Here is a 56832-nt window from a genome sequence, read left to right on the forward strand (position 1 = left end):
ACTCGATCCGGTGATCACCCACCTGCACCTGCCGGACGCCTTCGCATCGCTCCCTCCCCTGCCGACCGGTTCGCCGGGAGGCAACGGAGGCGCCGGGCGGCACGGTCGTCGTGTCAGGTCGAGCTGGGCCGGCTGCCGCCCGGCCGGTCACCCTGGGGGGAGACGGTCAGGTAGTCGTAGGTGCCGGTGAGTTCCAGCAGACGCCGCAGTGCCGGTCCGATGTTGTCCAGGTGGAAGCGGACGCCTTCCTGATGGGCGGAACGGTGGATCTGCAGCAGGGTCGACAGCCCCATGGAGTCGACCACCTCCAACTCCCGGCAGTCCAGGCGCAGATCCTCGACGTGCTCACGGTCCAGGATGGTCAGTCTCACCTGGTGGAGCACGTCGCCGCTGGTGTCGTAGTCCAGGTCCCCTTCGAGGGCCAGGCGTACGGTGTGGCGGCCGGTCGGAGAGGAGGGCTCCACGGGGTCTGCGTCGGGTGAGGTAGTCACAGGATTCGTCCAGCGTCTCGGGGTCAGGGACAGGAGGCGAGCGCGGCTCGTCCGGCATCGAGGAAACGGCGAGCACGGGGGAAGTCGCGCAGCTGCTCCTCCAGCAGATCCAGGCCGGGCACGAGGGACCGCGCGGGCACTCCGCGGGCGGTGAGGAGGTCGGCGGTCCAGGTCAGGAAGTCGGTGAAGATCTCGGGGGCGTCGACGTACAGGGCGGCGGTCAGGAAGTCGACGATGTGGGCGAGGTCCTCAGCTGTCCGTTCCCGCTGTTCGTCGTTGTAGGCCTTCATGGGCGGAAAGCGCTGTTCGAGGGAGTGGAAGGTCTCGCGCACCAGGCGGGTGGAGGCGCCCGCGACCACGGTGTACTCCTGGTCGCCCAGATGGGGCAGGTCGTCGATCGCCTGGTGGGCGGCCGCCGGCCGGGCCGGGAGACCGGAGGCGAGCCGGTCGGCGGCGGCCCGGGCGTCGGGCTCCCACGCGTCGGCGCCCAGCATGCGGGCGTATCGGCCGTCGGCGCCGAAGGCGAGACCGCCGGCCATGACCGGGGTCCCGGTGGCCTGGACGGCGGTGATCGCCGTGTGGGCGAGGGGCAGGCGCGTCGGCAGGGAGCTGGACAGGCACACCGCGTCCGGTCCGGTGCGGTGGATGTGGCCGATCAGATGGGCGGTGGGCACCTGCGCGCCGAGGTAGTCCACTCGGCAGCCGCGGAGCCGTAGCGTCTCCGCCACCAGGCGTGCGGGCAGTGCGTGCCACTCCTGGTCCACGCAGGCGACGGTGACGCGACCGCGCGGTACGGCCGGCCGGTTGCCGGGCAGGGCGGAGATGACCCGCTCGTTGATGGCGGTGGCGATGTGCTCGTCCGCCACGCTCATGCGGCCGGCCGCCCACTCGCCACCCACCTTCCGCTGGACGGACCCGATGACGTCCAGCAGCACCGCCTCGGGCTCCAGCCCGGTGCGCAGGGCTTCGGTGACGACGTCGACGGCCGCGTACTCGTCCCCCTCCCGGACGGCCGCCCAGAGCCTGTCCGCCCAGCGAGAGGCCTGCCCGTCGCCGTGCGGTGAGGTCCGGCCGGCGTCGACGCCGTGCCGACGCGAGCCCTCCCGGGTGTCGGTGCTGTGGCTGGTCATACCGTGTACCTGCCCCGGGTCGTTCCGTCCACGGCACTGAGGTGGGCGCCGCGCGGAGCGGTGATGGCCATGAGGGCGATGTCGTCGTGGCGTCCGCTGCCGATCCACTGCGAGGCGACCATCTGGATGTGCTCGACGACGGCCTCGGCGGGCATGCCGGCGCAGTCCTGTGCGGCACGCCGGAGGCGCTGCTCGCCGAACATCGTGTCGCCCAGGGGGCCTCCCCTGGCTTCGGTGACGCCGTCGGTGAACATCAGGCACGTCTCCCCCGGGGCGAGCCTGACGTCCGCGGTCCGGGAGGTGATGGTCGGCATGACGCCGATCAGGGTCCCCCGGGTGTCGGCCTCCTCGACCGTTCCGTCACCGCGCACGATCAGCGGTGTGGGATGGCCGGCCGAGGTCAGGCGCAGCACCACGTCGCCGTTCTCGCGGCGGACGGAGGCCAGCACCAGGGTGGCGAAGCGGGTGTGGTGGCTGTTGCGCATGGCGTTGTTCAGCAGCCGCAGCATCTTGTCGTGGTCGTCGGCCATGGGCAGCAGAGCGTGCAGCGTGTTGCGAATCTTGCCGGTGAGCACGGCGGCTTCCAGCCCCTTGCCGGCCACGTCCCCGAGCACGGCGAGCGTCTCGGGGCAGTCCTCGGTCGGCGGATGGACGTCGTAGAAGTCGCCGCCCATGCGCTCGGAGTCCTTGCTGGGCCGGTAGCCCCCGGCGAACTCGACGCCCTGCACCTGCCGCAGGGTGGGCGGCAGGAGTTCCCGCACGAGCGTGTCGGAGATCGAGTTCTGCTCCGCGTAGAGGCGGGCGGCCGACATCGCCGCGCCGGCCCGGGCGGCGAACAGCCCGGCCAGTGCCTCCTCCGCGCCGGTGAAGGCGGCTTTGTGGCTACGGCGCAGCAGGACCAGGGCGCCGGCCGGCACACCGTGGCCCGGGAGCGGCGCGATGACCAGCGAACCGACCTCGCCGAATCCCTGGGGGACCAGCCAGTGCGGTGCCGCGGCGGGATCTGTCCACCGCGAGGGCACCGGTGGGAAGCCGCGCAGCGCTTCGGCCAGGCCCGGCACGGTCTCGGGCGTCCCGGCAGCCGTGGTGTGGGTCACCTCGCCCAGATGGTCGCAGACGACCAGGGGCAGCTTCTTGGCCACGGTGGGGGCGACGACCAGCGCGGCGTCCGCCAGATGCTCGGCGGCCAGGCGGCGGTGACCTCCATGCAGCGCTCACGTTCAGCGAGGCGAGAAGAGCACTGGAGGCCTCGGTGAGGAACCGGGTGCGCCCGCGCTCCGCCTCCAGTTCCTCGAGCGCCGACCGGTGCGCGGTCTCGTCCACGAGCCACCACGCGGTGTTGCCGTCGGGCAGGACGGACGGGTGGGCGGAGAAGAAGCGATCGTCCACCGCGCCGCTGACGGGTTCCGGGTGGAGACGCTCGTCGACGGCGGCGAGCCAGGGCGGTGCGGACAGGCTCTGACCGGGTCGGGCCGCGGGCAGGAGATCGCGGGCGGCGTCGTTGAGTTCCACGACGTGCCCGTCCGGGGCCAGGACGATCAGTGGATGGGGCGCGGTGGCAGCGCTCGGTGTGCTGGCGCCACCGGTGCTGGGGCGTCCGGGAAGGAAGTCATGCCGCGGGCCCCTGCGCGTGGACCCTCACCTCACTCAGCGAAGAAGACAGTTGTCGGAGAGCAACAATCGCGCAGGTGAGTGCGTGGCGCAACCACGGGACTCGGGATCGGCGTGACGCCGCGTCCCCCGGAGTCGCCGATCCCCCGGAAAATGGGGGGCCACCGCACTCTTCGCCCCTGCCGAGACCCCGCGAACCTTCACTCTTCGTTCACATGGAAGCTCCGGGGTGAGCCGCCCGAGCGGCTTGACGGCCGGGCCCCGGAGCCGATCCCCGGCCGGGGGGGGCGACCGGTCTTCGGCCTTCGGGGCGCGCACTTCTGCCACCGCCCCGGCGCGACGGACCGCGCATCCGTCGAGGTGTCGCCACCAAGGTAGGCCCAGAAGTCGCACACACTTTTGGCGTATGCACACACATTCATCTGCGATCGCACACACCAGCGGTCGCTTGCTCGTCCGTTCCTCGGGTACTGCGTTTGAATGAGCATGGGTGTTCACAGCGCCTCAGGCTTACTGAAAGCGACTGATCAGTGACGCATCTCGACGGCCCCGGCGACGATCAAGCCGACGGACCCCTTGACGGCCCGGAGGCGACGGCCCTCGAGATCGCTGATGCCGTGGAGAACCTGACGGACCTCTGGGCCGCCGCCGCGCACGACGCGACGCTGCGGTTGTCGCCGCATCAGCTGCGGGCACTGCGTGCGCTGCAGGTCACGCCGGGCCTCAATCTCACCGCTCTGGCGGAGTGTCTGGACATCGGACTGCCCACGGCCAGCCGGCTGTGTGACCGCCTCGAGGCGGCCGGCCTGCTCGACCGTTCGTTCCATCCGCGCAAACGCCGCGAGGTCCAGCTGATGCTGACCGCGGCCGGTCAGGAGGTGCTCGGGGAGGTCGCCGGGCGTCGCGCCCGGGCTCTCGCCGTCACTCTGGGGGTGATGGAACCCGCCGACAGGGACGCGTTGCGGCGTGGGCTGAGGGCGCTTCTCAGGGCACGTCGCGCCGGTCTGTCACCGTCACGACATCCCGACCCCGGGTGACGGAGGTCGGCTCGCCGGTGGCGCCTGCCGTGCCGTCCCACTCGTGCGGCCGTTCCAGTCCAGGCAGACGACCGCGGCGTCGGCCGGGAGGTGTCTGCTTCCGAAGTGTTCGATCACACCGGAGACCATGGCGCGCGCCGCCTCGTGCGGGGACTCCCGTCGTGTGGCGCTGAGGGTCTGCCGCAGGGCACGGTCTCCGAACGATCCGCCCTCGGCGTCGCGGGCGCCGTGCATGCCGGTGCTCACCACGACGAGCCGGTCACCGGGTTCCACCATGAAGGTCTGCTCCTCGTAGAGCGTCTCCTCGAGCATGCCCAGCGGCAGCTGCGCCTCCAGTTCGATCTGCTCGATCGCGTCGCCGCGCTGACGGTAGAGCAACGGCGAACCGGCGTCGACGGCGTGCACGGCGCCGGAGTCCAGATCGAACCGCAGCAGCAGGGTCGAGGAGTACATCTCGCCCCGGTACTGGGCGAAGAGGGCCTGGTCGGCGAGGCAGGCTTGATCGGCAAGCCCGATCCCGGCGCGGCGTGCGTTGCGCAGGGCTCCGACGGTGAGGCTCGTGAGCAGGGAGGCGTCGATGCCCTGGCCCATGCCGTCGGTCACGCTGAGAGTCAGGTGGTCGGCACCGGTCGGCCAGTCGAAGTTGTCGCCGCCGACGCTGTAGGCGGGCTCCAGATGGGCGCCGATGACGTACTCCTGGCGGGCGCAGCCCCGGCCGGGAAGAAGCTGCCACTGCATCTCGGCGGCGAGGGTGAGACGCCGGGTGCGGCGAGCCTGGAGATACAGGTCGGTGTCCCGGTCGGCGGTGGTGACCTCGTGGGGCAGTGCGGTGGCGAAGTCGTTGAGCTGGAGCACGGTGGCGGGGTCCGTCATGCCGCGGGGCAGGCGGACGGACAGGATGCCGAGCCGGTCGCCGCGCACGGTCATCGGCAGATGAACGCAGTGGGTGGGGGTCGGGTCGTCGGCGACTTCGACGACCGGGGCCTGGCTGAGGAAGGCTCGTCCGACGGGCCCTTCGTGGGCGGGTACGGGATCGCCGGTGTGCGGCAGGTCGGTGACCGGCTGCAGAACGCTCAGCCCGTAGTCGGCCAGGAACAGGGTCACCCGCTCGGCGCCGACCCGGTCGGCGAGCAGACGCCGGGCCGTGGCGACCAGCGCGTGGGGCGGAGCGGCGCGCAGTTGGCTTTCCGCGGACGGGACCGTCGTGAAGTGCTCAAGGCGTCCACCCTCTCCCCTGCCCCCTCGATCTCTCTACGTTGTCCCGGTCGCCCCCCCCGGCCCGGGATGCTTCCGAACGGACGACGACCCGGAGGCGACGCCCCGGACACGACGCTCGGATGCGCCCCGTCCGTTCGCGGCCCGGAAGGCCTGGGCGGCACTCCGCGTGGCCGCCCCGAGGGAGGCCGGCCGGACCGCCGCGGGCATCGCCTCGCACCGCGAGCCGTGCCCGGCCGGCAGGCACCTGCTCCCGCCCCCGCGAGGTCATTCCGAAGCGGGCCGGGGCGACGGCATGCCGGAGACCCAGGCGCTGACGGTGACGGTGGTGCCGTGACCCGGGCGGCTCTCGACGGCGAACTCCTGCACCAGCCGTCTGGCTCCGCTCAGGCCCAGGCCCAGGCCGCCGCCGGAGGTGCAGCCGTCGGTCATGGCCCGGTCGAGGTCGCGGATGCCCGGTCCCGTGTCGGTGAAGGTCAATTGGAGCCCGCGGAGTGCCCCGCGCTCCACAGTGGCGATCTCCACCCGCCCGCCGCCGCCGTGGACCAGGGTGTTGCGGGCCAGTTCGCTGGCCGCGGTGAGCAGTTTGGTCAGGGGCACCAGGGCGAACCCGCGTTCGGTCGCGGCCTGCCGCACCTGCTGCCGCACCCGGGCCAGGTCGGCGTCCGAGGCGATGGGCAGGCTCATCGTGACGGTGCGGCGCGAGGCGTCGTTCACCGGCCGCCCTCCGCACCCACGGGCGGGGTGCCCGTCACGAAGCGCGTGGGCGGTCCTCCCGCGCGGTCGACGTCGTGGGCGGCGGGCAGGGGGCGCGGGACGGGTCCCGCTTCCGTGCGGGTGCGGACCGCGGCGGGTGGCTTCCCGGCCGGGATCCTGCGCGCGGCCGGCGAGGGGGCGGTGGAGGTGACGCCGGGGAGGATCTGCACGGGGATCCGGGTCCGGAGCCGACCGGGGAACACACCCGCCCGCCGTGCCGCCGGTCCGGCGGCCACTCCCGGTGCCGGCATCTGCATCTCCCCCTCTGAGCGGGGCCGCTCGGCCACTTCGCGGAGGGCGATCAGCCGATACTTGCCGCATGACAAACATTAGCGGGTGAGGCGAGGCGCGAACAACACGCCCTCGCCGGAATCGGCAAAGTTCCCACGGCCGGCCCTCACGACTGCCGGCCGCGCCAGTCCAGACAGACCACCAGGGCATCGTCACTCGGAACCGCGTCACCCCGGTGGCCCGTCAGTTCACGCAGGACGGCCCGGGGCACCTCGGCGGCGGGGAGCAGCCGGGTGGACAGGATCGCCCGGGCCAGGGCGGCGTCGCCGTACGTCTCGCCGCCCGGGGAGGCGACCGCGTAGACCCCGTCGCTGACGAAGACGAGACGGTCACCCGGCTCGACCTCGAACTCCTGGGGCACGTAGTCCGTCTCCTCGAACATGCCGAGCGGCAGCTGGGCCTCGAAGGTGACGCGCTCCACCTTGCCGTTGCGCAGGCGCAGCATCTGCGGGGAGCCGGCGTCCACCACCTGGACCCGTCCGCCGGTGAGATCGAACTCGAACATGAGGACGGACAGGTAGCGGTGCCCCCGGTAGTGGGCGTAGACCGCCTGGTCGGCGAGCGCCGCCTGGTCGGCGAGCGAGAGGCCCGCCCGTCGGGCGTTGCGCAGCGCGTTGACGGCCAGGTTCGTCAGCAGGGAGGCCTCTATGCCCTCGCCCATGCCGTTGGAGAGGTAGAGCATCAGCCGGTCGGCGGTCGACGACCAGTCGAAGTTGTCGCCGAAGATCGCATACGCGGGCTCCAGCTGGGCACCCAGCTCGAACTCCGGGCGGGCGCAGGAACGGCCGGGGAGCAACTGCCACTGCATCTCCGCGGCCAGGGTCAGCCGGTCCTTGCGCCGCGCCTGGAGGTAGAGATCCGTGTCCCGTTCCGCCACGACCACCTCGTGCCCGAGGACCTCCGCGATCTCCGTCAGTTCCTGGAGGCTGTCACGCGCGTGATCGCCGCCCGGCAGGGTCACCGACAGGACACCGAGACGGTCCCCCCTGACGGTGACGGGCAGGTGTACGCACACCAGGCCGTCCGAGACGCCCTCGACGAAGGCCTCCTGGGCCCCGAAGGCACGGCCGACCGGGCCGTGGTGCGCCGGCACCGACTCCTGGATCTGCGGCAGCCCGGACACCGGTTGCAGAACGGTCAGGCCGTAGTCGGCCATGAAGAGTTCGACGGATTCCGCCGCGTAGTGCTCGACGAGAACGCGTCGGACCTCCTCGAGCAACTTGTCCGGCGCCGCCGCGCGCAGAGCGCGCTCCGCGGTCACGAATCTCTTCACGTGGAGAAGTACACCAATCTCTTGTCGGATGGAGCAGGCCTCGCCCACCTGACGGGTACCCGCTGCGGAGCAGCCGTGCCCGTGGTGGTCACCTCTCTAGCCGGCTCGATCGCCTAGTACGCTGACGGTTGTCCCGGTGCCTACGAGAGTGTGACTGTGGCTTCCTTCCGCCCCCACCCAGAGCCAGACGGGGTCGCGCGCATGGCCGCCACGGCCGCGGAGCTGCTGGAAGTCCTGTGGGGCAGGGCCTCGACGGCACCCGTGTCGGCGTCGCAACTGCGCGTCCTGCTCATTCTGGAGCATCACGAAGGCATCAACCTGCGCACTCTCGCCGACGCTCTCGCCTCCACGCCGCCGTCGGCCAGCAGACTGTGCGACCGTCTTCAGGCCGCCGGCTTCGTCGAGCGGACGGTGAGCCAGAGCGACAGGCGCGAAGTGCGCCTGTACCTCAGCGGCCGGGGCACCGCGTTCCTCGCCGACCTGCGCGCGCGCAGGGAGAAGGTGCTGCGGGCGGTGCTCGACCAGATGCCCCCCGCGCAGCGCACCGCACTGCTGCGGGGGCTCGAGGCGTTCTGCGACGCGGCAGCGGTGCGGATACACGACGACGCCCAGGACGTCGGCAGCCAAACCGCCTGAGTGACGCGCCGCGGTGTCCGTCGCACCGCCCTCCGCCCGGCGCCGGTTGCCAGCGAGCAGAGCGGCCCCCGCCCACTGGAACATTCCTGGATCCCTCCCGCCCGCGTCCCGTTCCACTCTCTTGTCTCACGACCATAGTTGTCAAATGGCAACTGTCCGAGCCTCCTGCCGGTGACGCCCCGCACCGCTGATCCCGACGCCCGTGGAAGAGACCGGCCGCGGCCGGACGGAGGACGTACGGGCCCACGACGACCCCGCCGGGTCGGCACCGGCGGGCGGTGGTCCTCCCCCTGAGCGCGGGGCCGAAGAAAAAATCGACCGGAAGTGAAACCAAGGCGCCACAGGCGGCGGAATGCGTCCTCACAGATTCGAGACGAACTCGAACGAAGGGAAGAGCCGCCATGACCGCACGTGTTGCAGGTGCCGCCCTCGTCGTCGGTGCCGCCGTCACCCTGTCCGCCGCCGCCCCCGCACTCGCCCAGCCGCAGGCCGCGAGCGACCAGGCCACCGTGTCCGTGCTCCACGGAGTACCCGGCCTGACGGTCGACGTCTACGCGGGAGACAAGGAGCTGATCCCCGACTTCAAGCCCGGAACGCTCACCGATCCGATGAAGCTGGACGCCGGCTCGTACGACATCAAGGTCTTCAAGGACGGTGAGGGGCCGGACGGCACCCCGGCCTTCGAGAAGACGGTCGACGTGCCCGCCGGCGCGAACGCCACCCTGGTCGCCCATCTGACCGCCGACGGCAAACCCGCGCTGGACGCGTTCGTCAACGACACCTCCAAGGTGCCGGCCGGCCAGGCGCGGCTGACCGTCCGCCATGTCGCCGCCGCCCCCGCGGTGGACGTCCGGGCCGACGGGACGCCGGTGTTCAAGGGCCTGGAGAACCCGAAGGAGGCCAAGGGCGAGGTCGCGGCCGGGACCGTGTCGGCCGACGTGGTCCTGGCCGGCACCGACACGGTGGCGATCGGACCGGCCGAGCTGAACCTGGCCGAGGGCACCAACACCGTCGTCTACGCCTGGGGCAGCGCCCAGGACAAGAACCTGGCGCTCAAGACCCAGACGCTGACGGGCATGCACTCCGCCCCGGGCGGAGTCCCGGCCGGTGAGAGCGGCCAGGCCGCCGCACACAACGAAAGCCTGCCGCTCGGCGCCCTGTCCCTGGGCGCCGTGTCCGCCCTGGCCGCAGCCGGACTGCTGCTCAGGCTGCGCACCTCGGCCCGATAGGCGCGCCGGACACAGCCCTCGTCACAGCAGGGGTGCCGCTGTCCGGCGGTGGCACCCCGCAATCTCAGCGCAGGGAGGACTTCTCCATGGGCAAGCGGTCGTCACGGCGGCCCGTCCTCGTCGGGCTGGCGTTCGCGCTGGCGGGGCTCATCGTCTCCACCGTCCTGCTCACCGGCTCCCGGTCCGGAGAGCGGGCCCCCGTCGCCGACGGCTTCGGCGCGACGCAGGCCACCGGCGTCCCGACGGCCGGCCCGGCGCGGGAGACGGTTCCCGCGGCGGTCGCCGGCGGGCGTGCACCGAGCGCTCCCGTCTCGGCCACCGGGCCGGTCGCCGGGCCGGTCGCCGGGCCGACGTCGCTGGCCCTGCCCCGGCTCGACGTCCGCGCTCCGGTCGATCCGGTGGGAGTCACGGGCGACGGGCAGGTCGCGGTACCGAAGGATCCCGACCGCGTCGGCTGGTACCGCTACTCCCCCGCGCCGGGCTCCCCGCAGGGCTCCGCCGTCGTGGTCGGCCACGTCGACGCCAAGGGGCGCGGGCTGGGCGTCCTCGACGCTCTGAACGACGTGAGACAGGGCGACGAGGTGCTCGTCGAGAGCGGGGACGGCGACGCGATCGCGTACCGCATCACCACGCGTAGCACCGTCAGCAAGCGGGACCTGCCGTCGTCGGACGCGTTCCGCAGGGACGGTCCGGCCGTCCTCACCCTCATCACCTGCACCGGTCCCTACCTCCCCGACCGCGGCGGGTACCAGAACAACCTGGTGGTCACCGCGGTGGAGGCACCGAAGTGACCTCACGATGGGGCGGATCCGAGGTCCTGGCCGCCGGTGTGGCGGCCGCGGCGTCCATGTCCGACGCCGGCCTGGGAGACGGCTTCGCGGTCGGTGACGAGTCGTGCCTCAGCGAGGCATACCGAAGGTGGGGTGCGCTGGTGTTCACGGTGGCGACGCGCAGGCTGGGAGATGCCGAGGAGGCGAAGGACGTCACGCAACAGGTCTTCGTGGGGGCCTGGCAGGGCCGCAAGGGGTACGACGCCGGGCGCGGGTCGCTCAAGACGTGGATCATGGGCATCGCCCACAAGAAGGTCGCCGACGCCCTCACCAGACGCTCCCGGCACTTGAGGGACGTGGAGGCGATCACCTCGGCGGCGTCGTCGGCCGCGCCCGAGCAGCCCGCGGCCCCGGCCGACTCCGTACTGGACCACGTTCTGCTGACGGACGAGTTGGACAGGCTTCCCGAACAGCAGCAGACGGTGCTCAGAATGGCGTTCTACGAAGATCTCACCCAGGCGCAGATCGCCGAGCGGACCGGTCTCCCGCTCGGCACCGTCAAGAGCCACACCCGGCGCGGACTGATGCGGATGAAGAACCGATTGGAGGTGGACGGTGGAGCACACGGATGACGAAACACTGGCCCTGATCGCGATCGGGGAGGAGCCGTCCCCTCCCACCGCGGAGCACCTGCTCGGGTGCGCCCGTTGCGCGCGGGAGCTGCGGGCCCTGCGCCACGTGGTCGCGAGCGCCAGAGCGTCTTCGCTGGACGAGCACGACCTGCTCCAGCCGCCGGCCGGCCTGTGGGACTCCATCGCCGCCGAACTCGGCATCTCCGTCCGGCACGACCGCGACGCCGGAACGGCCCCGTCCCCCGTCCGCGTGCCACGCCACACGGAGGAGGAGGAAGGCCTCTCCGGCGCGGTGGAGAGCCACCCCGCGGCGCGGACCGCGACACGGACCGCGCCGCGGGCAAGGCTCCGCAGGCCGGGTCGCTTCGCCGTGGCGCTGGCCGCGTGTGCCGCGCTGTTCGGCGCGGCCGCGGGGAGCACCGTCACCTGGTGGATGACCCAGGAGAAGTCCGCGAGTGTCCCGTCGGCCGCCTCCGAGCGGCTCGACTCACTGCGCGCCGACTCGGCCGGCTACGCCCGGCTCAGCGACGGCGGCGGGCACCGAACCCTCGACATCACGGTCAAGGGTCTCCCCCGTACGTCCGGCTACTTCGAGGTCTGGCTCATGGACCGCACCCACACCAAGTTGGTCTCCATGGGCGTCCTGGGCCCCGACGGCCGCGCCGCACTGCCCGTCCCCGACAACATCGACCTCCAGGAGTACTCCGTGGTCGACGTGTCCGTTCAGCCCTACAACGGCAAACCCGACCACTCCGGCGACAGCGTCGTTCGCGGCCCGTTCGCCGGCTGACCGTCCGCTCCCCGCACCGGGCGCCGACCCGGCGACGGGGCGGACCGATGTCGCATCGTCAGTGCGTCGTTCGCGTCGTCAGCGCATCGTTCATCCGAGGTGGCGAAAGGTCCCGCTGTCCCGCAGACAGCGGCTGAGCCGGTGCAGGCCCCGGCGTGCGTGGCTCTTGACGGTGCCCAGCGGCCAGCCGGTCACCTCGGCGATCTGCTTCTGCGTCAGGTCGTCGTAGAACGTCAGGCCGAGAACGCGGCGCTGCGGGGCGGGGAGTCTGGCCAGCTCGTGACCGATGATCACCCGGTCGATCACGGCATCCGGCTGGGCGTCGGACTCCGGCGCCGCGCCGGGCGACAACGAATGGGCCGCCGCGCCGAGTTCGGCCCGTCGGGTCCTGGCGGACAGCGCGTCCGCGATCTTGCGACGGGTGATCCCGGTGAGCCAGGCGGCCAGGGTGCCGCGCTCCGGGGCGAACCCGGAACGTCCCCGCCACGCCGCCAGGAACACCACCTGCGTGACGTCCTCGGCCTCGCGGGCGTCCCCGAGGGAGCGACGCGCCAGGGTGTAGACCAGTGGGCCCCACCGCTGGTAGACGGCGGCCACACCTGCCTCGTCACCCGCCATGAAGGCTGCGACGACCTCCTCGTCGGCCGGCGTTTCCCCGGCCGGAGCCCGTAGCGGCGCGGACCGGGCGGTCGGTTCGACGGTCTGCCGTGCAGTCATGGCGATTACTCCTCGTGCAGGAGGGACCGGTTCCGGCTCGGAGGGCCCGGGCCACTGCGCGGCCGCGCGGAGCCACGGACTCCGCACAGCCGGCCGCAGGAAGCGATTCGACGCGTCCAGCATGCGGAGCCGTACATCCGTGCGGCAACTTGCATCGACTCTGCATCGGATCAGCGCCGCGCCGTCGACACCGCGACCGGCCGCCCTCGGCGGACCGCTCCTCCGCCCCAGGTCAGGGGCGTGCGCCGCGGAGGACACCGCGGGGGCGCGTCCGGCTCAGGCGGAGTTGTTCCCGCTGACCCGCCTGAGCCGCAGGGTCCGGCGTTCCCCCGGGGTCATCCCGCCCCACATCCCGTCGGACTCTCCGTTGCGCAGCGCCCAGGCACCGCAGGCACCGACCACGGGGCACCGGTTGCACACCGAGCGGGCCTGCTCGATCTGCCGCCGCCACGGGCCGTCCTCACGGATGGGAAAGAAGAGTTCGGGGTCTTCGTAGCGGCAGGCCGCCGACTCGCGCCAGTTCATACGCCTTCCGCCGTCCCGGCCGTCGCACGACAGGTGCCACCGTGGAGCACGGGACGGACCTCGCCGCAGGGTGAAGACAACATGGGATCCTCCGCCGGTCGCCTGACCGCCCGTTTTCGGGCAGTCCTGTCCCCGGCGCCCGAAGCGCCGCGGGACCCGGCAGGGGTAGACAGGAATATAGACTTTTCGGTTCTTTTCGGCCACCCCTGTCACTCTCCGCACCCCGGCCGTCCGGGCCACCGGCGCGGCGACCCGGAGCACGGCACCCGTGCCTGCGAGGAGCTCACCGAGCGACGATCACCGGTGACGAGACGCCGGCGATCAGACGAAGGCGCTCTGCCCGGTGATCGCCTTTCCCACGATCAACGTGTTCATCTCCCTGGTGCCCTCGAAGGAGTAGATGGCCTCGGCGTCCGCGAAGAAGCGCGCGACGTCGTACTCCAGGACGATGCCGTTTCCCCCGAATATCTCCCGGGCCCAGGCCACCACCTCACGCATCCGGGCGGTGACGTGCGCCTTCGCCAGGGACGAGTGCTCGTCGCGGAACACCCCTGCGTCCTGGAGCCGGGCCAGCTGGAGCAGCATGCCCCAGCTCGAGGTGATGTTGCCGAGGCTCTTGACCAGGAGGTCCTGCACGAGCTGGAAACCCGCGAGCGGACGGCCGAACTGCTGCCGCTCGGAGGCGTAGCGGAGGGCGAGTTCATAGGCGCCGATCATGACGCCGAGGGCCTGCCAGGCGACACCGCTGCGCGTGGCGCGCAGGGTCTCGGCGACGTCGCGGAAGGAGGACGCGTTCTGCAGCCGGTCGGACTCCGGGACACGGACGTCCTCGAGGGTGATGTCGGCGTTCTCGACGATGCGCAGCGACGTCTTGTGGGCGATCTTCTCGACCTTGAGGCCAGGCGTGTCGCCGTCGACGACGAATCCCTTGACCTGGTCGTCGTCGACGTCGCGGGCCCAGACGACGATGTGGTCGGCGAAGGTGGCGTTGCCGATCCAGCGCTTGGCGCCGTTGAGCACCCAGCCGTCGCCCTCACGCCGGGCGGTGGTGTGCATGCCGGCCGCGATGTCGGAGCCGTCGAGCGGTTCCGTGAGCGCGAACGCCCCGACGGTGTCCATCCTCGCCATGCCGGGCAGCCAGCGGTCGCGCTGGGCCTGGTCGCCTCCGGTGTGGATGGCGTGCATGGCGAGCCCGTTGTGGACTCCGAAGAAGGTGGCGACCGAGGCGTCGACCCGGCTCATCTCCATCGCCATCATCCCGGTCAGCAGATGGCTGGCGGCGGGGCGGTGATCGCCGTAGCCCTCGTAGGGCAGGCCGACCAGCCCGCTCTCACGGAAACGGGCGATCAGCTCCCTGGGGAAGGAGCCGTCGGCCCACCGGTCGGCCACCAGCGGCTGGACCTCGTCGCGCATGAACGCCCTCGTCCTGAGGAGGACTTCGCGCTCGTCCTCGGTCAGTGCGGCCTCGAAGTCGTAGAAGTCGGCGGCGTTCTGCTGTTCCGTGAGTGAAGTCATGGGGCCCTTCTTCCACGCTCGCGCCGGGCGATGCGCGCCGCGGGGCGTCACCTCCGCGGGTCTCCGTCCAGGGCCGGCGGGCCGCGGCGGCCTCCCGCCGCGGCCGGGCGTCCGCAGTCGACGGCCGGCGCCCGCGTCCGGCCGGCGGCGCCTGCACTCGGCTGCCGGCGTTCCCGGCACGGGAGACGCACCGGGGCGGCGGTGCATCCGCGAGCGCCCTTTCCTGCGAAGAACGTGCAGGTCCCGTGAGGTGACGGGATCCCGAAGCAACCGAGACAAGGCAGGTGCCCCTTGCCGTCCCCCGTGCCCCCGCTCTCCGGCCTCGACGTTCCGGAACGTGCGGCGCCGCGCCGCGCGACCGCTCGGAACCTGTGATGGGCCTCGATGCGGGGGATGCCGCGGAGACGTCCGACGCCGGAATCACCACCGGTTGCCTGGCCCGCAGGCTCGGGGTCTCCCCCACCACCTTGCGCAGCTGGGATCGGCGGTACGGCCTCGGGCCGGCGGTGCGCGACGAGGGCAAGCACCGCCGCTGGACGCCGGAGGACGTCGCCACGGTCCAGGAGATGTGCCGTCTGACCGCGAGTGGCGTCCCTCCGGCGGAGGCCGCGCGCATCGCGAGACAGCGCCCGTCCACCGGAGCCACGCTCCGGGCCGCCCTCCACGCGACGCCCGCGACAGACCGTCGGGGGGAGCCGGAGCGGTCGGCCGCCGCGCCGTCCCCTCCGGCGCCGCACCACGAGAGCGCGGCGCCGTCCGAGCATCCGCGGCAGGCGTGCGTGGGACTCGCACGTGCCGCGGTGCGCCTGGACGCCGCAGCCGTCCAGGAGCGGCTCACCGACGCCGTCAGCACCTACGGGCTGATCGGCGCCTGGGAGAAGGTCATGGTTCCCTCGCTCCGGGCGGTCGGTCGCAGGTGGGAATCCTCGGGCGACCGCTACATCGAGGTGGAGCACCTGCTGTCCTGGCACATCTCCGCCACACTGCGGCACGTCTACGTCACATCGACCCTGCGGCACGCGCCGCACGCCGCGCCCCCCGTGCTGCTCGCCTGCCTGCCCGGCGAGCAGCACACGCTGCCGATCGAGGCGCTCAGCGCGGCGTTGGCCGAACTGGGCGTGTCCGCCCTGGTGCTGGGCGCCGCCGTCCCCACCGAAACGGTCGTGGCCGCGGTCCAGCGCGTCGGGCCCGTGGCGGTGGTCCTCTGGTCGCAGTCGCGGTCGACGGCGAGCCTTCCGTTGGCCCGCCGCATCGCGGCGACGCGCTGGGGGGTGCGCGGCGCCCGCACGCAGAGCCTGGTCATGCTCTGCGGGCCCGGCTGGAGCAGGCCGGCGGAGCCCGGCCTGACGTGTCCGGCCGGGCTGAGCACGGCGGTCCGGATGCTCAGCTCGGCAGGGTCCGCCTGAAGGGCACGGCCTTCGGCCGGCCGACACCTTCGCCACGTCCACCGCGGCCGTTCGCCACCTCGACTCGTAGCGTACGTTCGTACGCTACGAGCCTACGAACGTACGCATGCCGACGGACCACTTCGCGGACGACCCCGTACCCACCTGGAGCGCATGCTCGCGGGCGATCTCTACGTCGCCGACGAGCCGGAGATCGCGCGCCGTCAGCAGCAGGCCGTCCGCCTGGCCGCCCGCTATCAGGCCGCCTACGCCGAGGACGCCGACGCCGCCCGGCCGCTCCTCGCCGAACTCCTGGGCGCGCTGGGCGAAGAGGCGCACGTGCGGCCACCGCTCCACGTCGACTACGGCGGCAACATCACGATCGGCGCACGCACCTTCGTCAACTACAACCTGACCGCACTGGACGTCGCGGCCATCACCATCGGCCAGGACTGCCAGATCGGTCCCGACGTCCAACTGCTCACCCCCACGCACCCTCTGGAGCCGCAGCCCGGCGGGACAAGCTGGAGGCGGCGAAGCCGATCACCATCGGCGACAACGTCTGGCTCGGCGGTGGCGCGATCGTCCTGCCCGGTGTGGCCATCGGCGACAACTCCGTCGTCGGCGCGGGCGCCGTCGTCACCAGGGACCTGCCCGCGAACGTCGTGGCGGTCGGCAATCCGGCCCGACCGGTGCGGAGCCTGTGAGCCCACTGTCATGGCCACCGGACACACCGACCCCCGGCGCCGCGCGCGCATCCTCGACGCCGCCCTCGGCCTCATCGCCGACGAAGGGGTCGCGGGCGTCTCCCACCGCAAGCCGGCCTACCGGGAACTCACCCAGGAATGGACGGCAGGCAGCCGCACCCACCTGGAGAAGCACTTCGACGCCGACACGGCCCGCCAGCTGGACGCCCTCATCGAGGGCCTGATCCTGCACCGCGCCCTGGCCCGGGAACCCCACGACCGCGCCCTCACCCTGGACGCCGTCACCCGCATCACCACCGTCGGCCGGGGGGACCGCTAGGAACTGTCCGGCGGGACCGCGCTCAGGTCGCGTGACGTGGTCGGAGGTAGACCTCGTCGACGAAGCACCAGGCCCACTCGTCGCCGCCTCCGATGCCCCGTATCAACGGGTGGCCACTGGACTCGAAGTGAGCGGTGGCGTGGCCATGGCGCGAACTGTCGCAACAGCCCACGTGGCCGCAGGTGAGGCACACCCGCAGGCCGACCCAGTCGTGTCCGAGAGCCGCGCACCGCAGACACACCTCGCTCTGCGGTTCGTGCTCGCGCTCGAGTGTTTCGATGTGTGCGCAGCCGCGTCCCTCCGGCCGGCCGCCGTCGGGACGCAGTGTCCACCTCGTCATGTCGTCTCCTCTTCGCCGACTGTTCCTCGCCGTCCCTCTCTTCGACCGCCGCGGGACCGTCGGATGCGCCCCGCGCCGGAAACGCTCCGAAGACAGGTGTGCGGGCCGGTGTCCGGCTGCGGGGGCAGCGGCTGCCGGTCGGCGCGCGGACCGGCACCGCCCCGGGGTCCGCCGGACTATCGTTGCGGTCATGGTCTCCCCGTCGTCGACGCAACCCACCGTCTTCCACGCCCCCCTGCGCGATCAGTTCGAGGTGTTCCTCGACGAGCATCGATCGGCGCTGCACGACAGCCTGAACGGACTGACCGAGGAGCAGGCACGCAGGTCGCTGGTCACGTCCAAGACCACCCTGCTGGGCCTGGTCAAGCATGCCGTGTTCGTCGAGAAGGTCTGGTTCGACGAGGCCATCACCTGCCGGTCACGTACCGACATCGGCATTCCCGCATCCCCCGACGAGTCGTTCGAGCTCCGCGACGACGACACGATCGCCTCGGTCCAGCGCGCCCACCGGCAGGCTTGCGCGGCGTCCCGTCGAGCGACGGCGGATCTGGCCCTGGACGACCTCGTACGGGGCAACCGCCGCGGCCCGCTGCCGCTGCGTTGGGTCTACCTGCACACGCTGCGCGAACTGGCCCAGCACTGCGGCCACGCGGACATCCTGCGCGAACAGATCCTCGCCGGTACGACGCGTCCCCGCTGAGGCCGGGACCGTCCCGCGGCACCCGCGGCCGGGCACGCGGTGCGGAGGGGGCGCCGCATCGCGCACGGGTCGCGTCGGGTCGCGTCGGCGCCCGGGCATCCGCGACAAGCGCCCGCCGGCCCGGTCGGGGAACGCCCCGGCGGCTTGCCGCGTTGTCACTGGGCCGACGACATCGCCGACCCTGGGAGTACCGTGCCCGAGACCTCGCAGACCACCTCCACCGTCGTGCCCGCGCTCCCGTCCCCGAGCGCGCAGGCCGAGCGCCTGATCGAGCTGGGGGTGCACGAGATCGCGGAGCTCTCCACCGCCGACCTGCGTTCGTTCGCCGAGGCCGCCGAGGCCTCCCGGGGCGGTGAGGGCGCCCTGCTGGCCGTCCACCCGGGCCGGGCACCGGCCTCCGCCCTGGCGCCCCTGCTCCGCCTCGACGGCAAGCCGGGTTTCGTCGTCACCGACATGCCCGACGTCGACCTCTTCGCGCCGCTCGACGACGTCGCGCCGCCCGATGCCCCGCTCTACCTTCTCTCGGGCCTCGATCGGGGCGACCACATGGCCGACTGGAGCCCGGACGAGGCTCTCCCCGCTCTCACGACGGAGGGCCGCACCCCGTTGCTGCTCACCGAGGGCATCCACTGGGTGATGCAGCTGCCCGCCGTACTGGAACGCAACCGCTGCTTCATGACCATCGGCTCCCGGCTGCGCAAGGCCGACGGGGCGCTGGATGCCCGCACTCCGGCGCTCTGGATCAGCAACGGCACCGGGCGGGACGGCCGCGAGCGCCGCAACGCCCCCAAGGTCGGCTGGTGTTGGGCGGGAAACCGGCACACCTGGCTGGGTTTCGCCTCCGCGACGGACCGCTGGGGCCGCGAGGTGTGACGCGTCGTCAGTTCCTGTTCGTCCGGTCCTGCTCGTCCGGGTCCCAGGCCTGGAGCAGGTCGGAGAGCCGTCGGTCGCCGTGGTGTTCCGTCGCGTTCTTTCCTTTCCGAAGGAAATCCCGGCCTCTCCACGTGCATCACGACAGTGCTGTTTTCAGGGCGAGTTGTGACATCAGGCTGGTCGCGCGGCATGGGCGCGCGGTATCCGGCTCCGGGACGGGGCGATGCGGCACCCGGCGTGCGCCGTCGGCAGCTGTCACGACCGCCGGGGTCGGGTCGCCGGCCGGTGCCGACGGCCTACCGGCGCCGGGTGGGCGGGTCCGTCCGGCGGCGCGGTCCATGCGTCCGGATCCGCGTCGAGGCGGCGGAGCAGGTCGAGCAGGGGCGCGCGGTCCCTGAGGCTTTCTCGTCCGGTCCGACCAGCCTGCGGGCCGGTCGGAGGCGAGCAGGGGCAGGCTGTGGGCGCCGGCGGTGATGGGGAACTCGGCAAGGCTTCGGAGAACTCACGGGATGTCGCACCGGGGCGCTTGAGCCTCCAGCCGCCGGAGGGTCCAGCATCTCCCCCATGGACGACGAACGCCCCGACGTGCTCACCATCGGCCGGCTCGCGCACCGCACCGGACTTCCGGTGCGCACCCTGCGCTTCTGGTCGGACGAGGGGGCGGTGCCCCCCGTGGCCCGCTCCGCGGGCGGCTACCGGTTGTACGACGCCGAGTCCGTGGCCCGCGTCGAGCTGGTCCGCTCCCTGCGGGAGCTGGGCCTCGGACTCGACGACGTGTGCCGCGTCCTGAACGGCCGCACCACCGTCGCCGAGGTCGCCGAGGCGCATGTGGCCGCGCTGGACGCGCGGATCCGCTCGCTCAAGGTGAGCCGGGCCGTCCTGTCCACCGTGGCGAAACGGGGTTCGACCGTTGAGGAGACAACACTGATGAACTGGTTGGCGCGGCTTTCCGCCGCCGAGCGCAAGCAGATCGTCGACGAGTTCAAGGAGGAGGTGTTCGGCGGTCTCGACGACCCGCGCCTGCGCGACCGCATACGCACCTACAGCATCGAATTGCCCGACGATCCCACACCTGATCAGGTCGACGCCTGGATCGAACTGGCCGAACTGGTGCGGGACCCCGGTTTCCGCGCCCGGTTGCGCACATGGACGGAGCTCAACACGCCCGTAGCGGGGCAGGGCCGTCCTCCCGGGGCGTCCATCTGGTGGGCCAGGCAGGTCGTGCAGACCGTCGCCGAGGTCAGAAGAGGCGGAGTCGCTCCCGAGGGACCGGCAGCGGCCGAGGTGCTGTCCGCGCTGTTCGGTGACGCCGACCGGGCCGCCGTGCTGCGTAGCCTGGAGGCCGGGATCGAGGCAGGGGCGGAGCACTACCGCAGGCTCGTCGCCCGTGTGCGCGGGCAGGATTCGTCACCCGACGCGACCGGGGAGCTGGAATGGCTGGCGCGGGCCCTGCGCGCCGCGGATCAGGCCTGACCCGGTGCTCGGCCTCGGCACCGGGCGGGCCGCCGGCCTCGCGGCCCGGCCGTCAGAGACCGCCGCCGTCGGCGAGGACGGTGCGGGCGATGCGGTCGGCGTGGGTGTGGACCGCTCCCGCGAGGTCCAGTGTGCCGCCCGAGATCACCCACTGGAGCTGCAGGCCGTCGCTGACGGCGATGCACTCACGGGCGACCGCCCGGCAGTCGGTGTCCTCGCGCAGCGTCCCGTTGCCCATGGCGGCGCCCAGTTGGCGGGCCAGCGCGTCGACGGCGCGCTCGTAGCGCTCGGCGAAGAGGGCGTGGGCGGCGCTGGCCGGATCGGCGGCCTCCGCCGAGGTGAGGACGAACAGCTCGATGAGGCCGGGCTCGGCGAGGTGGCGCTCGGTGGCCGCCACCATGGCCCGCAGGATCTCCCGGCCGCCCACGTCACCGGGCAGGCGTGACCACCATTCCGCCTCGGTGGAGAAGCGGTGCTCCATGACGGCCAGGAGCAGGTGCTTCTTACTGCGGAAGTGATGCAGCAGGCCGCCCTCGGTGATGCCGACGTCCTCCGCGATGCGGGTCAGCGCGGTGCGGTGGTAGCCCTCCTGCGCGAACCGCCGCGCGGCCGCCTCCACGATCTTCTGCCGCCGGGCTACGCCTACCGAGTAGCTGCCGCGCGGGCCTCGGGTGCTGCTGGTCATGCCGCTCACCGTAGTCATCATCCGGCGGATGACCACCCGTGGGGGCACCGACGGCGGCCCGGTGTGACGTGGAACACATTCCCAAAACCTAGCGCACTCGGTTTTTGGTTCGCATCATCGGTCGGAAACCTCGGCGTAACGACGCGCCGACCTCTCCTCGGAGCGACCATGAACACTTCACCCGACCCGGCGCCGCTGCCCGCGGCACCGGTTTCGACCGGTGACACCGACGCGACCGGCCCCACACGGTTCGTCTCCGAAACCTCCCGCTGGACCGGCGCGGAACTGCGCCGGCTGGCCGCCCTGGTGTGGCCCGGCCAGTTGCTCGTCGTGGCCGGCATCATCGCCGCCAACGCCCAGCCGCAGATCGCCCAGCACTTCCACACCACCCAGATCGCCTGGTTCAGCCTGTCGTTCACGCTGGCGACGATCGTGGCCACCCCGTTCGCGGTGCGCCTGGGCGATGTGCACGGCAAGCGGCGCGTCATGCTCGTCCTGGCCGCCCTCGGACTCGTCGGCGACGTCGTCACCGTCGTGGCGCCGAACTATCCGGTGATGGTCCTGGGCCGGGTGATCGGGGGTCTGTACGGTCCGGTCGCGGTCCTCGTCCTGGCCGCGGTCCGTGAGCTGTTCCCGCCCCGCAAGGTCGCCATGGCCCTCGGGACGGTCGCCGGTTCGGTCGGCGTGCTCAGCCTGCTCGCCCCCCTGCTGTCGGGCCGGCTGCTGGACGTGTTCGGCTGGCGCGGTGCCCTGTGGTTCCTGGTGGTCTCGACCGTCGTCGCCATCGCCACCCTGCTCGCCGTCCCCGAAACCCCCCGGCGGACCGCGGCCGGCCCGCTGGACCGGGCCGGCGCCCTCCTGCTCGGCGGCGGCCTCGCCCTGCTGGTCATCGGGATCGGCCAGGGCCGCGACTGGGGCTGGAGCTCCGCGGGAGTCCTCCTCACCCTGGCCGGCGGGGTGGCCGCCATGGCCGCCTTCGTCGTCGTCGAACTGCGCGTCGCCGCACCGATCCTGGACCTGCGGATGCTGGGGCGCCGCTCCCTGGCCACCGTCCTGCTCGGCTCCTCCGTGCCGCAGGCCGCCTTCTTCGCCTCCCAGGCGATCCTGATCTTCCTCGCCCTCTTCCCGCCCATCCCGCACGTCTCCGACGGACTGGGGTGGTCCACCACCCGCAACGCCGTCATCGGCATCCCCGCCGGACTCGTCACCTTCGCCGCCGGCATCGGCGTCGGCCGGGCGGTACGGACCGTCAGCCCCCGCGCCGTCTGGTACGCCGGCCTCGGCATCCTCACCTGCGGGCTGACCCTGGCCGCCTTCCACCACGGCGACGCGACACAGATCATCGCCACCGGCGTCGTCATGGGACTGGGCGGCGGCATCCTGATGGCCGGACAGCAGACCATGATCGTGTCGGTCGTCTCCGCGGAGGAGCAGGCCGCCGCCAACGGCATGTCCTCCCTGCTCACCCAGGTCTTCCTGGCACTGACCAACCAGATGCTCTACGCGGTCCTGGCGGCGGACTCCACCGTGCTGGACGGCACCGCCTTCTACCGCGACCGCGCCTTCACCCACGCCTACCTGGCGATGGCCGCGGTCGTCGCCGTCGGGTTGCTCATCTCCCTCGCCATCCCCAGGCTGGCCCGTCCCGCGGACGTCGCGGCCCGCGACCTCGATCCGGCACCCCCCGCGTCCGAGGCGCTCCGGTCCGCCTGACCGCACCTCCCGCTCACCGCCGGCCCCCTCCCCGAGAGGACCCTCCTTGCTCAGCACCACACCCACCCACCTGCGGGTCGAACACCTCGACAGGCCCCTGGGCATCCACGTTCCGCGTCCGCGCCTGTCCTGGAGGCTCCCGCACGGATCGCGTACGCAGTCCGCGTACCGGATCGAGGCCGGGGACTGGGATTCGGGGAGGGTGGACTCGGCGGTCAACACCTACGTCCGGTACGCCGGCCCCGCGCCGGGGTCGGCCGCCCGGATCCCCTGGCGGGTCAAGGTCTGGACGGACCTCGGCGAGAGCGGCTGGTCGCGGGCCTCCTGGTGGGAGACCGGCCTCCTGGAGCCGCACGCATGGCAGGCACGGTGGATCGAGCCGGCCGAGCCGGAACCCGCCGCGGCCGGCCTCCGCCCCGCCCACCTGCTGCGCCACGCCTTCACGCTCGGCAAGCCGGTCCGCGAGGCCCGGCTGTACGCCACCGCCCACGGGATCTACGAGGCGTTCCTCAACGGCCACCGGGTCGGGGACGCCGAACTCACCCCGGGCTTCACCGCCTACCGCTCCCGCCTCCAGGTGCAGACCTACGACGTCACCGGCCTGCTGGTCCAGGGCGACAACGCGCTCGGCGCCGTACTCTCCGACGGCTGGTTCCGCGGCCGCCACGGCTTCGCCCGCGAAGCCGACGGCTTCGGCACCCGCACCGCCCTCCTCGCCCAGCTGACCGTCGGGCATCCCGACGGCACCACCACCGTGCTGGGCACCGGCCCCGGCTGGCGCGGCACCGCCGGTCCCGTCACCGCCGCCGACCTCATGGACGGCCAGGAGACCGACCTGCGCCTCCACGACCCGCGCTGGGCGACGGCCGGCTTCGACGACCGCCCGTGGCACCCGGCGGACGTCGCCCACGGCGGCCTCTACGACGACTTCACCCGCCTGACCGGCCCCCTCGCCCCACCCGTCCGCCAGGTCGAGGACGTACGACCGGTCGCGGTGACCCGGCGGGGACCGGGGCGGCACGTGGTGGACCTGGGACAGAACGTCAACGGCCGGCTGCGGCTGACGAACCTCGGCCCGGCGGGCACCCGGCTCCGCCTGGTGCACGGCGAGGCCCTGGACGAGCACGGCGACGTCACCACCGACAACATCCGCGCCTTCGACTGGACCACCCACCGGCCGCTGCCGGCCGGCCAGATCGACACCGTCACCTCCGCGGGCCGGCCCGGCGAGGTGTTCGAACCCCGCCACACCACCCACGGGTTCCGCTACGTCCGTGTCGAGGGCCACCCCGGCCCCCTGACCGCCGACGACGTCACCGGCGTCGTCGTGCACAGCGACCTGACCCGCACCGGCTGGTTCACCTGCAGCGACGAACGTCTCAACCGCCTCCACGAGGCGGCGGTGTGGAGCATGCGCGGCAACATCTGCGACGTGCCCACCGACTGCCCCCAGCGCGAGCGCGCCGCCTGGACCGGCGACTGGCAGGTGTTCGTCCCCACCGCCGCCTTCCTCTACGACGTCGCCGGCTTCACCGCCAAGTGGCTCGCCGACCTGGCCGCCGACCAGTGGGCCGACGGCACCGTCCCCAACTTCGTCCCCGACCCCGCCGGCGAAGCCGCCCGCCGCGACTCGCCCGAGGGCGGCATGAACGGCTCGGCCGGCTGGGGCGACGCGGCCGTCATCGTCCCCTGGGAGATCTGGCGCGCCTACGGGGACCTGGACCTGCTGCGCACCCAGTACCCCTCGATGTGCGCCTGGGTGGACTTCGCCGCCCACCGGGCCCGCACCCGCCGCCACCCGGACCGCGCGGCCTCCCGCCCCCGCGCCGCCGCGCACGAGGAGTTCCTGTGGGACACCGGCTTCCACTTCGGCGAGTGGCTGGAGCCCGGCGTCGCCCCCGACCTCGACCCCACCCGGGACCGAGGTGACGTGGCCACCGCCTACCTGCACCACTCGGCCGAACTGCTCGCCCGTACCGCGGCCCTTCTCGGCCACCGGGACGACGAGACCCGCTACCGGCGCGTCGCCGACGGCGCCCGTACCGCCTGGCGGGCCGAGTACCTCGTCGGTGACGCCTCCCCCGGTGAACCCGTCACCGCCCCCGACACCCAGGCCACCCTGGTGCGCGCTCTGGCCTTCGGGCTCGTCCCCGAGGCCGTACGCGCCCGCGCCGCGGACCGGCTCGCCGCCCTGGTCCGCTCCGCGGACACCCACCTGACCACCGGTTTCCTGAGCACCGGCCTGCTCCTGCCGGTCCTGGCCGACCACGGTCACCTCGACCTCGCCCACGAACTGCTGCGGCAGCCCACCGCGCCGTCCTGGCTCGCCATGATCGAGCGCGGCGCCACGACCATCTGGGAGGACTGGGACGGCGTCGACGAACGGGGCCGCCCCAAGATGTCGTACAACCACTACAGCAAAGGGGCCGTCGTCTCCTTCCTCCACCAGTACGTCGCCGGCATCCGTCCGCACCCGAACCCGGACCCGGCCGCTGCCGGACACCGGCGCTTCGTCATCGCGCCCCGGCCCGGCGGCGGCCTCACCTGGGCCTCGGCCCGCCACGATTCCCTGCACGGGCCCCTCACCTGCCGATGGCGGCGGCACGGCGACGAGTTCACCGTGACCGTGGCCGTTCCGCCCGGCACGACGGCCGAGGTCCGGCTCCCCGGGAGCGAGCCCGCCCTCGCTCCCCCCGGAACCCACACCTACACCGTCACCTGCCCACGCCGTTGAGGCGGACGCACGGTGCGTCGGCGCACGGCGGCCACATGCTGATGCATCATCAGCATCTGCACGGAGCAGGTCGGTCGAGGGCTTCGGCGGAAGCCCGGGCCTTGACCGCCGCGAGACGGGGAAGGCGACCCGGCATGGATGCGGTGGTGATGACGACGACGTACGCGCGGCGCCTGGCCGTGGTGCTGGCGGCCCTTCCCCTCGTCGCGGGGTGCGGCGGCACGGGACACGACGGGCGGGACGACGCCCGGACGGCCGGAGGGCAGCCGATCACCGGCCCGGGGGCGCACCTGGTGATCACCACGGACAACGGGGTGCGTCTGCGGCCCGCGGACGGCGACCGGGTCGTCGTCGACCGGGGCGTCGGCCACCGCTGGACGCACCACGACGGCACCTGGGTCATGGACCTGTCGTGCGCCCGGCCGCCCGAGGCGGACGCGCCGTGCCCGCGCATGCCGGAGGTCGATGTCCCCGCCGGCGCGTCCGTCACCGTCACCGCCCGCAACGCCGGCATCGACGTGGCGGGCATCGACGCCCCCCTGGACCTGACGACCGTCAACGGAGACGTGACGGTGACCGGTTCCGGGAACGCAGAGGGCGCAGAGGGCGCGGCGGTACGGCTGGCGACCCGGAACGGTTCGGTGCGCGCGGACGCCCTGCGGGTGACGACGCTGCACGCGGAGACGGTGAACGGCGACGTGGTGCTCCACTGCGCCACCTCGCCGACCGGCGTCGCGGCGGCCACCACCAACGGCTCGGTCCGCGTCGTCGTGCCGCACGACGCGCCCCGCTACCGCGTCACGGCGACCACGAACAACGGCAGGCCGTCGGTCGCCCTCCCCACCGACGGCACACAGGACGACCGCACCATGGCCCTGACCACGGTCAACGGCGACGTCGGCGCCGCCCGGGAGTGACACCTGGTGCTTCCGGCCGGTTTCATGACGTCGGACGACCGTCCGCCTCTCTGCCCCGGCCTCGCACAGTTGCGCGGTGCGTGGTGTGCGGTGCGTGAAAGGCTGCGGCCCTCTCGTGGTCGGCTCCGGCAGTTCACTCCCGTCCGAGCTCGATACGGCTCCGTGTGGCCCCGGTTGTTCCCCGGGGGACGGCGGCCCGTCCGACGGTGGTGCCGGGCTCGCGCTCAGCGCTCACGGGCGAGGACCTCCGCGAACCCGTCCGCGGGTCCGAGACGGTAGCCGGTCCGGGCCGCCGTGCGCGTCTGCTTCGACCGCGGCACGTGCGGCGCCGCCGTCACGGTTCGCGGGTTCCGGCAGGCGGGGCGGCGGGCCGGGGCAGTGCGGCGAGGACGGCGCGGTGCACGGCCCGTGCGAGGCGCGCGCCCCACAGCGACCGCGGTCCCGCGAAGGCGTGCACGTCCTCGCCGGGCCGGGGCACACGGGCGGCGACGCAGACGGCGTCGGTCGGCGTGCCGGAACAGTCGAGACCGGCCTCGACCAGTGCCTGCACCTTGGCCTCGGTCGCGGTGGCGACGGCGTTGACCAGCGCGGCGTCGCCGAGGGCCGCTGGAATCGTCGCGAGGACGTTGATCGTGCCGGGCGCGAAGGAGCCGTTCGCGCCGGGCGGGTCGGCGGGCGCGGCGGCCCACCCGCGCACCTCGATGCCGGCGGTGACGACGGCATCGACGCCGCCGTCACCGACGTGGGCATGGTCCGCGACGTCGGCCGCCGTCATCAGACCCACGCCCTCACCGGTCAGACCGGCCGCGGTGGCGACCTCCCCCAGGTGCTCGGCCGGGTCGAGGCGCCGGTAGCCGTGGCAGACCTGGGCGTTGAGGACCCAGAGCCGCTCCCCCACTCCCCCGCCGAGGACGGCACTGCTGACCATCCGCCACCCCGGGCCCGCCCGCCACACCAGCGCCGACAGCTCCTCACCGTCCTCGAAGCGGCTCAGCCGCTCCACGGTCAGCCGCCGCGCGGTCGGGGTCGGCGGCAGGACGGCGCGCTGCACGGAGGGCTCCTCACAGGGGCGGGCATGACCTGCACATGTTACGAACCGGCCCCGTCGCGACGACGGCCGGTACGACGCTCCGCGACGGCGCCTTCTACGCCGGGGAGGAGGTCCGCCGCTCGCCCCGCAGGGATGCGGCCGCCGCCTCGGCCACGTCGGCCCGGGGTCCGGCCGCGCATGCGCGGAGGAACTCCGCGACCCGGGGTCCCGGCCAGTCCACCGCGGCGGCCGCGGCCCAGAACCGGAGTCCGTCGTGGGGGTCCAGGGGACCGAGGAAGTCGAGGACGTGGTCGACCGTGGCCGGGACCAGGGAGAGGTGCTGCGCGGCGACGGCGCGCAGGGCGCCGTCGGCGAGCATCGGGGTGCCGCTGTCCAGGCACCACCGCAGGGCGTCGGCGGTGTCCTCGGGAGCGCTCAGCCGGACGACGGCGTCGCCGAGGGCGACGTACACCGTGGTGGCCTCGTGAGGGCGCCGGGCGAGTTCGCGCAGTGGACCGAGCGCGGGTCGGTGGCCGCACGTGCCGAGGGCCATGACCATCTCGTACCGCGTCTCCCAGGTGCGGGGGTCGTGGACCTCCCGCCGGAGGGCCTCCAGCAGCGACGGCCCTGCGGCGGGATCGGCGAGCCGACGCAGACGTCGGGCAGCGGAGCGCCGCTTGGGCGAGAGCCTGTGGCCCAGCTGCGCCACGGCTTCGTCCGGCGTCAGTGGCATGTCGGCCCCCTCTGATTCGTTCCGGCTCGGCAGCAACGTAGCTCCTCGCACCGACAGGGGCTTGTGCCGGGCGACGGGAAGGGGGCCCTCCGGCGCCGTGCGACCCGCTTCCGGGGGGGCCGGGCGCGGCCCGCGGTTGTGCGGCAGCTTGGACAGCAGGACACCCATGGCGCAGGAATTGCTCAGAGGAAGTTGAGAGATTCCTGTGCGAGGCTGACGCGCCCCTCGGCCGGTACGCGCAGACGCGCCCGCGCCGACTTCTCGTCGTCGCCTTCTGGAGGAACACCCGATGAGCCTGAGCCTCTCCCTCGTGAACGGCCTGCCGGTACACGTCCTGATCGTGCACTTCGTCATCGTGCTGGTCCCCCTGAGCGCCCTGGCCGTCGTGGTCGGCGCGACATGGCCGAGTGCCGCGCGGCGCATGGGGATCGTGCTGCCGGCGCTGGCCCTGGTGACGCTGGCGAGCGTGCCCGTCGCCGCGGAGGCCGGCGAGTGGCTGGAGGAGCACGTCGACAGCAACCCCCTGGTACGCAGGCACGCCGAACTCGGTGACGGGCTGCTCCCCTGGGCCGCGGGCCTGTTCCTGCTGGCGACGGCGGTCTGGTGGACGAACCGCGGGTCGGCCGCCGCCCAGGCCGCTCCCGCCGAGGGGCGGACCCGCTCCGCCTCGCCCCGGTCCGCGCTGGTCGTCCGTGTGGTGGCGGCGGTGCTGTCCGTCGGGGTGGCCGCGGGCGCCGTGGTGGATGTGTACCGGGTCGGCGACTCGGGGGCGAAGGCCGCCTGGGAGGACGGCTTCTCCCGGACCGCCACGGGCGACCGGGGCGACAACGACTGACACCACCGTCTCCCGCCTCCCGCCTCCCGCCGAAGTTACCTGTGCGTTCCGCACGTCGGATTGATGACAGCGGCAACTGTGCGGGCCCCTGCGCCACGTGACAGCGTCTTGCCCGTCGGCGAGCGGTGGGAGGGAGAAGGCGTGAACAAGGGTTATGCCGTGTACTGCGACGCGGACCCGTACTTCTACGACGCTCCGTACCGCACGGTTCCCCGCACCGGCTCCGGACGTTCCCGGTACGCCGCGGCCTCGTTGCCCGTCCCGGCGGGATGGCAGCGCAACGAGAGCGGGGACTGGCTCGCCCTGCGCCCGGTGGACGCGGACCTGCCCGACCAGGGCTGGAAGATCCACGTGTCCGCCTGCCTCGACAACGCCGAGTCCGTGCTGGAGCGCGTGTGGCGGCACTGCGTCGCCGGCGGCACGGCCTTCAAGTTCGTCCCCAGCCGCTACCTGCTGCACCAGCGCAACGCCAAGTACGCCGACCGGGCCGGCAGCGGCAAGTTCATCACCGTGTACCCGGCGGACGAGGCACGGTTCGAACAGCTCGCGGGCGAGCTTTCGGCCCTGCTGGCCGGCGAGGCCGGGCCGCACATCCTGAGTGACCTGCGGCTCGGCGACGGCCCCGTGCACGTCCGCTACGGCGGCTTCACCCGCCGCAACTGCTACGACGCGAACGGCGAGTTGCGGCCCGCCGTGACCGGTCCCGACGGAGAGCTGGTGCCGGACCTGCGCGGTCCCGTCTTCCGGGTGCCGGACTGGGTGAGCCCGCCCGCCTTCCTGCGCCCGCACCTGGACGCCCGTTCCGCGGTGACCGTCGCCGACCTCCCCTACGCCATCGAGTCGGCGCTGCACTTCTCCAACGGCGGCGGTGTCTACCTCGCCCGTGACACCCGTACCGGTGAGCAGGTCGTCCTCAAGGAGGCCCGTCCGCACGCCGGGCTGGCAGCCGACGGCGCCGACGCCGTGACCCGGCTGCACCGCGAACGCCGGGCGCTGGAACGTCTGTCGGGTCTGGACTGCACACCCGAGGTGCTCGATCACCTCACCGTCGGGGACCACCACTTCCTCGTGCTGGAGTACATCGACGGCAAGCCGCTCAACACGTTCTTCGCCCGCCGCCATCCGCTCATCGAGGCCGACCCGGGCGCGGAGCGGCTGGCCGAGTACACCGCCTGGGCGCTCGACGTCCACGCCCGGGTGGAACGGGCCGTCGAGGACGTCCACACGCGGGGCGTGGTCTTCAACGATCTGCACCTGTTCAACATCATGCTCCGGGAGGACGGCAGCATCGCCCTGCTGGACTTCGAGGCGGCGCACCAGGTGGGCGAAGCCGGTCGGCAGACCGTCGCGAACCCGGCGTTCGTGGCGCCTTCCGACCGGCGGGGCGTGGCCGTGGACCGGTACGCGCTGGCCTGTCTGCGGCTGGCGCTGTTCCTGCCGCTCACCAGTCTGCTCGCGCTGGACCGGCGCAAGGCGGCGCATCTCGCCGACGTGGTGGCGGACCAGTTCCCGGTGGACCGCGCCTTCCTGGACGCGGCGGTCGAGGAGATCACGGCCGACGCCGTCGGCGCGCCCGCGGGGCGGCCTGCGGCCGGGCCGTTCGTACCGGTGCGGCCGGGCGACTGGCCGCACAGCCGGGATTCCATGGCCGCGGCGATCCACGCGTCCGCGACGCCGTCCCGCACGGACCGTCTCTTCCCCGGCGACATCGCGCAGTTCGCCACGGCGGGCGGCGGGCTGGCGTTCGGCCACGGCGCGGCGGGAGTGCTGTACGCCCTCGCCGAGAGCGGCGCGCAGCGCAGTGAGGACGGCGAACAGTGGCTGCTGGAGCGGACCAAGCAACCGCCGTCCGGCATGCCGCTCGGTTTCCACGACGGGCTCGCCGGGATCGCCTGGACGCTGGAGCACCTCGGCCATCGCGACCGCGCCCTCGACCTCACCGACCTGCTCCTCGGCCAGTCCTTCGACCATCTGGCCCCGGACCTGCACAGCGGCACCGCCGGACTGGGCCTCGCCCTGGACTCCCTGGCGGCCACCACCGGTGAGGCCGCGCTGCACGCGGCGGCCCTGCGCTGCGCCGACCTGACCGCCCGCGGCACACCGGCCGGGAACGGGAGCTCCGCCCGGCCGCGCGCGGGCCTGCTGCACGGCGCGGCGGGCAGCGCGCTGCTCTTCCTGCGCCTCTACGAACGCACCGGGGACCGCGCGCTGCTCGACCTCGCGCGCGACGCGCTGCGCCGGGACCTGGCACGTTGCGTCCGGGGCGCGGGCGGCGCGTTGCAGGTCGACGAGGGGTGGCGCACCATGCCGTACCTGGGCGCGGGCAGTGTGGGCATCGGCATGGTGCTCGACGACTACCTGGCGCACCGGGACGACGACGACTTCGCGCGGGCGAGGAACGAGATCGTGGCCGCCGCACAGGCCATGTTCTACGCCCAGCCGGGCCTCTACCGGGGCGTGTCCGGGATGGTGCTGTACCTCGGCCGCACCGCCGCCGCGACCGCCGGCACCGCGACCGCCGGCACGACTCCCGGCACCGGGCCCGAGGCCCTGCGGCGCCAGCTCGACGCGCTGGCCTGGCACGCCATGTCCTACCGCGGCCACCTCGCCTTCCCCGGCGAACAGATGATGCGCCTGTCCATGGACCTCTCCACCGGAACGGCCGGATGCCTGCTGGCCGTCGCCTCCGTCCACGGCGACCGGACCGCCGCCCTGCCGTTCCTCCCACCGCCGCCGCCCACCGGCCGGCGGCCCCTGACTCGGCCCCACCAGGGGTCGTGATGAAAGAGCAGCACCCGTTGCCGTACGAAGGGAAGATGTCATGAACCTGTTCGACCTGCAGTCGATGGAGACCCCCAAGGAAGAGGCCATGGGGGACGTCGAGACCGGCAGCCGCGCGAGCCTGCTGCTCTGCGGCGACAGCAGCCTCAGCGTCACGACCTGTAACTGACGCCCGGGCCGACCGCCGCGGCGACGCGGTGAGCGACGCCGCTCGGCACCGGTGCCCCGGGTTCTCGCCCGGGGCACCGGTGCCCGCGCGCACGGACACCTCCGCCACGCGCCCCGTCGCGTGCGCGACCGGTGTCCCGGCAGGGGGACGGAGGGGAAGGGGTGCGTGGGGTGGTGGTGACGACCGGGCCGGGGGCACGGCAGGTGCCCACGGCGGATGACGGGGCCGACGGCGGCGGGCCGGGCCGTACGCCCGAACTGCTGGTGCTGCTCTCCTCGGCCGGGGCGGCGGTGGCGGCGGTGGCCCAGCCCTTCGTGCTCGGCCGCACCCTCGATCTCCTGCTGCGCGACGGTGACGCGGGGCGGTGGCTTGCGCTCAGCGCCGCACTGCTCGTCGGCGAGATCCTGCTGGACAGCCTCACCTCGCTGTTCACCGTCCGTTGCAACGCCGGCTGGACGGCTGCCATCCGTTCGCGCGCCTTCGCCGGGCTGCTGGGCGCCGTACCGGACCGCGCGCGAAGCCACACCCCGGGGGACGTCGGCACCCGCCTGACCCTCAACGCCACCGACGCGGGCGGCGCGCCGGCGGCCCGCGCGGCACTGGCGGCCTCGCTGGTCACACCGGTGGGCGCGCTCGCCGCGCTGGCCGTCGTCGACGTATGGGTGGCGGCGTGCGTGCTGGCCGGGCTGCCCGCCCTGGCGCTGGTGCTGCGGGCGTTCGCCCGCGACACCGGTGCGTCGGTGGCCGCCTACCAGCGCGCCCAGTCACAGATCGCGTCCCGGCTGCTGGAGGCGCTGGAGGGCACGGCGACGATCGCCGCCGCGGGGACCGGCGCCCGGGAACGCGAGCGGGTGCTCGCGCCGTTGGGGGAACTCGCGGCCCTGGGCCGGCGCATGTGGGCACTGCACGGACGGGCGCTGGGCAGGAGCGGCGTCCTGGTGCCGCTGCTGGTCCTGGCCGCCACGGCCGTCGGGGGCCTGCGCCTCGCGTCGGGCGCCCTGAGCGTGGGCGGCCTGCTCGCCGCCTGCCGGTACGCGCAGCTGACGGCCGGCGTCGGCGGTGCCGCGTCCCTGCTGGGCGCGGTCGTACGGGGCCGCCGGGCGCGGGACCGGACCCTGGAGCTGGAACGGCTGCCCGCGCTGGCCTACGGGACGCGCGCCGTGCCGCCGGAGGGCCGGGGCGCTCTCGAACTGCGCGGGGTGCGCGTGGTGCGCGACGGCAGACAGGTGCTGCGCGCCGACGGGCTGCGGATACCGGGCGGCGCCACCGCCGCGGTGGTCGGCCGCGGCGGAGCGGGGAAGTCCGTGCTGGCGGCCGTGGCGGGGCGGCTGATCGACCCCGACGAGGGACAGGTGCTGCTGGACGGCGTCCGCCTCGACCGGCTGAGCCGCGAGGCGTTGCGCACCGAGGTCTCCTACGCCTTCGAGCGTCCGGCGCTGGGAGAGGGGACGGTCGCCGAAGCGGTCGCCACCGGGCCGCGCACCGTCTCCCGCGAGCAGGTACGGCAGGCCGCCCGGGCCGCCGGCGCCGACGGCTTCGTACGCCGGCTGCCGCACGGTTACGACACCCCACTGCCCGCTGCGCCGCTGTCGGGCGGCGAGCACCAACGCCTCGGGCTGGCAAGGGCGTTCGCGCACGCCGGGCGGCTCCTGATCATGGACGACGCGACGTCCAGCCTGGACACCGCCACGGAGCACGAGGTGGACCGGGCGCTGCGCCGGTCGCCGCGGCCCGGGACCCGGCTGGTCGTCGCGCACCGCCCGTCGGTCGCCGGCCGGGCGGACCTGGTGATCTGGCTGGAGGACGGGAGGGTGCGGGCGGTCGCGTCGCACCGCGACCTGTGGCACGAGGCCGACTACCGGGCGGTCTTCGGCCTCGGCGGTACCGGCCGCGTCGACGGCACCGGCGGCAGCGAGGGCAACAACGACAGCTCCGGCGGCGACGGCAGCGGCGAGGCTCCCGCGCCCGCCGCGGGGGCCTCGCGACTGCCCGAACCCGAAGAGGCGCGGCCGTGAGCCGCTCCGGCGACGGCCTCGCCCACCACGCGGGCGGCGGGTCCGGCGCCCTGCGCCGGATCGCGCCGCCGGCCCGTCGTTTCCTCGCCCGCCGCAGAGGGGTCCTCGTGCGGCTCGCGCTCTGGTCACTGGCGGAGGCGGGGCAGGCCTTCCTGGTGGGCTACGGCGTCGCCCACTCCGTCGACCAGGGGTTCCTCGCCGGTGACACCCGCAAGGGGCTGCTGTGGCTCGCGGTCGCCCTGGTCGCGGTGCTGTTCGGCGCCCCGGTGATCCGGGGTGTCTTCGCCCAGTTGGCCGGGCTCACGGAGCCGCTGCGCGACGGCCTGGTCAGGCGTGCCGTCGACCGGGCCATGGACCGGTCGACGGACACGCCCGGCGGGGCAGACCGGGCGGCCGTCTCCCGGCTGACGAATCAGGTCGAGATCGCCCGGGACAGCTTCGCCGGCCTGGTCCTGACCCTGCGTTCGTTCCTCTTCACCGCCGCCGGAGCGCTCCTCGGGCTGCTGGCCCTGCACCCGGCCCTGGTCGTGGTGGTCCTGCCGCCGCTGATCGGCGGCCTGGCCCTGTTCCTGGCCACGCTGCGGCCCATGGCGGCGGCTCAACGGCGGGCCCTGGCGGCCGACGAGGCGCTGGGCGACCACGCGGCCCGTGCCCGGGCGGCGCTGCGCGATCTGACGGCCTGCGGGACCGGCCCCGGGACGGCACGGCGCGCCGCGGACCTGGTCGCCGATGCCGCCGCCGCGTCCCGTGTCCTGGCCGGCTGGACGGCGGTGCGCACGGCGGCGCTCGGCACCGCGGGTCAGCTGCCCGTCCTGGCGTTGCTGGTGGCGGTGCCGTGGCTACGCGGTCGAGGGGTGACGGCGGGCGCGCTGCTGGGCGCGTTCACCTATCTCGTCCAGTCGCTGCTGCCCGCCCTGCACACACTGATGACCGCGCTCGGCGCGGCGGGTTCCCGGCTGCTGGTCGTCCTGGACCGGATCGCCGGTCCCGCGCCGTCGACGGCGGCCGCGGACCGCACGCGACCGAGGCCGGCACACCCGGTAGGGGCGCCCGCGGCCGCCGCCGGTGCCGCCCCCACCGCCCCGGCCCCCAGCGGCCACGGCCGTCACGGGCGCTCGCGGCCCCCCGCGGGCGGCGGGCCGGCCGCGGCGGTGGAGCTGCGGTCCGTGACCCTGTCCTACGGCGTCCGCGCCGAGCCGGTCCTCGACTCGCTGGACCTGCGCGTCGCGCAAGGTGAGCACCTCGCCGTCGTCGGACCGAGCGGCATCGGCAAGTCGACGCTCACCCGCCTGGTCGCAGGGACGCTCGCGCCCAGCGGCGGTGAGGTGCGGGTGGCCGGACACCGGGTGACCGGGCGCGCCGCACCCGAACTCGCCGCACTGCGCACGCTGGTGCCCCAGGAGGCGTACGTCTTCTCCGGCACCGTGGGCGACAACCTCGCGTATCTGCGTCCGGACGCGGGCAGGACGGATCTCGACGCGGCCGTCCGGGCCCTCGGCCTGCGATCGCTGGTCGATCGTCTGGGCGGGCTCGACGGCGCCGTGCGGCCCGGCGAACTCTCCCCGGCCGAACGGCAGTCGGTCGCGCTGGCGCGCGCGTACCTGTCGCCCGCGCCCCTGCTGCTGCTCGACGAGGCCACCTGTCATCTGGACCCCGCGTCCGAGGCCCGGGCGGAGGAGGCCCTCGCGCGGCGGCCGGGGACGCTGCTGGTGGTGGCGCACCGCCTGTCGTCGGCCGTCCGCGCCGATCGGGTGCTGGTGCTGGACGGCGTGGCGGCGGTGTGCGGCAGACACGAGGAGGTGCTGGCCCGTTCGGCTCTCTACCGCGACCTGACGGGCCACTGGAACGGCGGTCCCGACCGGGAGGCCTGAACGCGGGACGCCGGGGGCGCGGGGAGGACACCGCGCGGCCCCTCAGGTCCAGCCGGCGTCCTGGACGATGCGGATCGCGTCGACCCGGTTGCGGGCGCCGACCTTGCGGATCGCCGTCGCCATGTAGTTGCGGACGGTCCCCCTGGACAGGTGCAGACGGGCCGCTATCTCAGCCATCGGCGTCCCCTCGGCCGCCAGGGACAGCACGCTCAGCTCACGGGCGGTCAGGGGCATGACCGCGCCTTCGAGCAGGGCCACGGTGAGGGCCGCGTCGAGGAAGCGCTCCCCTTTGGCGACCGTGTGCACCGCCGTGATCAACCGCTGGGCCGGGGCGTTCTTGTCGACCAGGCCGAGCGCGCCGGCGTCGAACGCCCTGCGCAGGACGCCCGGACGCCTGGGTGTCGTCAGGACGACGAGCAGGTCCCCGTGCCGCGCCCGGAACAGCGCGTCCTGCGTCTCCCCCGGCCCCTGGAAGCAGTCGCCGTCCACGACGCACACGTCCGTCGGCAGCACCTCGTCGTCCCTGACGTCGGCGCGGGGGGACATGGCCGAGACCTCCAACGTGTCGTCGGATCTCAGCAGTTCCACCAACGCCGAGCGCAGTAATTCCTCGTCGTGCACCACGCGGATACGGACCATCTCCCCCATCCTCTGTCAGCGGCTCTTTCGCAGGGCGGCCGACCGCGCCGCTCACGCACCAGGGCCATGTGCCCTGAACCGTCGCGGGGGAACACGGCACAGGAGCCGGGTGGGGGCGCACCGGATGCAATCCGCCGCTTCCGGCGCCCGGAAGGGAGCGCGAAGCCGCTGCCCGCGCTGGCGAAAACGGCGCAGACACGCTCCGGCCGCCGACGGGGACCGGCGCCCGGAGGTCCGGACGGCGGGCCGCCCCGCCCCGTCGCCGTCCCCCCTGCTCCCTGGCCACGGCGGCGGACCGCCCCGCGGACCGGCCTTACCCCGCCGGACGAGAGGTAAGGGACAGCGGTGCGCCACCGTCCGGAGCCCGGCCGGAAACAGCCCTTCTCCAATCTGACGCGAAACCCTCGGCCCCACCGGACGGCTCCCCCGCCGCCGCTGTGCGGCCGGTCAGCGTTCGACCGGTCCGGTGGAGCTTTCCCCGCACGGGTCGTGGCCTGCGGAGTTCTGCCAGAACGCGCCGAGCGCGGCGACGAGTTCCCCGGGTGCCTCTTCGGCGATGTGGTGTCCGGAGTCGATCGGTCCCCCCTCCAGCCGGCCGCCCGCCCAGTCGCGCCAGACACCGAGGACGTCGCCGTAGAGGTCCGCCATGTCGTCACGGGTGGCCCACAGCACCTGGAGCGGGCATTCGATGCGCCGGCCGTCCCGTCGGTCGGCGTCGTCGTGCTCGCGGTCCGGACCGAGGCCGGCCCGGTAGTCCTCGCACATGGCGTGCACCGTGGCCGGATCGTGGATCGCCCGCCGGTAGTCCTCGTACGCCTCGGCGCCCATGTGCTCCGGGGTGGCCCTGTACCAGGCATCGGGGTCGGCGTTGATGACGCGTTCGGCGGGTTTGTCGGTCTGCCCCAGGAAGAACCAGTGCCACCAGCTTGCGGCGAACCCCGCGTCGCAGCGCCGCAGGGCCTCCCCGATGGGGACGGCGTCCAGCACGCTGACGCAGGACACGGCTTCCGGGTGGTCCAGGGCGAGCCGGGTGGCCACGTACGCGCCCCTGTCGTGCCCGACGACGGCGAACCGCTCGTGCCCGAGGCCGCGCATGACCGCCAGGACGTCGCCGGCCATGGCGCGCTTGGAGTACGGACCGTGCCGGGCGTCGGTCGGCGGCTTGTCGGACTCGCCGTAGCCCCGCAGGTCGGGGCAGACCACCGTGTGACCGGCCGCGGCCAGCAGGGGCGCGACGCGGTGCCAGGTCGCGTGCGTGCGCGGATGGCCGTGCAGGAGCAGTACGGCGGGACCGCTGCCGCCGTGCCGGACCCGCAGCCGCGCCCCCTCTCCCTCGCACCGCGTCAGCTCGAAGTCGTCGAACACGTGGCCTCCCTGCCTCGGACGTTCCGTTTCCCTGCCCTGAAGTGCTCGGTCGTGTGCGGGCGTCCGCCCGTCCCGCCCCGTGACCTCCGCCGTACTCGGGTAACCCGCCGAAGCGCTCTCCACCCTGTCCGGCTGGGCCGGCTCCGGCCCCCTGACCCGCCGGACGGGCCCTCGGCCCGCCCGGCGGGCTCAGACCGGGCCCAGGTCGGTCTGGAACAGGTGGTGGTCCGAGTACGGGGTGGGTCGCACGCGGTGCGCGAGCGGGACGATGCCGCGCAGGAAGACGTAGTCGAACTTGCTGTGCCAGTCGGTGGTCGGCTCGCAGGTGCCGGCGGCCGAGGGACGGCACCGGGGGTCCGCGTCCGCGGCCAGTGCCCACATCCGGCCGAGTTCGGGAGCGTCCGGCACCGCGTTGAAGTCGCCGAGGACGATCGCGCGGTCGTGACGGGCGACCTCCGCGGCGAGCACCGCGGCCTGCTCCGCCCGGACCGCTTCCTGGCGTCGTTCGGCGAGATGGGTGTTGAAGACCCGGACGGGCCGGCCGCCGACCGCGGTGGTGACCGCCATGTACCCGCGGTCCTCGGATCCGCCGTCGGGGTATTCCACGTCGACGCGGTCGGTCATCGGGGCCGCCGAGAGCACCGCCTGGCCGTAGGCTCCGGGGCTCCAGGGCATTCCGCCGCAGCGGCCCCAGTTCCGCAGGACCGTCCCGTACTCGACGTGGTAGACCAGCCCGTAGAGGCTCTCCAGGTGGTCCCGGATCTTCTCGACGTCACGCACACACGCTTCCTGCAGCCCGATGACCTGGGGCGCGTACGTGGCGATCTGCGCCGCCCGGTCGGCGTTGCCCGTGTCGCAGGGGTTGCAGAGGTTCCACGTCATGACGCGGTTCGGCACGACGTCCCGGACGGCGTCGGCGGGCAGTGACCTGCCGGAGAGGTCGTCGCCCGGCGCACTGCGGCCGACGAGGGCCACGCAGACCAGGGCCAGGATCGCGGCGCCCGCGAGCAACGGCATGCGCCTTCCGGACACCCTCGCCTCCTCGCTGTGGGGCACACGCGGCAACAGACGGCCCCGGCAACGAGATTACGGGACGGGGCGGTCGGCAACACGTGCTCGTCCCCCTGGGTCCGCGGTGCCGACCGCCCCGGTCCCGGGGCCGGCCGTGAAGGGCCGGCCCCGGGGTCGGCGCGGGGAACGTCAGCTCACGGTGCCGATGCGTTCGACGCGCTCGTCGACGCCGTTGCGGAGTCCACCGAGCGTCGTGCCGGGCGGGGCCGTCCTCGGCGTCGAGGACGGCGGCTGCGTCTCGTCCGCGCAGGTCGTGCCCGAGGCCGGGACGTCGAGGTCCACCAGGTAGCCGACGACCGCGTCCGTCGCGCAGGCGCTGCGGCCGAACGCGGTGTGCCCCTCGGCCTCGAAGGTGAACAGCGAGGCGTCGTCCAGCCGCCGGGACAGCGCCACCGCGTCCCGGTACGGGGTGTCCGGGTCGCCGGTGGTGCCGAGGACGAGGATCGGTGCCGAGCCCTTCGCCCGGTAGGAGCCGTCGTAGCGGCTGACGTGCTCGCCGGGCCACTGGGCGCAGGCGGTGGCGTGCTGGTGGTCGTACACGGGAGGGCCGTACTCCATCACCGGGCCGAGCAGGGGCGCCGCCTCCGCGTTGGCCGTGACGTTCCGCTTCAGCAGGCGCGGGTCGTGCGGGTGGTCGCGGTCGACGCACTCGACGCACTCGACGGCCACGTTCGGGCCCGGGAAGTCGAAGCCGGCCGGGGACGGCGGCCGCAGCATGAAGGACGTGTCGTCGCGCAGCTGGGCCTTGCGCAGGGCCGCGCCGAACGAGAGCCGGATGACCTTGCCCTCGTCGATGTTGAACATCAGGCGGTGGACCAGCGTGCAGCCGTTCGCCCGGCCGCCGTTCGCGGTCGGTACGGGGTTGGCGTCCAGGTCGGCCTTCAGCTTCTCGAACGCCGCGCGCGGGTCGCCGTCGCCGAACCCGCAGGTGGCCCGGTCGGCGGCGCACCAGTCCAGGAAGCGGCTCATCGCGCCGTCCAGCGCCAGGTACGGCGGCCGACGCCGCGGACGTCGTAGCCGAAGACGTCGAACGAGTCGCGGAGTGCGGCCGGCAGGTCCGCGTGGTTGTTCCGCACGAAGTCCACGCCGGAGTTGCCGGGCCCGCCGGGCTGCATGAAGAGCGTGCCCTTGCGCTTAGCCGGGCCGGCGGCCGTCTTCCGGATCACCGCGAGGGTGGTGGTCCTGCCGTGCGGGTCACGGTAGTCGAGCGGAACGTCGGCGTTCGCGCACTCGAAGCCGCCCTGGCAGTCGGTCCAGACGAGGGACGGCACGGGTGGCTTCGCGGGCGGCTTCGACGAGGCCGCCGCCTGGGGCGCGGTCCCCGTCACGGCGGCCGCGAGCGCCGTCGGCGCGGCCGCGGCGGCGGTAAGCCCTGATCCGCACCTCACGTCCTGCCGCCGGGGCGGACCACCGGCCCGGCCCCGGTCCGGTCCGGGTCCGGGCCGCGCCCGCCGCTTCGATGCCGCCGGCCACCGCGTCGCCCTGCTGTCCGGCAGCAGGGCGCACCTCGACGATCTCGTCGCGGGTCAGGAGCCGTCCCGGATGCGGGCGAACCGCTCGCGCACCTGCCGAGGAACGGACTCGGTGCCGTGGCGCCGGGCGCCGTCGGCCATCAGGCTGGTGACAGGGACGACCGTGGCGCGGGACCACCGGAAGTCGGCCGGGCCGGGCTCGGACGGCGGCGGGCGCTCATGGGGGTGCCGGCGGTGTCGCGACGACAGGCCCGCCTTCACGGCCCGGACGGCCCTGGTCGCCGCGGCGGGCGGGTCCAAGGATGGAGAGGGGGTCGTCGCCCCCGCGACGGGGCGAGCACCCGCCGGCACGCTTCCGAATGCCCAGGAACCCAGGAGCCCACGATGGAGACATTCACCAGCACGTGCGCCACAGCCGGACGGTGTCCGCCGGACGGTTCCGCGGCCCCGCGGGTCCCGCTCCACGGGCGGGGCTGATGAACGTCGGGGCGAACCTCACGGAGCCCGGCGCCGGGACCGACCCGTCAGCCGGTCCGGGCGGGGCGCCGGCTGTTCAGGAGTTGCGTGCCGGGGACGTCTTCACCACGTTGGACACCTCGCCACGGGGGCTGTCGGCGGCCGAGGCACGCACACGACTGGACCGGTACGGCGCCAACGAGCTGCCCCGCTCGGGCCGCACCCGGGTGTGGCGGCAGCTGGCGGCGCAGTTCAAGGACCTGTTCGCGCTCGTGCTGCTCGTCGCATCGGGCATCACCTTCGTCGCGTACGGGCTGGAGCAGCCCCGTGACCTGGGCACCTTGCAGCTGGCCTTCGCCATCCTGGGCGTGGTGGTGCTCAACGCCGTCATCGGTTTCGCCCAGGAGTACTCGGCGGAACGTACGGCGGAGTCGCTGCAGGCGATGGTGCCGCACGCCTGCCGGGCGCTGCGCGACGGTGAGCGGCTGGAGCTGCCGGTGCGCGAGCTGGTGCCGGGGGACGTGGTGTGGGTGGAGGCCGGGGACGCGGTGTCGGCCGACTGCCGGATCGTCGAGGCGCACGAGCTGTCCGTGAACAACGCTCCGCTGACCGGGGAGAGCAACGCGGTCGGCCGTACGGCCGAACCGGTGTCGGCCGGACCGCCGCTGGAGGCCCGCAACTGCCTGTTCATGGGGACGGAGGTGGTCGCCGGATCGGGCAGGGCCGTCGTCTTCGCCACCGGTGTGGGAACGGAGTTCGGGAAGATCTACCGCCTGGCCGCGGCGGCGCCGCGGCAGAAGACCCCGCTGCAGCGGCAGGTCGCCTCGATGGCCCGCCGGGTGGCGGGGGCGGCCCTGGCGATCGGCGCCCTGCTGTTCGCCGTCCGGCTGCCCACCGGCGAGTCCGTGGTGTCCCTGTTCGTGTTCGCGCTCGGTGTCATGGTCGCGCTGGTTCCCGAAGGGCTGCCCGCGACGCTCTCGGTGTCGCTGGCGATCGGCGTGCGGCGCATGGCCCGGCGGCACGCGCTGGTCAAGCGGCTGCTCGCGGTGGAGGCGCTCGGCTCGACGACCGTGATCTGCACCGACAAGACCGGCACGCTCACGCAGGCGGAGATGACCGTCACGAAGGTGTGGGCCCACGGCTCGCTGCACTCGGTGTCGGGGGTGGGCTACGCGCCCGTCGGCGAGGTGGACGATCCGGCGCCCGTGCGGGAACTGCTTCGCGTGGCGGGGCTGTGCTGCAACGCCAGGCTGGTCCCGCCGGCGGATCTGCGGCACTGGAGGGTGCTCGGCGACACCACCGAGGGAGCGCTGCTGGTCGCGGCGGCCAAGGCCGGCGTCGACCTGGACGCGGCGGAGGCGGCCACGCCCCGAGTGACGGAGTTCCCCTTCGACTCGGACCGCAAGCTGATGACCACGGTGCACCACGGCGGTGCGGGCCACCAGGCCTACGTCAAGGGAGCGCCCTCGGAGCTGCTGGCCCGCTGCACCGCCGTCGAGTGGAAGGGCGAGCGCCGGCCCCTGACCGAGGAGACGCGCGCCGCCGCCGTCGCCGCCGGCGACGGCCTCGCGTCCCAGGGACTACGGGTGCTGGCGGCGGCGCGGCGCGAGGTGGCCGGCCCCCACCCCGCGCAGGAGGAGGCGGAGTCCGGGCTGACGCTGCTCGGTCTGGTCGGCATGCTCGACCCGCCGCGGCCCGAGGTCACGGACGCGGTCGGGGCCTGCCGTCGGGCCGGTATCCGCATCGTCATGGTCACCGGCGACCATCCGCTGACCGCCGAGGCGGTCGCCCGCCGGGTGGGCATCGTGCTCGGGCCGGACCCCGTGGTGGTGACCGGCGCCCGGCTCGACACCCTCGACGAGGACGCGCTGGACGCGCTGCTGGCCGAGCCGTCGGAGCTGCTGCTGTGCCGGGTCAGCCCGGAGCACAAGATGCGGGTGGTCACCGCCTTCCAGCGGCGGGGTGAGGTCGTGGCGGTCACCGGGGACGGCGCGAACGACGCGCCGGCCCTGAAACACGGCGACATCGGGGTGGCGATGGGCGCCTCGGGCACGGACGTCGCCCGGGAGGCGGCCTCGATGGTGCTGCTGGACGACTCGTTCGCCTCCATCGCCACGGCGGTGCGACTGGGCCGCTCGGTGTACCAGAACATCCGCAAGTTCCTCGTCTACGTCTTCTCCAGCAACATCGGCGAGCTGGGACCGATCCTGGCCGCCACGTTCGCCGGGTTCCCGCTGGTGCCCATCAGCGCGGTGCAGATCCTGGCGATCGACCTGGGTTCGGACGTGATGCCCGCGCTGGCGCTGGGAGCGGAACCGCCGGAGTCCGACGTGATGGACCGCCCGCCGCGCTCCCGCCGTGAGCCGCTGTTCTCGGCCGGGGTGGTGGGGCGGATCCTGTTCCTGGGCGGCATCCAGGCGCTCGGCGTGTCCGCCGTGTTCTTCTGGCACGTCCACTCCGCGGGCCTCGCCTTCGACGCTTTCACCGAGGACGACCCCGTCTACCGTGAGGCGGTCACCATGGTGCAGGCCGGGATCGTGCTGAGCCAGTTCTTCATCTCCCTCGCCGTGCGCACCGACCGGCAGAGCGTCCTGAAGGCGGGACTGCTGTCGAACCCCGCGCTGCTGGGCGCCGGCTTCGTCGGGATCGCCTTCATGGCCGCGATCAGCTACGTCCCCCTGCTGCAGGCGGTCTTCAACACCGCGCCGCTGGCCGCCGGGGACTGGGCGGTCCTGGCCGGGCTGGGAGTGCTGCCGCTGCTGGCGGACGAGGTCCGCAAGGGGTGGCTCCGTCGTCACCACCGTGTCGCCCGGAAAGAGGTGGACCGATGAGAGTGATCATCGTGGGCTGCGGACGGGTCGGCTCCACGCTGGCCGTCCAGCTCGCCGCCGAGGGGCACGACGTGCACGTCGTCGACCGGTGCCCCAAGGCGGCCCGGCGGCTGCCCGACAGCTCCCACATCCGCTTCCACGAAGGCAACGGCTACAGCCGGGCCGTGCTGGAGGCGGCCGGCATCGAGCACGCCGACGCCTTCGTGGCCGTGACCTCCGGGGACAACAGCAACATCGTCAGCGCACGGACGGCGAAGGAGACGTACCGGGTGCCGAACGTCCTCGCCCGCATCTACGACCCCCGCCGCGCCGACATCTACCACGAGCTCGGCATCCCCACCATCGCCGGCGTCCACTGGACCGTGCACCGGATCCACCGGATGCTGCTGCACCGCCACCTCTCCCCCGACATCAGCTTCGGCAACGGCGAGACCCTGCTCCACCGCTCCGAACTGCCGGCCTACCTGACCGGACGGCGGCTGGCCGAGTTCGACGTCGACGGCGAGATCCGCGTCGTCGAGGTCACCCGTGGCGGCCATTCCCTGGTCCCCTCCCACAGCACCACCGCGCGCCCGGGTGATCTGGTCACCTTCGCCGTCGCCACCACCGCGCTGGGCAGGCTGCGCGGCTTCCTGGACAAGGAGCTGGGGACATGAACGTGATCATCGCCGGGGCCGGCCGGCTCGGGACCCAGATCGCGCAGGTGCTCGCCGCCGCCCACAACGAGGTGACGTTGATCGACTCCGACGACGACCGCATCGCCGAGCTGGAGGGCCGCCTCCCGCTCCGTCTGGTCGCCGGAGACGCCTGCGAGCCCGCCCTCCTGGAACACGCGGGTGCTCTCACCGCCGACCTCGTCGTCGCCACCACCGGCGACGACGAGGACAACCTGGTCATCAGCCTGCTCGCCAAGCGCCGGTTCGCCGTGGACCGGGTCGCCGCGCGCGTCAACGACGCCGACAACACCTGGCTGTTCGACCAGCGCTGGGGGGTCGACGTCGCCGTGCCCGCCGCGACCCCGCTGATCTCCCTGATCGAGGAGGCCACCGGCGCCACGGACACCGTGGCCCTCCTGCGGCTGAGCAAGGCGGGCGTCGACGTCATCGAGACCGCGATCACGCCGCGGTCCCGCACCGCGGGCCGCACCCTCGCCGAGGTGCCGCTGCCCGACGGCACGGTGATCGCCACCATCATCCGCGACGGGCAGCCCACCGTCCCCGCCCCGGCCTTCACGCTCCGGGCCGGCGACGAACTCCTCCTGGTCTCCCACACCGCCACCGAGCAGGAGATCCGCGCCGCGTTCCAATGACGGCCGCGGGCCCTCGTGCGGAACCACCACCGGCGGGGCGGGACGCGGCGGGCGCGGAGGGCGCGAGCGGCGGCCGCGCGGGCCGACAGGCCCCCGGGCGGGGCCGGACTGCCCTCGCGGCGTCGCGTCGAAGCGGCCAGGCTTGTCATGAACCCAATCCGGCGGCTCACCGACACGCCGGAGTGAAGGAGCTGATCGCCATGACGCATCTGGCCGGATTCCCGGACCGCCCGGTCCGGGTGAACGCGCGTGTCGACGCGCCGCTGTCGCGATGGCTGTGGCTCGTAAAGTGGATCCTCGCCGTTCCGCACTACGTGGTGCTCTTCTTCCTCTGGATCGCCTTCTGCGTGGTGACGGTGATCGCGTTCTTCGCCATCCTGTTCACCGAGCGCTACCCCCGCGCCCTGTTCGACTTCAACCTGGGGGTGCTGCGCTGGAACTGGCGGGTGGCCTTCTACGCGTACGACGCGCTGGGCACCGACCGGTACCCCCCGTTCAGCCTGGGCGAGGAACCGGACTACCCGGCCCGGCTGGACATCGCCTACCCCGAGCGGCTCTCCCGCGGCCTGGTGCTGGTGAAGTGGTGGCTGCTGGCCGTCCCGCACTATCTGGTCATCGGCTTCTTCGTCGGCGGCGCGCACCTCGGCTGGTGGTCGAGCGGGCTGATCGGCATGCTGACGCTCGTCGCGGCCGTGATCCTGGCCTTCACCGAGAAGTACCCGAAGGACCTGTTCGACCTGATCATCGGTCTCAACCGGTGGGTGCTGCGCGTCTCCGCCTACGCCGCGCTGATGACGGACGCGTACCCGCCGTTCCGTCTGGACATGGGCGGCCCGGAGACGCCGGACGCCGAGGAGCGGACCTGACCGCCGCGCCGAGGGGCGCGTCCTTCCCCTCGGTGCCGCCCGTACGGCCGCTCATCCGTGCTCGGATCGCAGTTCGCGGATCCGGGCGCGGAACACGCGCCAGCGCCTCTCGTTGCCGTGCACGAGTATCGCCGACTCCGCCATCAGGTCGGCCGCCCGGTCGAACAGTTCGGAGGCCGCGTACAGGTAGCGGGGAGCCTCGCGTTCCCCCGCCAGGTCGGCCCTGAGCGCCGCCGGAGAGAAGTCGACCCGGGCCAGCAGGTCGAGGGCGCGGCGCAGCAGCCGCGCGACCAGGGTCTGCAGTCCCGCCGACTGCCAGTCGTCGGCGATGATCCGGTGGCGCTCCCCCAGCAGGTCGGCCAGCGCCGGGTAGGCGGCCAGGCTCCCGGCGATCTCCCAGGCCTGCTCCATCACCCGGGCCAGCCAGGCACCGCCCTGCTCGGTGTCGTCGGCGATCGTGCCGACCTCCCTCTTCAGTCTCAGGAGTTCCGCGGGCTCGTCCTCCCCTTCCATGAAACTGAGGATCCCCGACTCCGCCACGAGCCCGGGGGCGTTCAGGTCCTCGGTGCCGGCGAATCCGATCGTCGACGTCCGCCCACCGGCCTCGGCCTCGCTCCACCGGTCGGCGAGCGACTTCAGCGCGCGAGAGCGCGCCTGGAGCTCTGCGGCCTGCCGCAGCGGCGCCTGTGAGTAGTACTCCTCGTGCTCCCGGTGGAACCGCGCCAGGTTGTCGATCACGCGCAGCAGTGGGTCCGGCGGGGTACGCCGCGTCTCGTCCTCGGGCATGCCGGCAGTCTGTGGCAGCGTTCACGCATCGGCACGGAGGCCGCGTCCATCAGGGCGACCGCGACGAGGGCCTTCAGGCCGTCTTCTGCCCGCTCATCCGCTTGCGGGCGCGGTAGGCCGCCGCCTTGATCTTGTTGCCGCACGGGTCCATGGCGCACCATTCCCGCCGTGCTCCCCGGGACCGGTCGATGTAGATCTGCGAGCACTCGGGATTGCCGCACTCCTTGAGCAGTGCGGCGTCCGGCCCGCCGAGCACCGCGACGGCGTCCCGGGCGACGGCGGCGAACGCCTGCTCGAGGGAGGCTTCGACATGTCGCCCTGTCGCGCTCAGCTGCGGAACGGGGGTGGGCTTGCGGGCGTACGCGTTCACGAGCGCCAGTGCGTCGCGGTCGTAGGCGGCACCGGCCATCCGCGCCAGGATCAGCCGGTTGACGGCCTCGCGGAGTGCCAGGGCCGCACGGAGATCCGTGGCCTCGCAGGGGATCTCGTGCTCCGCGATCCCGCTCTCGCGGAACCACACACTGAGGCTTTCGGGCGAGGAGAGGTCCTCACGGGGCTCGGAACGGTGCCGGTAGCGCAGCGTTCCCGCGAAGTCGAGCGCGGGGGCACCTCCGGGGAAAGCATGCTTCATGTCACCATTTTGAACGGTGACGCATCGAGATGCAAGAACCCTCTCCTCCCGAGGCGGGATCAGGGGCCGGCTCCCGGTCCGGGCGCGGCGGGAGAGGGCTGTGACCCGGTCGGCGGCCCGCGGGCCGCCGTACGGCCCGGTCGGCAGGGCCGTACGTCCCCTGGAGGAACGCCGGTCGGCGCGGTGTGATGGAGGAGGACGGAACCGAAGGCGGCGGCCGCGACAGCCGGACGAGGTGTGCCATGGACGACTCCACCAGCCCCACCCCCACCGGGCGGCTGCGCCGCCTGACGGGCGCCGTCCGCCCTCCCCGGTGGGAGCCGGTGCTCCTGGCCGTCACGGCGGTGGCCCTGACGGCCGGTGGCGTCGCCCGGCTCGTCGGCGCCGACGGTCTCGCGGACCTGTTCTGGGCCCTGGGCACGCTGTCCGCCGTCGTACCCGCGGTGGGGTGGGTGGTGGCCGCGCTGCGGCACGGGCGCGCCGGCGTCGACCTGATCGCCGTGCTGGCCCTGGGCGGCACCCTGGCCGTGGGCGAGTACCTGGCCGGGGCCCTGATCGCGCTGATGCTCGCGACCGGCCGCACCCTCGAAGCCGCCGCCCGGCGGCGCGCCTCCCACGACCTGCGCGCCCTGCTGGAACACGCGCCGCGATCGGCGCGCCGGCGGACGGACGCCGGGGTGGAGACGGTGCCGCTGGCCGAGGTCGGTGTCGGCGACCTGCTCGTCGTGGGTCCCGGCGAAGTGGTCCCCGTGGACGGCAGGGTGGAGAGCGCCGCCGCCGTCCTCGACGAGTCGGTGCTCACCGGTGAGCCCCTCCAGGTCGAACGGCCGCGGGGCGAGACGGTCCGCAGCGGTGTGGTCAACGCGGGCGGCGCCTTCGAACTGCGGGCGACCGAGACCGAGCAGGACAGCACCTACGCGGGCATCGTGCGCCTGGCCCGGCAGGCCGGGGCGGAGTCCGCGCCCGTGGTGCGGCTCGCCGACCGTTACGCGGCCTGGTTCCTCCCCCTGTCCCTGGTGGTGGCGGGACTCGCCTGGCTGATCAGCGGATCCGCCGTACGGGCGGTCGCGGTGCTGGTGGTCGCCACCCCGTGCCCCCTGCTGCTGGCCGCGCCGGTCGCGATCGTCTCCGGTCTCTCCCGCGCCTCCCGCCTCGGCGTGGTCATCCGCGACGGCGGCGCCCTGGAGAACCTCGGCCGCGCCCGCACCCTGCTGCTGGACAAGACCGGCACCCTCACCGGCGGCCGCCCCCGGGTCCTGGACGTGACCGCCGCGCCCGGCCGCAAGCCCGCGGAGGTGCTCCGCCTGGCGGCGTCCCTGGACCAGTACTCGCCGCACGTCCTCGCCCACGCCATCGTCGACACGGCCCGGGAGCGCAAGCTGGAACTGTCGGTTCCGGCGGACGTCGGCGAGGAGCCCGGACGCGGCGCCTCGGGCACGGTCGAGGGGCACCGGGTCTCCATCGGCCGTCTCGACGCCCCGGACCTGAAGCCCGCGTGGGCCCGCGCCGTCGACAACCGAGCCCTCCTCGACGGCGCGGCCGTCGCCTGGCTGACCGTCGACGGACAACCGGCCGGCGCCGTCCTCCTGCGCGACCCGGTCCGGCCCGACGCGCCCCGCACCCTGCGCCACCTGCGGGCGGCGGGCATCGAGCGGCTGCTGATGCTCACCGGCGACCGCGCCGAACCCGCCCAGGAGGTCGCCACCGTCCTCGGCCTCGACGACGTGCGCGCCGGGCTCAGCCCGGCCGGCAAGGTCGCCGTCGTGCGCGCCGAACGCGAACGCGCGGTCACCGTGATGGTCGGCGACGGCGTCAACGACGCACCCGCCCTCGCCGCCGCCGACATCGGTGTGGCCATGGGGGCGCACGGCTCCACCGCCTCCTCCGAGGCGGCCGACATCGTCCTGACCTCCGACCGCGTCGACCGTCTGGCCGACGCCGTCTCCATCGCCGTACGAGCCCGGCGGATCGCCGTGCAGAGCGCGCTGGGCGGCATGCTGATGTCGCTCGCCGCCATGGCCGTGGCCGCGTTCGGCCTTCTCCCGCCCGCCGCCGGCGCGCTGCTCCAGGAGGGCATCGACGTCGCGGTCATCCTCAACGCCCTGCGCGCCCTGCGCGTCGACCGGTCCGCGCGACCGGCCCTGACGCCGACCGCCGAGGCACTCGTCCACCGCTTCGCCGCGGAGCACGACGACCTCCAGGACGTCCTCGAAGCCGTGCGCGACGCCGCCGACCAGCTCTCCGACGGCCCCGGCCCCAAGGCCCTCGCGACCGTCGAGGAGACCCACCGGCTGCTCACCGAACGGCTGCTGCCCCACGAGTACGCCGAAGAACACCAGCTCTACCCCGCCCTGGCCCCCACCCTCGGCGGTCCCGAGGCCACCGCCACCATGAGCCGCGCCCACGCCGAGATCGAACGCCTCTCCCGCCGCATCGCCACCCATCTGCGCCTGGCGCACGCCGACGGCGGCCTCACCCCCGGCCAACTGGACGACCTGCGCTCCAGTCTGTACGGGCTGAACACCGTCCTGCGCCTGCACTTCACGCAGGAGGAGGAGAACTACTTCTCGCTGGCCCCGTGAGAGCGCGCCCCGGTCCGGGCGGGCGCATCCGGCCGCCCGGACCGGCCGGGTGCACCCGCTCTCCGTTCGCGCGCTGCCCACGGGGGGGGTGCGCCGACGCCGGCTCGCAGCCCGGCGGGGTGGACCGGGCGGGGCCCGGCTGCTTCACTCCGCCGTGGCGACCCCGATGCCTATGCCGATGAACAGCCACCCCGTCATCAGTTCCCAGCGGCGCCGGCAGGCCGGGCGGTCGAGCACGGACCGCAACCGCGCGGCGACACTCACGAGAACCTGCCAGTAGACGAGGCCGATCACGATGTCCAGTGCGCCCAGGAGGAAGATCTGTTCGGTGGGCGAGCCGCCGTGCCGGACGAACTGGGGCAGGACGCTGAGGAAGAACAACGCCGCCTTGGGGTTGAGGACGTTGGTGAGGAAGCCCTGCGCGAAGCTGTCGCGGCGGCTCGCCGCGGCGGCCGTCGGCCCGTCATGGCCCGCGTCGCGCTCCGAGGGCGGTGGGACGGTTCCCACGGCACGCATGGGCCGCTCACCGGTGCCGCGCCGAGCGTTGAGCAGGGCACGGACACCCAGATATGCCAGGTATCCGGCGCCCGCGAACTTGATGACGGCGAAGGCGAGCGCGGACCCCGCGGCGATCACGGACAGCCCGAGGGCCGCGGCACCCATGTGCACGTACAGCCCCGTCTGCGCCCCGAGCGCGGCTGCCCTGCCCAGCGCGGAACGCCGTGCGGCCGCCCTGGCGATGACCAGGAAGTCCGGCCCCGGAACGAGATAGGCCAGCAGCACCACACCGAGGAACCCCGCGAGATCGACCGACATCCGCCCGTTCCGTCCCGTGCACCCGACCGCCGGGCCCACATCAGGCGTCCCGGGCTCCACCCCGGTGGCACCTCATGCGCCGCGCGCGGCGAGACCCCGTGCGCCCGCCGGCGCAGGCCGGTTCCGTTCCTGTCCCGCAGTCGGCGGCGGAGCGTCGCCGGGCCGTTCGTCTTCGCCCAGGTGCTCGGGCAGACCGAAGAGCGGGAAGATGCGCTCCGCGTCACGGAGGGCCGTGATGCCGGTGGCCCGGGCCCGCCGCAGTGCGTTGTCGGCCGAGGCGACGGTGGTGCCGTGCAGGTCGGCGACCTCCCGGGTCGAGGAGCCCAGGACGTCCCGCAGGATCAGCGTGGCCCGCTGCTCGGGCGGGAGGTGCCGGAGCGCGGCGCCGAAGGCCGACCGTACGGACTCGCCGGTCGTCGCGCTCGCCTCGGGACCGGCACTCGGGCAGGGCTTCCCCCCCCCCAGGGCGGCGTCCCCACCGGCCTCGCATTCCTCCTCGGGTCGGGTCAGGTCCCCCTGCCCCGACCCGGGGGCACCACGACGAGGGGACGGTCAGGAGCCGACGACGCTGCGGACGTTGTCCAGCGTGCCGCAGCCCGCCTTCAGTTGACGCTCCCGCTCCGCCAGGAAGGCCTCCCCCAGTTCCTCCCGACGCTCCATGGCGACGTTCTCGCGGGCGCCGTTGAGAATCGTCCGCTCTTCCTCGTCGGCGTGGTGGGTGACCGCCTCCACCAGTGCTTCCAGCTTCTCGTCCCACTCCTCGGAGCCGACCTGCTCGACCTCCAGGAGTTCGAGGAGCGCCTTGTTGCCCTCCTCGTGCTCCTCCTCGCCGTGCTCGACCTCGTCGTCGTCGATCTTCTTGTAGCGCTTGAGGGCGGGGTACACCTTCGCCTCCTCGGCCAGCGCGTGCGCGATCAGCAGATCGGCGAACTCGCGCAGGGCGGCGGCCCGGTCGGCTTCGACGCTGCGCATCAGGCGGAAGAGGTCCTCCATCCGGCGGTGGTCCCGGAGGATGAGTTCGACGACGTCTCGTGTCTCGGCCATGGAACAGACTTCTCTTTCGTGCGAGGGAACCTTGCCGGAACCGACTACCCCCGCCCGACGACTTCAGTGTTCCCGGCACCGCGGCGGGCGCGGGGACAGCGGACGGCCCCGCCCCGGGTCGGCAGGACCGGGGAGGAGGTCGCGCTCGACGACGTCCGGCTTCCTCGGGCCGGTGCCGGAGTGCCCTCGACGCGGTGGACGTCCCCCGGCCGGCTGGGGCGCGCGTGACCCGCGTATCCGCCGCACTCCGGGGACGGTCGGTCGGGCACGGCGTCCGGGCTGGGGCAGCCGCGCAGGAGCCGGTCCGTCCCGGTCAGCACCGGCATGTAACGCACCCGTTCGCCGGATGCGATCAGCGCCAGGCGGGCGCCGGTGTTCCGGTCGTGCGGCTGGCCGGCACCTCTCACACGGTACGCGTGGGCGGGCCTCGGGGCATCGGACAGGGAGGGCGGCACCGACCTCCCCAGGCTGTGCCGCGTCTCCCTGCCGCTCTGCGCGCCTACCCGGAAGATGTCGGCTCATCCCCACTCGTCGCGGTGACTTTCCGGCACGCGAAAACCGCGCCGCGGGTCCGCATCTGCGGCAGGAGAACGGCGTACGGCGTACCCGACGGCTCCTGTGCCGAGGCCGCCGGCCACCCGGCGAGCGGGTCTCCGAGGATTCGAGGGCCGGCATCGTCGTGGCACCGGTCACCCGAATGTCGTGGTGCGGCAGCCGGAGTGATGCCACGGTCGGCGATGGATGCCATCCGGCCGGCCCTCCGGAACCACCGCCGCGCCTACGACGCCCGCGGCCTCGGCCGAGGCCGGGACCGGGGCCGGGGCCGGGCCGCTCGCGGTCGGTACGGGCCACCACTGGAGCGTCGTCGGCACGGACGGCAGCCCCATCGGCGGCACCACCACCGCCATCGGTTACGCCCGGCCTGCCGAGGGCGTCGACCTGCCCGACGCGGCCGACTACTGCGGCTTGGTCGCGATCTGGATCAGGTTCCCGCAGGTGTCGTCGAACACGGCGGTGGTGACGGGGCCCATCTCCAGGGGCTCCTGGGTGAAGAGGACGCCGAGGCCGCGCAGGCGCTCGTACTCCGCCGTCACGTCGTCGACGGCGAACTGGGCGAGCGGGATGCCGTCACCGACGAGCGCGTCGCGGTAGGGCTTGACGGCCGGATGACCGGCGGGTTCCAGGAGCAGTTCGGTGCCGTCCTGCTCGTCGGGCGAGACGACGGTCAGCCACCGGGCGTTCCCGCCCAACGGGACGTCGTACTTCTTCACGAAGCCGAGGACCTCGGTGTAGAAGCGCTCGGCCTTGGCCTGGTCGTCGACGAAGACGCTGGTGAGGTGGATCTTCACGGGGTGCTCTCCTGCGGTCCGGAGGGGTCGGGCACGAGCCAGCGCTCGGCGATCTGCCGCAGCGGCGTCGTGTTCAGGTCGTGGAACTTGTAGCGGCCCTCCCGCCTGGTCTCGACGAGCCCGGCGGCCTCCAGCACGGCGAGGTGCTGGGACACGCCCTGGCGTGAGATGCCCAGCCGATGCTTCATGGTCAGTCGCGAGCAGATCTCGAACAGGGTCTGCCCGGACTTCTCCGTGAGCTCGTCGAGGATGGCACGTCGGGTGGGGTCGGCCAGAGCTTTGAAGACGTCATCGGCCACACCTCCAGCATAGGCAAGCAACCACTTGCCTATCAAGCCGTCACTCCGGCGTCGGCACCCCGGTCCGGTCGACGCCTTCACACGGGTGCGGCGCGGACCGAGTGATCGCACCCACTTAACCGCGACTAAACTTAACCGGTTTCGCTCGAATGGTTGTCGTACGTCGAGTCTCCTTCTAGCCTCTCTCACGACCGCCGAACGAAAAATTGTCCCTGCCACCCTTTTCTGCCCTGACCACGGGAAACGGGTGGTGGTCCGCGGCGGTCGTCCGACGTCCCACCGCCCGGTGCGAGTCGCACACCGGATCCGGGCGGCGGGATTCCCGGCAGGCGCGCGGCACCCCTTTCCGGACCGGAGCACACCCGGGCTCGGCGAGCACGCGCGTCCGCGCCCGTGACGACTTTGGGAGCAGCAATGAGAAGAGGACTGGCCACCGCGGCGGGAGCGCTGCTGGCCGTCGCGGCCTCGCTACTGGCCGCCCCGCCACCGGCACAGGCGGAGCCGCGGGCGGTGTCGGGGTTCCACGTCGGCGACGGCCGCCTGCTGGACGCGAACGGCGACGACTTCGTCCTGCGCGGCGTGAACCACGCGCACGCCTGGTACCCCACCCGGACGCCCCAGGCACTGAAGGACATCAAGGCGCTGGGCGCCAACTCGGTGCGCGTGGTCCTCGCCACGGGGGACCGCTGGACCAGGACCACCGCCGCCGAGGTGGCCGCCGTCATCACCGAGTGCAAGCGGGACCGGCTGATCTGCGTCCTGGAGGCGCACGACACCACCGGCTACGGCGAGCAGGCCGGGGCGGCGTCCCTCGCCCGCGCCGTGGACTACTGGATCGGCATCCAGGACGCGCTGCGGGGTCAGGAGAAGTACGTCGTCCTGAACCTCGGGAACGAGCCCTACGGCAATTCCGGCTACGGGGCGTGGACCTCGGACACGCAGAACGCGATCGTGCGCATGCGTGCCGCCGGTTTCGGCCACACCCTCATGGTCGACGCGCCCAACTGGGGCCAGGACTGGTCCTTCACCATGCGGGACAACGCCGGAAAGGTTTTCGCGGCCGACCCCGACCGCAACACCGTCTTCTCGATCCACATGTACGGAGTCTTCGACACCGCCGCCGAAGTGAACGACTACCTGAACCGGTTCACTTCACAGAAGCTGCCCCTTGTGGTGGGCGAATTCGGCAACGACCACTCGGACGGCAACCCGGACGAGGACGCCGTCATGGCCGCCGCCCAGCGGCTCGGCGTCGGCTATCTGGGCTGGTCCTGGAGCGGCAACGGCGGCGGCGTCGAGTACCTCGACATGGCCACCGGCTTCGACGCCTCCCGTCTCACCGGCTGGGGCCGCCGCGTCTTCGACGGCACCGACGGCATCAAGCAGACCGCGCGCGAGGCCGGCGTCTTCGGCTCCGTCCCGGACGACGGTTCCACCGGGGGAAGCTGTGCGGTCACCTACCGGCTCAGCGACTGGGGCAACTCGTTCAACGCGGACGTGACCGTACGCAACACCGCCACCACGGCCGTCAAGGGCTGGCGGCTCGACTTCGCCTTCCCCGGCGAGCAGAAGCTCGACCACGCCTGGAACGCCCGGGCGACCCAGCAGGGGCGCCAGGTGCGGGCCACCCACGAGTCCTGGACGGAGACGATCCCGGCCGGCGGCACGGTGAGCTTCGGCTTCAACGGCTCCTCCACCGCGGGAACCAACGGCGTTCCCGCGTCCTTCACTCTCAACGGCAGCACCTGCACCACGAGTTGACGGTCCCAGACCGGCAGGCGCAGGGTCGCGTCCCTCGTTGGAGCGGCCCTGCGCGCGTTCGCCGGACTACCCGCCCGCCCTGGGCGCCCGGGCGGTGGAGCCCCGTGGTGTCAGCGTGGGCGTCGGCGCCTGGTGCGGACCGGTCCGCGTCCCGTTGATCACGTCGAACAGGACTCGTGCCACCTCCGCTCCGAAATGGTGCACGTCGTGGCTCATCGCCGACAGCGTCGGGTGGGTGATGCGGCACAGTTGGGAGTCGTCCCAGGCGACCAGTGACAGGTCGTCGGGGACGGTGAAGCCCATTTCGGCGGCGACGCCCGCGCCCGCGACCGCCATGATGTCGTTGTCGTAGACGATGGCGGTGGGCCGGTCGGCGGCGAGCAGCAGCGAGCGGGTGGCGCGGGCGCCCTCCTTCTCCTCGAAGCCCGTGGCGATCTGCCGGGCCTCCTCCAGGCCGAGTTCGCGCATGGTGGACGCGAACGCCCGCGTGCGGATGGCGCTGTGGCCGAGGTCGGCCGGGCCGCCGACGCGGGCGATCCGGCGGTGGCCGAGCGCCGCCAGGTAGCGGACGGCCTCGCCGACCGCGGAGGCGTCGTCGGTCCACACCGCCGGGAACGGACCGGTGAGGGAGGGGTGGCCGACGGCCACGGCCGGCAGCCCGGCGCCCTCGAGGGCGGGCAGGCGGGGATCGTCCTCGCGGAGGTCCACCAGGATCGCCCCGGCGATCATCCGGCCGCCCCACCACGCCTTGTGGACGGCGATCTCCTCGTCGAGGTCGCGCACCAGCCGCAGCAGCAGCGAGCACGACCGCTCCGCCAGGACGCTCTCGATGCCGGAGATGAACTCCATGTAGAACGGTTCGAGGCCGAGCAGCCGGGCGGGCCGGCACAGCGCGAGCCCGACGACGTCCACCCGCTGGTTGGACAGGCTGCGCGCGGTGGCGCTGGGGGCCCAGCCCAGTTCCCGGGCCGCCTCGAAGATCCGCTCGCGGGTGGCCGCGGAGACGCCGGGCTTGTGGTTGAACGCCAGCGACACCGCGCCCTTGGACACCCCGGCCCGGGCGGCGACGTCCTTGATGGTGACCCGGTCCGTCGAGCCGTTCACGTCACGTCCACGCAGTGCAGGGCGGCCCGGACGTCCTGCACGTCGACGCTGTCGCAGCCGGTGACCCGGATCCGCACGTGTTCGCCGGGCAGCAGGGTCTCAAGGCCCCGGTCGCCGACGGCGGCCGGGCCGAGCCGGTCGGCCTGGAGCAGGAGGTCTCGGACGAGGGTACGGGCGCTCACCACGACGTCGACTCTATCCCGCTGTCCGGGAACGGGTTCCACGCCGACGTCGTAGACGGGCCGCGGGTAGGCGAAGTCCTTGTCGGCGACCGGGAAGTGCAGGGCGCGCAGTCCTCCCCCGCTCTCGCCCCCGGCCCCGCCCGGGCGGGGAGACGCCCCCGCGTCGGCGACCAGGAACTCCTTCGCCGACCGCGCGTCCGGGACGAGGTCGCGGGGCACCGGGAGCCGGACGACCGAGCGGGGCCCGACGGTCACGTCGAGGACGCCCTCGTGGATCAGGGTTCCGTCCGCCCGCCACCGGCGCAGCGTCACCGCCGTCGGCCAGGACTCGGCGGCCTGGTTGACCGCGGCGAGCACCGGGCCGTCGGTGC

Annotated in this window: 50 protein-coding genes and 4 pseudogenes (1 of these 54 running past the window's edge); 26 read left to right on the forward strand and 28 right to left on the reverse strand. The window is 73.4% G+C overall.

Going from position 1 to position 56832, the window contains the following annotated elements; translation table 11 throughout:
* Positions 1-113: 113 nt before the first annotated feature.
* The 3 genes and pseudogenes from AB0N31_RS03715 to AB0N31_RS03725 form a co-directional block, all read right to left on the reverse strand.
* Positions 114-464, reverse strand: coding sequence for an STAS domain-containing protein (locus AB0N31_RS03715; RefSeq protein ID WP_366056710.1), 351 nt, complete (start codon positions 462-464; stop codon positions 114-116).
* 50 nt (positions 465-514) lie between these two features.
* Positions 515-1621 carry a B12-binding domain-containing protein gene (locus AB0N31_RS03720; protein ID WP_366056711.1) on the reverse strand — a complete coding sequence of 369 codons (1107 nt, stop codon included), beginning with the start codon at positions 1619-1621 and terminating at the stop codon, positions 515-517.
* Positions 1618-3163 (reverse strand): annotated as a pseudogene (locus tag AB0N31_RS03725) (PP2C family protein-serine/threonine phosphatase). Before AB0N31_RS03725 ends, AB0N31_RS03720 begins: the two are co-directional and overlap by 4 nt.
* A gap of 599 nt (positions 3164-3762) precedes the next feature.
* Here AB0N31_RS03725 and AB0N31_RS03730 point away from each other — a divergent pair.
* Positions 3763-4269, forward strand: a complete 507-nt coding sequence (locus AB0N31_RS03730) for a MarR family winged helix-turn-helix transcriptional regulator (protein ID WP_366056712.1) — start codon at positions 3763-3765, stop codon at positions 4267-4269.
* Here AB0N31_RS03730 and AB0N31_RS03735 read toward each other — a convergent pair.
* The 4 genes from AB0N31_RS03735 to AB0N31_RS03750 form a co-directional block, all read right to left on the reverse strand.
* A complete protein-coding gene (locus AB0N31_RS03735; protein WP_366056836.1) occupies positions 4246-5424 on the reverse strand; it encodes a PP2C family protein-serine/threonine phosphatase in 1179 nt (392 codons plus the stop codon). The two genes, AB0N31_RS03730 and AB0N31_RS03735, sit on opposite strands and share 24 nt — an antisense overlap.
* 327 nt (positions 5425-5751) lie before the next feature.
* Positions 5752-6171: an ATP-binding protein gene (locus AB0N31_RS03740; RefSeq protein WP_366056837.1), complete on the reverse strand. Its 420-nt coding sequence runs from the start codon at positions 6169-6171 to the stop codon at positions 5752-5754.
* A gap of 26 nt (positions 6172-6197) precedes the next feature.
* Positions 6198-6491 (reverse strand): hypothetical protein, encoded by a 294-nt coding sequence (locus AB0N31_RS03745; protein WP_366056713.1) that lies wholly within the window; start codon positions 6489-6491, stop codon positions 6198-6200.
* 146 nt (positions 6492-6637) lie between these two features.
* Complete coding sequence (locus tag AB0N31_RS03750) at positions 6638-7804, reverse strand: PP2C family protein-serine/threonine phosphatase (RefSeq protein WP_366056714.1); 1167 nt, start codon at positions 7802-7804, stop codon at positions 6638-6640.
* Positions 7805-8005: 201 nt separating this feature from the next.
* Here AB0N31_RS03750 and AB0N31_RS03755 point away from each other — a divergent pair, with 201 nt between their 5' ends.
* From AB0N31_RS03755 to AB0N31_RS03775, 5 genes are all read left to right on the forward strand, one after another.
* Positions 8006-8440, forward strand: a complete 435-nt coding sequence (locus AB0N31_RS03755) for a MarR family transcriptional regulator (RefSeq protein ID WP_366056715.1) — start codon at positions 8006-8008, stop codon at positions 8438-8440.
* Positions 8441-8841: 401 nt separating this feature from the next.
* Positions 8842-9669 (forward strand): DUF4397 domain-containing protein, encoded by an 828-nt coding sequence (locus AB0N31_RS03760; protein ID WP_366056716.1) that lies wholly within the window; start codon positions 8842-8844, stop codon positions 9667-9669.
* An 86-nt stretch (positions 9670-9755) separates the two neighbouring features.
* A complete protein-coding gene (locus AB0N31_RS03765; protein WP_366056717.1) occupies positions 9756-10460 on the forward strand; it encodes a class F sortase in 705 nt (234 codons plus the stop codon).
* Positions 10457-11071 carry a sigma-70 family RNA polymerase sigma factor gene (locus tag AB0N31_RS03770; RefSeq protein WP_366056718.1) on the forward strand — a complete coding sequence of 205 codons (615 nt, stop codon included), beginning with the start codon at positions 10457-10459 and terminating at the stop codon, positions 11069-11071. The genes AB0N31_RS03765 and AB0N31_RS03770 overlap by 4 nt, the downstream gene beginning before the upstream one ends.
* Complete coding sequence (locus tag AB0N31_RS03775; RefSeq protein WP_366056719.1) at positions 11055-11861, forward strand: anti-sigma factor; 807 nt, start codon at positions 11055-11057, stop codon at positions 11859-11861. Before AB0N31_RS03770 ends, AB0N31_RS03775 begins: the two co-directional genes overlap by 17 nt.
* A 90-nt stretch (positions 11862-11951) precedes the next feature.
* Here AB0N31_RS03775 and AB0N31_RS03780 read toward each other — a convergent pair whose 3' ends face one another.
* The 3 genes from AB0N31_RS03780 to AB0N31_RS03790 form a co-directional block, all read right to left on the reverse strand.
* On the reverse strand, positions 11952-12578 hold the full coding sequence (locus AB0N31_RS03780) for a sigma-70 family RNA polymerase sigma factor (RefSeq protein WP_366056720.1): 627 nt from the start codon (positions 12576-12578) through the stop codon (positions 11952-11954).
* 276 nt (positions 12579-12854) lie between these two features.
* Positions 12855-13103 (reverse strand): WhiB family transcriptional regulator, encoded by a 249-nt coding sequence (locus tag AB0N31_RS03785; RefSeq protein ID WP_366056721.1) that lies wholly within the window; start codon positions 13101-13103, stop codon positions 12855-12857.
* A gap of 321 nt (positions 13104-13424) precedes the next feature.
* Entirely contained in the window at positions 13425-14618 is a 1194-nt protein-coding gene (locus tag AB0N31_RS03790; RefSeq protein ID WP_366056722.1) for an acyl-CoA dehydrogenase family protein, read from the reverse strand.
* Positions 14619-14992: 374 nt separating this feature from the next.
* On the opposite strand from AB0N31_RS03790, the gene AB0N31_RS03795 reads away from it, so the two are divergent.
* The 3 genes and pseudogenes from AB0N31_RS03795 to AB0N31_RS03805 all read left to right on the forward strand — a co-directional run bounded on the left by AB0N31_RS03795 (position 14993) and on the right by AB0N31_RS03805 (position 17029).
* A complete protein-coding gene (locus AB0N31_RS03795) occupies positions 14993-16024 on the forward strand; it encodes a MerR family transcriptional regulator (RefSeq protein ID WP_366056723.1) in 1032 nt (343 codons plus the stop codon).
* Between the two features lie 106 nt (positions 16025-16130).
* Positions 16131-16710, forward strand: a pseudogene (locus tag AB0N31_RS03800) (sugar O-acetyltransferase).
* Positions 16711-16720: 10 nt separating this feature from the next.
* Positions 16721-17029, forward strand: a complete 309-nt coding sequence (locus AB0N31_RS03805) for a hypothetical protein (RefSeq protein WP_366056724.1) — start codon at positions 16721-16723, stop codon at positions 17027-17029.
* A 22-nt stretch (positions 17030-17051) separates the two neighbouring features.
* Here AB0N31_RS03805 and AB0N31_RS03810 read toward each other — a convergent pair whose 3' ends face one another.
* Positions 17052-17561: a UBP-type zinc finger domain-containing protein gene (locus AB0N31_RS03810; protein ID WP_366056726.1), complete on the reverse strand. Its 510-nt coding sequence runs from the start codon at positions 17559-17561 to the stop codon at positions 17052-17054.
* On the opposite strand from AB0N31_RS03810, the gene AB0N31_RS03815 reads away from it, so the two are divergent.
* The 3 genes from AB0N31_RS03815 (at position 17560) to AB0N31_RS03825 (ending at position 20415) form a co-directional block, all read left to right on the forward strand.
* A complete protein-coding gene (locus AB0N31_RS03815; RefSeq protein WP_366056727.1) occupies positions 17560-18069 on the forward strand; it encodes a DinB family protein in 510 nt (169 codons plus the stop codon). The genes AB0N31_RS03810 and AB0N31_RS03815 overlap by 2 nt on opposite strands.
* Before the next feature lie 192 nt (positions 18070-18261).
* Positions 18262-18942, forward strand: coding sequence for a DUF5701 family protein (locus AB0N31_RS03820; RefSeq protein WP_366056728.1), 681 nt, complete (start codon positions 18262-18264; stop codon positions 18940-18942).
* Between the two features lie 564 nt (positions 18943-19506).
* A complete protein-coding gene (locus AB0N31_RS03825; protein WP_366056729.1) occupies positions 19507-20415 on the forward strand; it encodes a MerR family transcriptional regulator in 909 nt (302 codons plus the stop codon).
* A gap of 52 nt (positions 20416-20467) precedes the next feature.
* Here the strand turns inward: AB0N31_RS03825 and AB0N31_RS03830 are convergent, their stop codons facing one another.
* Positions 20468-21100 carry a TetR/AcrR family transcriptional regulator gene (locus tag AB0N31_RS03830; RefSeq protein ID WP_366056730.1) on the reverse strand — a complete coding sequence of 211 codons (633 nt, stop codon included), beginning with the start codon at positions 21098-21100 and terminating at the stop codon, positions 20468-20470.
* 168 nt (positions 21101-21268) lie between these two features.
* Between AB0N31_RS03830 and AB0N31_RS03835 the strand changes: the two genes are divergently transcribed.
* From AB0N31_RS03835 to AB0N31_RS03845, 3 genes are all read left to right on the forward strand, one after another.
* Positions 21269-22813, forward strand: coding sequence for an MFS transporter (locus tag AB0N31_RS03835; RefSeq protein WP_366056731.1), 1545 nt, complete (start codon positions 21269-21271; stop codon positions 22811-22813).
* Positions 22814-22859: 46 nt separating this feature from the next.
* Positions 22860-25547 carry a family 78 glycoside hydrolase catalytic domain gene (locus tag AB0N31_RS03840; RefSeq protein WP_366056732.1) on the forward strand — a complete coding sequence of 896 codons (2688 nt, stop codon included), beginning with the start codon at positions 22860-22862 and terminating at the stop codon, positions 25545-25547.
* 134 nt (positions 25548-25681) lie between these two features.
* A complete protein-coding gene (locus tag AB0N31_RS03845; protein WP_366056733.1) occupies positions 25682-26464 on the forward strand; it encodes a DUF4097 family beta strand repeat-containing protein in 783 nt (260 codons plus the stop codon).
* Between the two features lie 334 nt (positions 26465-26798).
* Here the strand turns inward: AB0N31_RS03845 and AB0N31_RS03850 are convergent, their stop codons facing one another.
* Both AB0N31_RS03850 and AB0N31_RS03855 read right to left on the reverse strand, forming a co-directional pair.
* A complete protein-coding gene (locus AB0N31_RS03850; RefSeq protein ID WP_366056734.1) occupies positions 26799-27515 on the reverse strand; it encodes an adenosylcobinamide amidohydrolase in 717 nt (238 codons plus the stop codon).
* Between the two features lie 94 nt (positions 27516-27609).
* Positions 27610-28227, reverse strand: coding sequence for a HEAT repeat domain-containing protein (locus tag AB0N31_RS03855; RefSeq protein WP_366056735.1), 618 nt, complete (start codon positions 28225-28227; stop codon positions 27610-27612).
* A 289-nt stretch (positions 28228-28516) separates the two neighbouring features.
* On the opposite strand from AB0N31_RS03855, the gene AB0N31_RS03860 reads away from it, so the two are divergent.
* From AB0N31_RS03860 to AB0N31_RS03880, 5 genes are all read left to right on the forward strand, one after another.
* On the forward strand, positions 28517-29062 hold the full coding sequence (locus tag AB0N31_RS03860) for a DUF2231 domain-containing protein (RefSeq protein WP_366056736.1): 546 nt from the start codon (positions 28517-28519) through the stop codon (positions 29060-29062).
* Between the two features lie 141 nt (positions 29063-29203).
* Entirely contained in the window at positions 29204-31843 is a 2640-nt protein-coding gene (gene lanKC / locus AB0N31_RS03865) for a class III lanthionine synthetase LanKC (protein WP_366056737.1), read from the forward strand.
* A gap of 40 nt (positions 31844-31883) precedes the next feature.
* A complete protein-coding gene (locus tag AB0N31_RS03870; RefSeq protein WP_006130296.1) occupies positions 31884-32012 on the forward strand; it encodes a SapB/AmfS family lanthipeptide in 129 nt (42 codons plus the stop codon).
* A gap of 203 nt (positions 32013-32215) precedes the next feature.
* Positions 32216-34027 (forward strand): ABC transporter ATP-binding protein, encoded by a 1812-nt coding sequence (locus tag AB0N31_RS03875; protein ID WP_366056838.1) that lies wholly within the window; start codon positions 32216-32218, stop codon positions 34025-34027.
* On the forward strand, positions 34024-35898 hold the full coding sequence (locus tag AB0N31_RS03880; RefSeq protein ID WP_366056738.1) for an ABC transporter ATP-binding protein/permease: 1875 nt from the start codon (positions 34024-34026) through the stop codon (positions 35896-35898). Before AB0N31_RS03875 ends, AB0N31_RS03880 begins: the two co-directional genes overlap by 4 nt.
* A gap of 42 nt (positions 35899-35940) precedes the next feature.
* Here the strand turns inward: AB0N31_RS03880 and AB0N31_RS03885 are convergent, their stop codons facing one another.
* The 5 genes and pseudogenes from AB0N31_RS03885 to AB0N31_RS03905 all read right to left on the reverse strand — a co-directional run bounded on the left by AB0N31_RS03885 (position 35941) and on the right by AB0N31_RS03905 (position 40745).
* Positions 35941-36537: a response regulator transcription factor gene (locus AB0N31_RS03885; RefSeq protein WP_366056739.1), complete on the reverse strand. Its 597-nt coding sequence runs from the start codon at positions 36535-36537 to the stop codon at positions 35941-35943.
* Positions 36538-36984: 447 nt separating this feature from the next.
* Positions 36985-37902, reverse strand: a complete 918-nt coding sequence (locus AB0N31_RS03890) for an alpha/beta hydrolase (protein WP_366056740.1) — start codon at positions 37900-37902, stop codon at positions 36985-36987.
* A gap of 189 nt (positions 37903-38091) precedes the next feature.
* Positions 38092-38919: an endonuclease/exonuclease/phosphatase family protein gene (locus tag AB0N31_RS03895; protein WP_366056839.1), complete on the reverse strand. Its 828-nt coding sequence runs from the start codon at positions 38917-38919 to the stop codon at positions 38092-38094.
* Positions 38920-39102: 183 nt separating this feature from the next.
* Positions 39103-40301: pseudogene (locus AB0N31_RS03900) on the reverse strand (alpha/beta hydrolase).
* Positions 40302-40499: 198 nt separating this feature from the next.
* A complete protein-coding gene (locus tag AB0N31_RS03905; RefSeq protein ID WP_366056741.1) occupies positions 40500-40745 on the reverse strand; it encodes a hypothetical protein in 246 nt (81 codons plus the stop codon).
* A gap of 176 nt (positions 40746-40921) precedes the next feature.
* On the opposite strand from AB0N31_RS03905, the gene AB0N31_RS03910 reads away from it, so the two are divergent.
* The 4 genes from AB0N31_RS03910 to AB0N31_RS03925 all read left to right on the forward strand — a co-directional run bounded on the left by AB0N31_RS03910 (position 40922) and on the right by AB0N31_RS03925 (position 45907).
* Entirely contained in the window at positions 40922-43732 is a 2811-nt protein-coding gene (locus AB0N31_RS03910) for a cation-transporting P-type ATPase (protein ID WP_366056742.1), read from the forward strand.
* Positions 43729-44388 carry a TrkA family potassium uptake protein gene (locus AB0N31_RS03915; RefSeq protein ID WP_366056743.1) on the forward strand — a complete coding sequence of 220 codons (660 nt, stop codon included), beginning with the start codon at positions 43729-43731 and terminating at the stop codon, positions 44386-44388. Before AB0N31_RS03910 ends, AB0N31_RS03915 begins: the two co-directional genes overlap by 4 nt.
* Positions 44385-45041 (forward strand): TrkA family potassium uptake protein, encoded by a 657-nt coding sequence (locus tag AB0N31_RS03920; protein WP_366056744.1) that lies wholly within the window; start codon positions 44385-44387, stop codon positions 45039-45041. The genes AB0N31_RS03915 and AB0N31_RS03920 overlap by 4 nt, the downstream gene beginning before the upstream one ends.
* A gap of 200 nt (positions 45042-45241) precedes the next feature.
* Positions 45242-45907, forward strand: coding sequence for a DUF4389 domain-containing protein (locus tag AB0N31_RS03925; protein ID WP_366056745.1), 666 nt, complete (start codon positions 45242-45244; stop codon positions 45905-45907).
* A 51-nt stretch (positions 45908-45958) separates the two neighbouring features.
* Here AB0N31_RS03925 and AB0N31_RS03930 read toward each other — a convergent pair whose 3' ends face one another.
* On the reverse strand, positions 45959-46693 hold the full coding sequence (locus tag AB0N31_RS03930) for a hypothetical protein (protein ID WP_366056746.1): 735 nt from the start codon (positions 46691-46693) through the stop codon (positions 45959-45961).
* Between the two features lie 73 nt (positions 46694-46766).
* The gene (locus tag AB0N31_RS03935; protein WP_366056747.1) at positions 46767-47324 is read right to left on the reverse strand and encodes an ABATE domain-containing protein; all 558 of its coding nucleotides are present in this window, start codon (positions 47322-47324) and stop codon (positions 46767-46769) included.
* 242 nt (positions 47325-47566) lie between these two features.
* Here AB0N31_RS03935 and AB0N31_RS03940 point away from each other — a divergent pair, with 242 nt between their 5' ends.
* Complete coding sequence (locus AB0N31_RS03940) at positions 47567-49906, forward strand: heavy metal translocating P-type ATPase (RefSeq protein WP_366056748.1); 2340 nt, start codon at positions 47567-47569, stop codon at positions 49904-49906.
* Between the two features lie 144 nt (positions 49907-50050).
* On the opposite strand, the gene AB0N31_RS03945 is transcribed toward AB0N31_RS03940, so the two are convergent.
* The 5 genes and pseudogenes from AB0N31_RS03945 to AB0N31_RS03965 all read right to left on the reverse strand — a co-directional run bounded on the left by AB0N31_RS03945 (position 50051) and on the right by AB0N31_RS03965 (position 53414).
* Positions 50051-50722 (reverse strand): LysE family translocator, encoded by a 672-nt coding sequence (locus AB0N31_RS03945; RefSeq protein ID WP_366056749.1) that lies wholly within the window; start codon positions 50720-50722, stop codon positions 50051-50053.
* A gap of 240 nt (positions 50723-50962) precedes the next feature.
* Positions 50963-51130 (reverse strand): annotated as a pseudogene (locus AB0N31_RS03950) (sigma factor-like helix-turn-helix DNA-binding protein); the annotation flags it as partial.
* Between the two features lie 144 nt (positions 51131-51274).
* A complete protein-coding gene (locus AB0N31_RS03955; RefSeq protein ID WP_366056750.1) occupies positions 51275-51766 on the reverse strand; it encodes a hemerythrin domain-containing protein in 492 nt (163 codons plus the stop codon).
* Positions 51767-52722: 956 nt separating this feature from the next.
* Positions 52723-53115: a VOC family protein gene (locus tag AB0N31_RS03960; RefSeq protein WP_366056751.1), complete on the reverse strand. Its 393-nt coding sequence runs from the start codon at positions 53113-53115 to the stop codon at positions 52723-52725.
* Positions 53112-53414, reverse strand: a complete 303-nt coding sequence (locus AB0N31_RS03965) for a metalloregulator ArsR/SmtB family transcription factor (RefSeq protein ID WP_366056752.1) — start codon at positions 53412-53414, stop codon at positions 53112-53114. The genes AB0N31_RS03960 and AB0N31_RS03965 overlap by 4 nt, the downstream gene beginning before the upstream one ends.
* Positions 53415-53828: 414 nt before the next feature.
* Between AB0N31_RS03965 and AB0N31_RS03970 the strand changes: the two genes are divergently transcribed.
* Positions 53829-55175, forward strand: coding sequence for a cellulase family glycosylhydrolase (locus AB0N31_RS03970; protein WP_366056753.1), 1347 nt, complete (start codon positions 53829-53831; stop codon positions 55173-55175).
* A gap of 66 nt (positions 55176-55241) precedes the next feature.
* Here AB0N31_RS03970 and AB0N31_RS03975 read toward each other — a convergent pair whose 3' ends face one another.
* Both AB0N31_RS03975 and AB0N31_RS03980 read right to left on the reverse strand, forming a co-directional pair.
* Complete coding sequence (locus AB0N31_RS03975) at positions 55242-56279, reverse strand: LacI family DNA-binding transcriptional regulator (protein WP_366056754.1); 1038 nt, start codon at positions 56277-56279, stop codon at positions 55242-55244.
* A protein-coding gene (locus tag AB0N31_RS03980) for a glycoside hydrolase family 2 protein (protein ID WP_366056755.1) crosses the window boundary here: on the reverse strand, positions 56276-56832 show its 3' end. Its footprint extends 1897 nt past the window's final position; the window shows 557 of its 2454 coding nt (coding positions 1898-2454); its start codon lies off the right edge, out of view; it ends in the stop codon at positions 56276-56278. Before AB0N31_RS03980 ends, AB0N31_RS03975 begins: the two co-directional genes overlap by 4 nt.

Origin of the sequence: Streptomyces sp. NPDC051051 (assembly GCF_040682975.1) — a bacterium.
Lineage (GTDB): Bacteria > Actinomycetota > Actinomycetes > Streptomycetales > Streptomycetaceae > Streptomyces.

Bases quoted from the DNA above. Each gene is read 5' to 3' on its own strand.
- AB0N31_RS03720 (WP_366056711.1), bottom strand. From the start codon at position 1,621: ATGACCAGCCACAGCACCGACACCCGGGAGGGCTCGCGTCGGCACGGC.
- AB0N31_RS03740 (WP_366056837.1), bottom strand. From the start codon at position 6,171: ATGAGCCTGCCCATCGCCTCGGACGCCGACCTGGCCCGGGTGCGGCAG.
- AB0N31_RS03745 (WP_366056713.1), bottom strand. From the start codon at position 6,491: ATGCCGGCACCGGGAGTGGCCGCCGGACCGGCGGCACGGCGGGCGGGT.
- AB0N31_RS03755 (WP_366056715.1), top strand. From the start codon at position 8,006: ATGGCCGCCACGGCCGCGGAGCTGCTGGAAGTCCTGTGGGGCAGGGCC.
- AB0N31_RS03760 (WP_366056716.1), top strand. From the start codon at position 8,842: ATGACCGCACGTGTTGCAGGTGCCGCCCTCGTCGTCGGTGCCGCCGTC.
- AB0N31_RS03765 (WP_366056717.1), top strand. From the start codon at position 9,756: ATGGGCAAGCGGTCGTCACGGCGGCCCGTCCTCGTCGGGCTGGCGTTC.
- AB0N31_RS03780 (WP_366056720.1), bottom strand. From the start codon at position 12,578: ATGACTGCACGGCAGACCGTCGAACCGACCGCCCGGTCCGCGCCGCTA.
- AB0N31_RS03785 (WP_366056721.1), bottom strand. From the start codon at position 13,103: ATGAACTGGCGCGAGTCGGCGGCCTGCCGCTACGAAGACCCCGAACTC.
- AB0N31_RS03790 (WP_366056722.1), bottom strand. From the start codon at position 14,618: ATGACTTCACTCACGGAACAGCAGAACGCCGCCGACTTCTACGACTTC.
- AB0N31_RS03795 (WP_366056723.1), top strand. From the start codon at position 14,993: ATGGGCCTCGATGCGGGGGATGCCGCGGAGACGTCCGACGCCGGAATC.
- AB0N31_RS03805 (WP_366056724.1), top strand. From the start codon at position 16,721: ATGGCCACCGGACACACCGACCCCCGGCGCCGCGCGCGCATCCTCGAC.
- AB0N31_RS03815 (WP_366056727.1), top strand. From the start codon at position 17,560: ATGGTCTCCCCGTCGTCGACGCAACCCACCGTCTTCCACGCCCCCCTG.
- AB0N31_RS03810 (WP_366056726.1), bottom strand. From the start codon at position 17,561: ATGACCGCAACGATAGTCCGGCGGACCCCGGGGCGGTGCCGGTCCGCG.
- AB0N31_RS03825 (WP_366056729.1), top strand. From the start codon at position 19,507: ATGGACGACGAACGCCCCGACGTGCTCACCATCGGCCGGCTCGCGCAC.
- AB0N31_RS03830 (WP_366056730.1), bottom strand. From the start codon at position 21,100: ATGACCAGCAGCACCCGAGGCCCGCGCGGCAGCTACTCGGTAGGCGTA.
- AB0N31_RS03835 (WP_366056731.1), top strand. From the start codon at position 21,269: ATGAACACTTCACCCGACCCGGCGCCGCTGCCCGCGGCACCGGTTTCG.
- AB0N31_RS03845 (WP_366056733.1), top strand. From the start codon at position 25,682: ATGGATGCGGTGGTGATGACGACGACGTACGCGCGGCGCCTGGCCGTG.
- AB0N31_RS03855 (WP_366056735.1), bottom strand. From the start codon at position 28,227: ATGCCACTGACGCCGGACGAAGCCGTGGCGCAGCTGGGCCACAGGCTC.
- AB0N31_RS03860 (WP_366056736.1), top strand. From the start codon at position 28,517: ATGAGCCTGAGCCTCTCCCTCGTGAACGGCCTGCCGGTACACGTCCTG.
- AB0N31_RS03870 (WP_006130296.1), top strand. From the start codon at position 31,884: ATGAACCTGTTCGACCTGCAGTCGATGGAGACCCCCAAGGAAGAGGCC.
- AB0N31_RS03885 (WP_366056739.1), bottom strand. From the start codon at position 36,537: ATGGTCCGTATCCGCGTGGTGCACGACGAGGAATTACTGCGCTCGGCG.
- AB0N31_RS03895 (WP_366056839.1), bottom strand. From the start codon at position 38,919: ATGCCGTTGCTCGCGGGCGCCGCGATCCTGGCCCTGGTCTGCGTGGCC.
- AB0N31_RS03910 (WP_366056742.1), top strand. From the start codon at position 40,922: ATGAACGTCGGGGCGAACCTCACGGAGCCCGGCGCCGGGACCGACCCG.
- AB0N31_RS03915 (WP_366056743.1), top strand. From the start codon at position 43,729: ATGAGAGTGATCATCGTGGGCTGCGGACGGGTCGGCTCCACGCTGGCC.
- AB0N31_RS03920 (WP_366056744.1), top strand. From the start codon at position 44,385: ATGAACGTGATCATCGCCGGGGCCGGCCGGCTCGGGACCCAGATCGCG.
- AB0N31_RS03925 (WP_366056745.1), top strand. From the start codon at position 45,242: ATGACGCATCTGGCCGGATTCCCGGACCGCCCGGTCCGGGTGAACGCG.
- AB0N31_RS03930 (WP_366056746.1), bottom strand. From the start codon at position 46,693: ATGCCCGAGGACGAGACGCGGCGTACCCCGCCGGACCCACTGCTGCGC.
- AB0N31_RS03935 (WP_366056747.1), bottom strand. From the start codon at position 47,324: ATGAAGCATGCTTTCCCCGGAGGTGCCCCCGCGCTCGACTTCGCGGGA.
- AB0N31_RS03940 (WP_366056748.1), top strand. From the start codon at position 47,567: ATGGACGACTCCACCAGCCCCACCCCCACCGGGCGGCTGCGCCGCCTG.
- AB0N31_RS03945 (WP_366056749.1), bottom strand. From the start codon at position 50,722: ATGTCGGTCGATCTCGCGGGGTTCCTCGGTGTGGTGCTGCTGGCCTAT.
- AB0N31_RS03955 (WP_366056750.1), bottom strand. From the start codon at position 51,766: ATGGCCGAGACACGAGACGTCGTCGAACTCATCCTCCGGGACCACCGC.
- AB0N31_RS03970 (WP_366056753.1), top strand. From the start codon at position 53,829: ATGAGAAGAGGACTGGCCACCGCGGCGGGAGCGCTGCTGGCCGTCGCG.